This is a genomic window from Halomonas sp. LMYGS-3 (genome assembly GCF_059509875.1).
Genome location: NZ_JCAKFQ010000016.1, coordinates 1 through 56,407 on the forward strand (window position 1 = coordinate 1; position 56,407 = coordinate 56,407).

Genomic DNA, 56,407 nt, shown 5'->3' on the forward strand with positions numbered 1-56,407 from the left:
CTGGTACTCTCTCATTGGGAACATCCTATCTCTTGGCGGAGACTGGAGGTTCCCTTTGACCGCAGCACACGGTCAAACCTCGGGTAGTCCCCCGGCAAAGCCGGGGGATTACCTTATTTATTTAACCAATTGTATTTAAAGGAATATTTTTATTAAATACAAAATTTGTCATCTACTGTCTTTTAAATAGATGGATATTGTGTACATTCAATGACGGGTGTGATGTCCACTTACTGCATCACCGTTTACAACAACAACCCGAGAGCCCGACATGACCGACGCTGAACAGCCGACCGCCCGGACGAAGCCGTCACGCACCATCAACCAGGACCCGGATGCCATGCCCCCCCTGGGCAAGGCCATCCCCCTGGGACTGCAGCACATCATGGCGATGTTTGCCGGCAACGTGACGCCACCGATCATCATCGCCGGGGTCATCGGCGCCACCGCCGGTGAGCAGATCTTCCTGATCCAGGTGGCACTCTTCGTCGCCGGGGTCTCGACCCTGGTCCAGACCCTCGGCATGGGTCCCATCGGCGCCCGGCTGCCGATCGTGCAGGGCACCAGTTTCGGCTTCCTGCCGGTCGCCCTGCCGCTGGCCAAGGCCTTCGGCCTGCCCGCCGTGCTGGGCGCCTCCTTCGTTGCCGGGCTGCTGCAGATCCTGCTGGGCGCCTTCCTGAGGAAGATCCGCCACTGGTTCTCGCCGGTGGTCACCGGCATCGTGGTGCTGCTGATCGGCATCACCCTGATGCCGGTCGGCCTCAACTACGCCGCGGGCGGCGTGGGCTCGGAGAACTTCGCCTCGCCCACCAACCTGGGCCTGGCCTTCTTCGTGCTGGTGGTAACCATCGCCGTACACCAGCTCGGGCGCGGCTTCATCAAGGCCTCGTCGATCCTGTTCGGCCTGGCGTCCGGCTATCTGGTGGCCATCGCCCTGGGCATGGTCGACTTCACCAACCTCGCCAATGCCGCCTGGTTCTCCCTGCCTCAGCCGTTCGTCTACGGCATGGAGTTCTCGATGACCGCGATTATCGGCATGACCCTGATCATGTTCGTGGTCGGCCTGGAAACCATCGGCAACATCTCCGCCATCACCACCGGCGGCGCCGGGCGTCCGGCCAGGGACAAGGAACTCTCCGGCGGCGTGATGGCCGACGGCGTGGCAACCTCCTTCGCTGCGGTATTCAACACCCTGCCCAATACCGCCTACGCCCAGAACGTGGGGCTGATCACCCTGACCGGCGTGGTCAGCCGCCATGTGGTGACCATCGGCGGCCTGCTGCTGATCGCCATGGGCCTCTTCCCCAAGCTGGGGGGCCTGGTCGCCGCCATGCCGCACGCGGTGCTCGGCGGCGCCGGCATCGTGATGTTCGGCATGATCGCCTCGGCGGGACTGAAGATCATCAAGGAGTGCGAACTCGACCAGAGGGCGATGCTGATCATCGCCGTGTCACTGAGTCTGGGCATCGGCCTGCCGGCGGTGGAGGCCATCTCCGAGACCATGCCTGGTCAGGCCGGCCTGCTGCTCAAGTCGGGCCTGGTACCGGCCGCCGTGGCTGCCCTGCTGCTGGATGCCATCCTGCCCGGCAAGCCCGGTCGGGCCGGGCCCCAGGCGAAGGGGGTTGCCGGCGATGAGAACAAGGTCGGCTCCGAGGCCTGACCCTGGACCAACCGCGCCACTCGACCTTCCGGTGGCGCGAGCCTGCCGCGGACCGGGCCGCCCCGGCGACGGACTCCTACACTGGAGACAGAGCGAACCACACAGGAGCCCTGTCATGTTCCGTGATCGACTCGATGCCGCTCGGCAACTGGCCGAGCGTCTCGCCCATCTCAAGGACCGGAACCCGCTGGTGCTGGCAATCCCTCGAGGTGGTGTGCCCATGGGACGGGTGATCGCCGATGCTCTGGAAGGGGAACTGGACGTGGTGCTGGTACGCAAGATCGGCGCCCCCGGCAATCCGGAATACGCCATCGGCGCGGTCAGCGAGGACGGCAGCGTGCATCTGGAAGAGGCGGCCCGCCATTGCCGTGATGACGTCCTGGCCCGGGAGATCGAGCACCAGCGTGAGCTGATCGCCGAGCGCCGCCTGCGCTACACTCCGGTGCGTTCGCCCATCGACCCGAAGGGACGCACCGTGGTGGTGATCGACGACGGCAGTGCCACCGGCGCCACCATGGCCACCGCCCTGGTCGCCCTCCGGCAGCGCGATCCCGAACGGCTGATCGCGGCCATCGGGGTGGCCCCGCCCGACACCGTGGAGCGGCTCGAAGCCCTGGCCGATGAGGTCGTCTGCCTGGAAGCCCCGCGCTACTTCCAGGCCGTCGGGCAATTCTTTGCCAACTTCGGTCAGGTGGAAGACGACGAAGTCATCGCGCTGCTCGGTGGCGATGGCCCGTGACGGACACCCCGTCGTACACGACGACAACGGGCCACCTCCCTGAGGGAGGCGGCCCGCTGCATCCGGCCTTCTGGACGACTGAAGGCGTTACTTGGTCGCGGCCGTAGCCGACTTCACGCTGTCCTCGACCAGCTTCTGGCCCTTCTGCACGTACTCCTGGCTCAGGGCCACGACCTTCTCGGCGTCTCCCTTGACACGCTCGCCCAGCTCCTGGACGGCCTTCTGCTGGCCTTCCATGACCGTCTTGAAGCTCTCGGCATCCTTGACGTCCAGCCAGCTGCGGGTCTGGGCCAGGCCCAGGTCCGTGAGGGCACGGGCCGCATCGAACTGGGCGGAGAACAGCTTCTCGTAGTACTCCAGCGTCAGCGAACCATAGGCACGTGTCGGCTCGACGAACACGCTCTGGAACTGCTCGGTCGCTTTCTCGGTGGTTGCTTTGCTCATGGGACACCTCCGTCTGGGTGACAAGTCAAGGCGGGATGCCTTGTATTGCATTGCAACATAGCAGGGCTTCTATTGCGCTGCAACATCGAATCCTCCCCACTTTGACCGTTGTCAACTCGCGGCTCGGCGGGCACTTCATGGGCGGCTCGACGAAGAGGTGTTCACGGTACCCCCGGCCTCGCACAGCTCGCGAGATGCCGCCCCAAGGGCATCACCCGGCGGGCCGGGCGACTCCCGGGTGATACCGACTGCCGGCCTCAGCGCTGTCCGAACAGGTACCAACGGGCTTCGTCGTCCAGTTCCACGCCGTCGTTCGGGTTGATGTCCTCCACCAGCGCATAGGCGCTCTGCACCGCCGGACGAGCCGCGACGGCGCGCATCCAGCGCAGCACGTTGGGATACTCCTCGATGTCCTGACCCTGCTTTTCCCAGGACCTCACCCAAGGGTAGATGGCCATGTCGGCGATGGAGTAGTCGTCGCCGCCGACATGGTCGTGATCCTCCAGTCGTCGATCGAGGATGCCGTAGAGTCGTGACGTCTCCCGCCCGTAGCGCGAGACGGCATACTCGACCTTCTCGGGCGCGTAGTGACGGAAGTGGTGGTTCTGGCCGGCCATCGGGCCGAGGTTGGCCATCTGCCAGTAGAGCCACTGCAGCACTACATAGCGCTCGCGGCCGCTCGGAGGCAGGAAGCTGGCGGTCTTGTCGGCGAGGTATTCGAGAATCGCCCCGCTTTCGAACAGCGCCAGCGGCTGCCCCCCGTCGGCCGGCGTGCGGTCGACGATGGCCGGGATGCGATTGTTGGGCGCAATGGCCAGGAACTCGGGCGTGAACTGCTCGCCCCGGCCGATGTTGATCGGGCGAACCTCGTACTCGAGGCCCGCCTCCTCGAGGAAGATCGTGACCTTGTGGCCATTGGGCGTCGTCCAGTAATAGAGCTCGATCATCTCTCTCTCCTTGCGTGATCCAGCCAGGTTCTTTCGACCAGAGCCCTCTTCGACCTGTGCCCTCGGCAAGCGCTCCTTCAGCGGTAGGCACCCTCGATATCGGTGATGCGCATGGCACGGCGTCCCAGTCCGTCATACAGGTCCAGCATACGCTCGATCCAGGCGTAGACCGGGTCGGCGTTGGAGACCAGATCGGCGCTGGAGACACAGCGCGCCCACATGAAGCTGCCGAAGACCAGGTAGTCGGCAGCGGCCGGCGCCGCGCCGTCGAGGTAGTCGGACTCCTGAAGGTGGCCACGCAACGGTTCCAGGGCGGCATCGAGCTGGGCCAGGCCCTTGGCCGGCGAATGGAACTCCTCGAGGCTACGGCCGAAGCGCTTCTCGCGGGTCTCGCGGAAGTAGTCGCGATCGCCGGGGTGCACGGCGTTGAGCAGGTCCATGACGATGGTGCGCATCATCGCCGGGGCCAGGGCACGCTCGGCGTAGTGCTTGAAGAAGCGCGCCCGCGCCTCGGCGATGCCCTCCCCCAGCAGCGGGGGCTCCGGGTAGATGCGATCCAGGTAGCGCAGGATCTCATAGCTCTCGGTCACCACCTCCCCGTCATCGACGAGCACCGGCACCTTGTCGTGACCGGCGAAGGCCAGGGTCTCCTTCTCGGTGAAGCGCCATGGCTTCGTCTCCACGTCCAGTCCCTTGTGGGCCAGGGCGTACTTGACACGCCAACAGTAGGGCGAGAAACGCAACCCCTCGTCGATACCGCATAGATCGTAGAGCACCCGTGTCATACCGACTCCTCGCATCCGCTCAGGCTCCTGACCCGATAGTGCCAGGCTTTGCCGACCCTCGCCAATCGAGAGTCACCGCCTCGTCGCCGGGCAGCGACGACTTGTCAATTAGTCTAATCTCTTTTCCTCTCCCGGCGGCGCCCTTTCCATCACGGGATTGGCTAAGGCACGTATTTTCAAGGAATTTCAATGCCTCCAAGGGGCCGGACGTCCTCATCGATATTGGTAATACCAATTATCCATATATGGTCATCCCGGTGGCGTTGGGCGTATCTTGCGTCCGTCCGCCGTCCCGGCGGGCGACCGCCGGGCTTTGCGACTCGCTCAAGAGCACGACCGACAACAACCCGAGGAAAAACCGCCTCATGACTGATACCACCCTTGCATTACTCGCCTTCGTGCCACTAGTACTGGCCGGAGTGCTGCTGATCGGCCTGCGGATGGCGGCAAGGACCGCCATGCCGATGGTCTTCGTGGTCACGGCCCTCATCGGCCTCTTCGCCTGGGAGATGAGTTTCAACCGGGTACTCGCCTCGACCCTCCAGGGGCTGATCCTCACCGTCTCGATCCTGTGGATCATCTTCGGCGCCATCCTGCTGCTGAACACCCTGAAACACTCGGGCGGTATCACCGCCATCCGCAACGGCTTCTCGGGCATCAGTCCCGACCGTCGCGTGCAGGCGATCATCGTCGCCTGGCTGTTCGGTTGCTTCATCGAGGGCGCCTCCGGCTTCGGCACTCCCGCGGCCGTGGCCGCCCCCTTGATGGTGGCACTGGGCTTCCCGGCGCTGGCCGCCGTGGTGGTAGGCATGATGATCCAGTCGACCCCGGTCTCCTTCGGTGCGGTGGGCACGCCGATCGTGGTCGGTGTCTCGGGGGGCATCAACCGTGATGCCATCACCGAGCGCCTGGCCGCCGACGGCGCGACCTGGACCGAGTACTTCCGTCTGATCGCCGGCGAGGTGGCCATCGTCCACGGCATCGTCGGCATCCTGATGCCGCTGATCATGGTGGTGATCATGGTGCGCTTCTTCGGCGCCAACCGCTCGTGGAAGGAGGGCCTGTCCATCGCGCCCTTCGCCATCTTTGCCGGCGTCAGCTTCGTGGTGCCCTACATGCTGGCCGGCGTCCTGCTGGGGCCGGAGTTCCCGTCGATGATCGGCGCCATGGTCGGCCTGGCCATCGTCGTCCCGGCGGCCCGCAAGGGCTTCCTGATCCCCCGGGACACCTGGGACTTCCCCGAGAGCACGTCCTGGCCGGACGAGTGGATCGGCAAGCTGGTCATCAAGACCGAGGATGTGGTGGGCAAGACCCCGATCACCGCCTTCATGGGCTGGGTCCCCTACGTGCTGCTGGCCCTCTTCCTGGTGGCATCGCGCACCGTCGAGCCACTCAAGGTCGCCCTGACCTCGCTGAGCGTCGGCTGGAGCGACATCCTCGGCGAGGCCGGCGTGTCAGGCAGCATCCAGCCGCTCTACCTGCCCGGCGGCATCCTGCTGATGGTGGTGCTGGTCACCGCCGTGCTGCACCGCATGCGTGCCGGTGAACTCCGGGCCGCCTTCGGCGAGTCCACCCGTACCATCTTCGGCGCGGGCTTCGTGCTGATCTTCACCATCCCCATGGTGCGGATCCTGATCAACTCCGGCGTCAACGCCGCCGACCTGGTCTCCATGCCGGTCGCCATGGCGCAGTTCGTTGCCGACGGCGTGGGCGGGGTCTACCCCTTCTTCGCCCCGTCCGTGGGCGCACTCGGTGCCTTCATCGCCGGCTCCAACACCGTCTCCAACCTGATGCTGTCGGAGTTCCAGTTCAACGTGGCCGAGGCACTGGGGCTCTCCACCGCCTTCATGGTCGCCCTGCAGGCCGTGGGGGCCGCCGCGGGCAACATGATCGCCATCCACAACGTGGTCGCGGCGTCGGCCACCGTGGGCCTGCTCGGCCGCGAGGGCATCACCATCCGCAAGACCATCCTGCCGACCATCTACTACCTGGTGTTCACCGGCATCATCGCCCTGGTCGCCTTCTACGGGATCGGACTGACGGATGCGCTGATGCGGGCGGGTTGATATGCCACCGTGACCCGGCAACGACACCGCCCCCGGGCAACATTGGCCTGGGGGCGCTCTATTTCCCCCACCCTCGAGTGTCGGCGTCCACCTCGGAGCGTGACGCTCCGATGCCCGCGCCCAGCTTGCCGGCGATGCCCGCTGTCACTTGAGCACCCCCTTGCGACGTAGCTCCTCGCAGCGCGCCTCGTCGATGCCAAGCTCGGCCATGACTTCATCGGTGTGCTGGGCGTAGAGCGGCGCCGGCCGACGAATCTGCGGCGGGGTCTCGGAGAGCTTGCTGGCAAAGCCGATGGTCTTCATCTTGCCGATGGTCGGGTGGTCCATCTCCTGCACCATGCCACGCGCCTGATAATGGGGATCGTCCAGGGCCTGGGCGAAGTTGTTGATGGGGCCGGCCGGCACGCCCGCCTGGTCGCACTTGGCCAGCCAGGACTCGCGCCTATCCTGGACGAAGATCTCCTCGAGCACGGCTTCCAGCTCTTCCACGTTCTGCCCGCGCAGGTGATTGGTGACGAAACGCGGCTCTTCCAGCAGGTCCGGGCGATGGATCACCTCATGGCAGAGGCGCTCCCAGGTGCGCTGGTTGGCACAGCCCAGCATGATATAGCCGTCCTGTACCTTGATCGCCTGGTAGGGGGCCGACACCCGGTGACGCCAGCCGGTCGGCTCTGGAATGGTGCCTTCCGCGAAATAGGCCGCCGCCTCCCAGATGAACCAGGGCAGGCCGCACTCGGCGATGGCCACATCGACATGCTGCCCCTCGCCGGTGTTCATCTTGTGGATGTAGGCCGCCAGGATCGAATAGACAGCGGTGATGCCCGCGCCGATATCGTAGACGGCGATGCCGGTCTTCAGCGGACGCCGGCCGGGTTCGCCGGTCATCGACATCAGCCCCGTCATGCCCTGAGCCACCAGGTCGAAGCCCCCCTTGTGACTGTAGGGGCCGGTCTGCCCGTAGCCGGAGATGGAGCAGTAGATGATGCCAGGATTGATGGCCTTGATGCTCTCGTAATCCACCTTCAGCTTCTTGGCAACGCCGGTGCGGTAGTTCTCGACGATCACGTCGGCTTCCTTGGCGAGCCGATAGAATATCTCGCGCCCCTCCTCCTCCTTGAGGTTCAGCGAGATGCTCTTCTTGTTGCGGTTGATCTGGGCGAAGCAGGTCGACTCGTCATTGACGTAGGGCCCCATCTGTCGGCTGTCGTCCCCGCCATTCTTCTCCACCTTGATGACATCGGCTCCCATGTCGCCGAGCACCATGGTGCAGTAGGGGCCGGCCATGATCTGGGAAATGTCGAGAACCTTCATCTTCGTTAAGGGAAGCATGCTAGCCACCTCGTTGTAATAGGAAAACGTTACGACCGGCAAAGGCCGCGAACTGCCATGGAATGGCCACTACTCTCCTTGCCAGGCATGGGGTGTCTTGTTGATGAACGCACTGACGGCGCTCTTGAAGTCCCGGCTGGTGTAGCAGAGCGCGATCAGGTCCGCTTCACTGCCGGCGGCGGGTCGCCGAGCTGACAGCACACGCTGGACCTCCTCCTTGGAGGCCCGCAGCGTCAGGGGGGCGAAGCCGCTCAGCCGTTCGGCCACCTGGCGCACCTCGGCTTCGATCATTTCGGGCGCGATGACCTCGGTCACCAAACCGGCCAGCTTCGCCTCCTCGGCCTTGAACAGCTTGGCCAGCATCAGTACCTCCTTGGCCCTGGCGGCACCGACCAGGTCGACCAGACGCGACACATTGGTAATGGAGACGCAGTTGCCGAGGGTCTTGGCGATGGGCACACCGAAGCGTAGATCGGGTGTGCAGTAGCGGAAGTCGCAGGCCATGGCGATGGCCGCACCGCCGCCGACGCAGAACCCCTCGATCAGGGCGATGGTGGGCTTGCTAAGCGACTCCAGAGTGCCGATGACCCGGTCGATGCGATGCTCGTAATCCAGCGCGTGCTGGGCCGTGTCGAAGGTGGCGAACTGCTTGATATCGGTACCGGCCACGAAAGCTTCGCCGCCACTGCCGCGCAGCACCACCACATCGATATCGGGATCCTCGTCCAAGGCCTGACAGTGGCGCTCGAGCGCGTCGTACATCCCCCAGGTCATGGCGTTGCGGACCTGAGGACGGTTGAAGATCAGCCAGGCGATACGCCCGTCCTTGATGAACTCCAGCTCGGCCGTCGTTTTCGGCTCCATTTCCCCCTCCTGCTTCGTCAGCGGGGCAGGCGGCCGTAGCCCTCACCTGCCGTCGTTACGCACGGTGCACGCTTCCCGGACGCACCCCACACCTCGCTATCTGGCTCGCGGTACAGCTCGTACGGAGCGAAAGCACCAGGACCGCACAAACGTAATTATGAACTCATAATTCATTTCATCAAGTTAGACTTTTGTCTATCTCGACTCACCAAAATGGTGGTTATCACAGTAAATTCAATGGGTTGCGCTTGGCGATCAGGGTTGTCAACGACAAAATTATGAATTCAATTTTGTTGACGCCTCCCGCCGGGCTACCTACCGTGTTCCTTACCCGGGTGTGGTGACGCTGCCGGCTGTCGGACAGCCAACAGCCACCTGCCCCAACAAGAGGAGACAGGACATGACCACCTACGCACTCGAGGATCTTGCGCCGCGCCACGATGACAGCGTTTTCATCGCCCGCGAGGCCGCCGTCATCGGCGACGTCCGACTGGGCAAGGACGTCAGCATCTGGCCGGGGGCCGTACTGCGAGGCGACAACGAGCCGATCCACATCGGTGACAACAGCAACATTCAGGAGAATTGCGTGCTGCATACCGATCCCGACTTTCCCTTAAGCATCGGCAAGGACGTCACCGTCGGTCATCTGGTCATGCTGCATGGCTGCACCATCGGTGACGGCACCCTGGTGGGCATGCACTCGACCATCCTCAACGGCGCGCGCATCGGCGAGAATTGCCTGATCGGCGCCGGCTCGGTGGTCACCTCCAACAAGGAATTCCCCCCCAACTCGCTGATCGTGGGCTCGCCGGCCAGGGTGGTGCGCACCCTGAGCCCTGATGAGGTGGCCGGCCTGGCCGAGAGCAGTCAGAGCTATGTGGCGCGCAAGGAGCGCTACCTGGTCCATCTGAAGCCGCTGAGCGAGTGACTCAGGGCGTCCCGTCACACCCCCTCATCACCGGCTGGAGCGTGACACGGCAAGGCACCTGCCTCGCCGTGTCGCGCTTCATTCACTCATACCTGCGACTCCCGTCTCGCGAGGGCCTGCTCAGCCTTCGCGCCGGCCATCCACCAGCCGGGTGACATTCAGCGGGTTGCCGTCCTGGAGCGCCTCGGGCAACAGGCCCTGCGGCAGGTTCTGGTAGCACACCGGGCGCAGGAAGCGCTGGATGGCCGCGCTGCCCACCGAGGTGGTACGACTGTCCGAGGTGGCCGGGAAGGGCCCGCCGTGGACCATGGCGTGACACACCTCGACGCCGGTGGGCCAGCCGTTGGCCAGCACCCGGCCGGCCTTACGCTCGAGCACCGGCAGCAGGGCGCGGGCCGCCTCGAGGTCGCCGTCGTCGAGCTGCAGGGTGGCGGTGAGCTGACCCTCGAGCCGCTCGGCCACCGCGACCATCTCGTCGAGGTCGGCGCACTCGATCACCAGCGACGTCGCCCCGAACACCTCGGCCTGGAGCGCCTCGCTGCCCAGGAAGTCGGCGGCGCCGGCGACGAAGAGCCCGGTCTGGCACTGGTGGGGGCCCTCGCCGGCCTGGCCGCGGGCCACCTCACGGGCCTGGCCGCTGGCGGCGAAGGCGCCGACGCCCTGCTCGTAGGCGGCATGGATGCCCGGGGTGAGCATGGTCTGGGCGGCGCTGGCGGTGACCGCCCCGCCGGCGGCGGCGGCGAAGGCGTCGAGCGCTTCGTCCTGGAGGCCGATCACCAGGCCGGGATTGGTGCAGAACTGCCCGGCGCCCATGGTGAGCGAGGCGACGAAGCCCTCGGCGATCTCCCGGCCGCGGGCCTCGAGCGCCTCCGGCAGCAGAAATACCGGGTTGATGGAACTCATCTCGGCGTAGACCGGGATCGGCTGGGGCCGCGCCTGGGCGGTGGCCATCAAGGCCAGGCCGCCGGCACGGGAGCCGGTGAAGCCCACCGCCTGGATACGCGGGTTCGCCACCAAGGCTTGCCCCACCTCGCGGCCGGCGCCGAACAGCAGCGAGAAGACGCCCTCGGGCAGGCCGCACTGGGCCACCGCGGCCTGGACGGCGCGGCCCACCAGCTCGGAGGTGCCGGGATGGGCGGAGTGGGCCTTGACCACCACCGGGCAGCCGGCGGCCAGCGCGGAGGCGGTATCGCCGCCGGCCACGCTGAAGGCCAGCGGGAAGTTGCTGGCGCCGAACACGGCGACCGGGCCCAGGGCGATATGGCGCTGGCGCAGGTCGACCCGCGGCATGGGCTGCCGCTCGGGCAGCGCCGGGTCGATGCGCACGTCGAGCCACTCGCCGGCGCGCACCACCGCGGCGAACAGGCGCAGCTGGCCGCAGGTGCGGCCACGCTCGCCCTCGAGGCGTGCCCGGGGCAGGCCGGTCTCGGCCATGGCGCGTGTGATCAGGGGCTCGCCCAGGGCCTCGATCTCGCCGGCGATGGTTTCCAGAAAGGTGGCGCGCGCCTCCAACGAGGTCTCGCGGTAGCTGGCGAAGGCCGCCTCGGCGAGCGCGCAGGCCTGCTCGACCTCGGCCGCACCGCCGCCGCGGTAGACGGGGTCCAGGGTCTCGCCGCTGGCCGGGTCGACGGCGTGGATCTCGCCGCGGCGGCCGGTCACGGCCTGCTGGCCGATCAGAAGCTGTCCGGTGAGGGTCATGCTCTTCTCCTGCAAAAGGGGGTGGGTGTCGTCGTCTCAGGCCTGGCCGCGGCGGGCCAGGTGGGCATAGAGGGCGCGCAGGCCGAAGGTCCAGGGCGGCAGCCGGTCGCTGCGCTCCACGCCGTTGACCAGGGCGCCCAGGGCCGGGGTGGCGATGGTCACCCGGTCCCCCAAGTGATGGGTGAAGCCCTGCCCCGCCCCGTCGCGGTCCTGGATCGGCGAGAACATGGTGCCGAGAAACAGCATGAAGCCGTCCGGGTACTGGTGGTGGGCACCGAGGGTCTGGCCGACCAGTTCCAAGGGATCGCGGCTGATCTCGCGCATGTCGCTTGAGTCCTCCAGCACGAAGCCGTCGTCGGCACCCTCGATGCGCAGCGCGACCTTGGCCTGGCGCACCGTATCCAGGGTGAAATGGTCGTCGAACAGGCGCACGAAGGGGCCGATGGCACAGGAGGCGTTGTTGTCCTTGGCCTTGCCCAGCAGCAGGGCACTGCGCCCCTCGATGTCGCGCAGGTTGACGTCGTTGCCGAGACTCGCGCCCCGGGGGGTGCCGCACGAATCCACCGCCAACACGATCTCCGGTTCGGGGTTGTTCCACTGGGAGGCGGGATGCAGGCCGACGCGCTCGCCGAAGCCCACCGACGAGAGCGGCTGGGCCTTGGTGAACACTTCGGCATCGTGGCCGATGCCCACCTCCATGTACTGCGACCAGGCTCCCTTGGCCTGCAGCTCGGCCTTGAGCGCCATGGCCTCTGGCGAGCCGGGGCGGATCTGCGACAGGTCGCCGCCGATCAGCGCCTGGATCTCGCGGCGCAGCTCGCCGGCGCGCTGAGGGTCGCCGCCGGCCTGCTCCTCGATCACCCGCTCTAGCAGGCTCACCGCGAAGGTCACCCCGCAGGCCTTGATCGCCTGGAGGTCGCAGGGAGCGAGCAGGTAAGGCGCGCTCCTGGGCTCGTCCTGGGAGTTCTCGAGCAGGATCTCGACGGCCCCGAGGTCCTCACCGTCGAGGCCGGTGGCGAAGGCCGCGGGGTCCTCGCGGTCGAGCAGGTCGGCCAGGGTCGCGGCCTCGGCGGAGACGTCGAGGACCCGGCCCTGGCGCACCACCACGATGGCCGGACCGGCGAGAGGCGCATCACGCCACACCCGGCCGACCAGCAGGGCGCGGTCGAGGTCCTCGGGCAGGCAGTCGCGGGGATGGATGGCTTGCATGGTGGCTCCTGTCATGGGGTAGAAAGCGCGGACGGCTCAGGGTTCATGAGGAGGACGATGATCGTTCGGTCAGCGGCAGGATTCGTCCCGCTCCCATCAGCTCATCGGGATCGAGCACTGCCTTGATACCGGCCAGCAGCCGGCGCTCGGTGGCGGAGAGCCTGGCCAGGTAGGCGGCCTGCTTGCTGCGTCCGATGCCATCTCGGCGCTGATGCTGCCGTCGAAACCGTCCACGACGGTGAAGATCGCGCTCTCCAGCCGCTCGAACAGCGCCGGCAGCGCCTCCGCCGGCGTCTCGGTGGGCGGCAGCACGTTGATGTGCAGGTTGCCGTCACCGATATGGCCATAGGCGACCACCAGGGAGTCGGGGGAAAGCGTCGTCACGGCCGCGGTGGCTTGATCCACACACTCGGCGATCGCCGAGATCGGCACCGAGACGTCGGTGCGCAGATGCTCGCCGCGCAGCAACTGCCCCTCCACCATGCTCTCGCGGATCAACCACAACTGATCGGCCTGGGCGACGCTCGAGGCCAGCACGCCATCCAGCACCGTCTCGTCCTCCATGCCCGCTTCCAGCAGCCTCTCGAGCATGCCGGGCAGATCCACGGGCCCGCTGGCCGCCAGCTCGAGCAGGACATAGTAAGGATAGGCCTCGTCGAGCGGATCGGAGAGCTGTGGCGCGGCCTCGAAGGCCAACTCCAGGCACTGACGCGGAATCAGCTCGAAGGCGGAGAGCAGATCGCTGCCGACGCGCCGTGCCAGGGCATAGAGCTGGACCGCCGCCGCCACCGAAGGAATCGCCAGCAGGGCGGTCTGCGACTGCTGGGGGCGCGGCGTCAGCTTGAGCACGGCCCCGGTGACGATGCCCAGGGTGCCTTCGCTGCCGATGAACAGCTGCTGCAGGCTGTAGCCGCGGTTGTCCTTGTGCAGTCCTTTCATGCTGCTCCAGATCTCGCCGTCGGGCAGCACCACCTCGAGGCCCAGCACCAGCTCGCGCATCATGCCGAAGCGCAGCACGTTGACGCCCCCGGCGTTGGTGGCGATGTTGCCGCCGATCTGACAGCTGCCCTGGGCGCCCAGCGAGAGCGGGAAGAAGCAGTCCGCCTCCTCGGCGGCCCGCTTGACCTCTTCGAGGACGCAGCCCCCATCCACCGCCATGGTGAAGTCGAGCGGGTCGAGCCGACGGATGCGGGTCATGCGTTCGAGGCTGATGACGACCTCTGGCTCGCGATCGTCCGGCAGGGCCCCCTTCACCAGGCCGGTGTGCCCGCCCTGGGGTACCATGCGAATGCCCTGTTCGTGGCAGTAGCGCACCACCTCGGCCACCTCTTCGGTGGTCCCGGGGCGCACCACGGCCAGGGGCATGCCCAGACGCCCGCCGGCCCAATCGCGCACGTAGCGTTCCTGATCGGCGGCCTCGACCACCACTCCCTTGGTGCCCAGCACTCGGATGAAGAAGGCGACGGCTGCGTCGTTGCGGATAGTCATGTCGGCGTCTCTACTCTGGGTGACAGGGTGTCGCATCGGTCGACCGGGCCAGCGCCGAGGCGCTGGCCAGGATCATTCGGCCGCTGCCTTGCGTCTGCGCTGGCGTGCCGCCACGAACAGCTTCTTGCCGAGCGGATAGAGCACGAACAGCAGGATGAGCGTCAGCAGAGTGGCCGCGATCGGGCTTCTCAGGAAGATCATCGGGTCGCCGCGCGAGATGTCGAGCGCCTGGCGCAGGCTGGTCTCGAGGCGGGGCGTGAGCACGAAGGCCAGCAGCAGCGGCGCGATCGGGTAGCGCGCGGCGGTCATGAAGAACGCCACCACCCCGGCACCGAGCATGAACCAGACATCGAACATGCTGTTGTTGACGCTGTAGGAGCCGACCACGCAGACCACGGCGATCACCGGGATCATGATCGAGGCCGGGATCAGCAGTAGCTTGACCAGGAACGGAATGATCGCCAGGGCCGCCAGCACCGCCATGACGTTGCCCAGGTACATGGAGGAGATCAGCCCCCAGACGAAATCGGGGTTGGTCTGGAACAGCAGCGGGCCGGGCTGCAGACCCCACATCATCAGCCCGCCGAGCAACACCGCTGCCGTGCCCGAACCAGGAATACCCAGCGACAGCAGGGGCGCGAAGGAGCCGGCTGCGGCGGCGTTGTTGCCCGCCTCCGAGGCGGCCACCCCTTCGAGGCGCCCCTTGCCAAGCTCGCTACCGTTGCGGCCCACCTTCTTCTCCAGCACGTAGGAGAGGAAGGAACCGGTGGTGGCCCCGGCCCCCGGCAGGATGCCCACCAGGTTGCCGAGCACCCCGGAACGCAGCGAAGCGGGCAGGATGCTGCGCACCTCCTGGCGGTCGAGCAGACTCTCCTTCAGCCCCAGCCGGTTGGACAGCCCCTTCGCAGAGGGATCCACCCGGTTGACCATCATCACCAGCACCTGGCTGAAGCCGAACATGCCGATCACCAGCGGAATGAAGGAAATACCGTTGAGCAGGTGCATCGAGTCGAAGGTGAAGCGCGGCTGACCGAAGGCCGTGCCGATGCCGATGGTGGCCAGCATCACGCCGATGAAAGTCGAGATCAGTCCCTTGATCGGATTGTCGCCCAGCAGCCAGCCGATGGAGCAGAGCGCCAGCAAGATCAGCGCCGCCACCTCGGCCGGCCCGAACATCAGGCCGACGTGGGCCAGGATGGGTCCCATGAAGGTGAGCATGATGATGCCCACGGTACCGCCAATGAAGGAGGAGATATTGGCGGTGAACAGCGCCTTGCCGCCCCGCCCCTGCTGCGACAGCGGGTAGCCGTCCAGCGAGGTCACCACGGCCGGCGCATCGCCGGGAATATTGAGCAGGATGGCGCTGTAGGAGCCGCCATACATGCAGCCATAGTAGAGGGCCCCGAGCATGATGATGCCGGTGATGGGATCCATCTGGAAGGTGAGCGGGAGCAGCAAAGCAATACCGGTGACGGAACCGAGCCCGGGGATGGCGCCCACGATGATTCCCAGACTGGCCCCGACCAGCGCGGCCAGGATGTTGCTGAAGGTCAGCGAGGTGGCAAACCCCAGCATCAAGGATTGTAGGATATCCATAAGGGACTCTTCGCTCGATTATCGGAACAGCTCGATGAGGGCCCCCGGGGGGAACGCCACCATCAGCCACATGCCGAACAGCAGGTAGATCACGCCGCCCGTGCAGGCCCCGATCACCACCGACTTGAGCCACGGCTGACGCTCGATCAGCGCCATCCACAGCACGATGAACAGCGTCATCGCCAGCACCATGCCGAACAGCGGAATGCTAGCGACGGCCATGCCCATGGCCACGGCCGGCCAGAGATTGCGCACCCCCACTACATCGGCGGCCCATCTACGGCGCAGCAGCTCGTAGCCACCGAGCAGAGCGGCGCCCAGCCCCATCACCAGGGGGAAGAAGCCGGCGCCGGGACCGTTGTGTACCCATACCCCGTACTGGAGCCAGCCAAAGCCGGCCCAGACGAGCCCCATCACGATGATGCCTAGGGTGACCAGCAGTGAGACCCAGGGCCGGCCGCCGCCGGCCGGTGCTTGATTCACGCTTGACATGGCTTGCGCCTCTTGACGGTGGCGGCCGCCTCTGCCCTCTTCGCCGCCTGTTATGCAGTCGGGTCGGGGAGGAGCAAGGCGGCCGCAGGGGAACGACTGGGGGTGGCGCCAGCCGGCAACCACGCCCCGCGCGTCAGTCGATCATGCCGGCCTCTTGGAACATCGTCCGGTACCGTTCCTGCTCCCTGCGGTAGTACTCGGCGCTCTCCTCGGCCCCCATGAAAGTGGGAATCAGCCCATTGTTCTCGACATAGTCCTGGGTCCACTTGTTCGTCTCCGAGGCGGCGCGGAAGACGTTCTCCCAGTACTCGACGGCTTCACTGGGCATCTCGGGCGGCCCGGCATAGCCACGGAAGATCATCAGCGAGAGATCGTCGTAGCCCAGCTCACCGAAGGTCGGCACCTCGTCGAAGGGCGCATCGAGGCGCTCTTCCGAATAGGTGGCCAGGAAACTGATCATGCTCTGATCGACCCGCGATCCCAGCTTGAAGATGGCAGCATCGATGTGCCCACCCAGCAGAGCGGCGGTCACGTCGCCGGTACCGTCGAAGGGCACATACTGGAACTCGGCCCCCAGGTTGTCGTTGAGCATCGAGAAGGCGAGGTGGTCCTCGCCGCCGCGACCGGCACCGCCGATGGTGATGCCGCCCGGGTCCTGGCGAGCGCCTTCGATCAGGCTGTCAAGATCCGTGAACTCGCCGCCGGCCTTGACGCCCACGAACAGCGTATCCAGCGCCAGGGTGGCGAGCGGCGTGAGGTCGTCGAGCTGTACGGTGGCGTTGTTGACCACCATGCTCATCATCTGACCGCCGTTGAAGGTCATGATGGTGTGACCGTCGCCGCGCTTGCTGAAGGTGTAGCTGTTGCCTACCGCACCGGAGCCGCCGGGGCGGTTGTTGACCAGCATATTGCCGTTCACCAGCCCGGTCTCGCGCACCGCTTCGACCAGCATACGCGCGTTGATGTCGCTGCCGCCGCCGGCGCTGTACGGCACCACGAATTCGACATTGCGCTGAGGTTCCCAAGCGTTGGCACTGCCGCTGACCAGCGCCAGGCAAAGCGCACCAGACAGTGCGGTCTTGCCGACCCATGCAATCTTCATCATCTCTATCACCTTGTTTGTACTTGTCTTGCCAGAGCCGTTGTCACCACCCTGTGGTGACAGCCAACGTGCTCGGCCCATCCGGCGATTCGCCGTCGACGGGTTGGAAGGCAGCCTTCGATACCCGACACGGTATAATTATGAACTCATAATTCATTTTATCAACGTCGACTTTCGTCTAGGCCCTTTGCCAGGCGATGGCTGGATGGTGCCCGGAGAGCGGCACGAAGGGCCGGGGTCAGGCCGGGGCCGAACCCGGCAGGCGGGGCCGTTGCGACTGCACCTCTCGGCGCAGCTCGTCGACCAGTTCTGACGTGGCGGTGGACAGGGGTTCGTGCTTGCGGGTGATGATGCCGTAGTAGTCCAGCGGCTTGCCGATGGTCAGCGGCAGCAGCGCATACTGGCCGCTGGCCAGGGGGCGCTTGAGCACCGACCAGGGCAGCACCGCCAGCATCGGTGAGGTGAGCAGAAGTTGCAGGGTGGTCTGGGTCGAGGTGGTTTCGATGGTATCGTCGGGCGAAGCGATGCCGGCCTCGGCAAGCGCGGCCTCAAACACCTGACGCATGGGGCTGGCATGGGGATGCAGGATCCATGGCCAACGACTCAACGCCGACAGCGCGGCCTGCGGCTTGCCGACCAGCGGATGATCGCGGCGCACCACCACCCGCAACGGCTCCTCGAGCAGGGGCTCGAAGTCGAACAGGTTGTGCTGACTGACCGCCGTGAGCCGGCCGATCACCAGGTCGAGCTGCTTGTACTCGAGAGCCTGCAGCAGGCGATCGCTGCTCTGCTCGTCGATGCTGACCGACAGCCGCGGCCGCCGCCGCTTGAGCGCGGCGATCGCCGCCGGCAGGATCTCCGGGGCAGCCGCGGGGATGGCGCCGATCAGCAGACGACCGTAGCCCCCTTCGCGCCGGAGCTGGAGGTCCTCGACCATCCGCTCGGTATCGTTGAGCAGGATCTCGGCATGGCGGATCAGCTGCACGCCTAGCTCGGTCGGCACCATGGCGCGCGGCTGGCGCTCGAAGATCGCAAACCCGAAGCAGGCCTCCAGATCGCGCAGCATCTTGCTGGCGGCCGGCTGGCTGAGGTGCATCTGACGGGCGGCGGCATGCATGTTGCGGCGCCGATCGAGGTGGATCAGCAACAGCAGGTGCTTGAAGCGCATCCAGCCACACAGGCCGACCGATGACAGATTGTCCAAAGCTTCCGGCCCCCGATAACCAGTGTCGATCGCTCACCCTAGCCCCCACCAGTGGGGGGAGCAAGCGGTCCCGAACCGTGTTGTCCCACTACTCTTCAGGAGCCCTGGTCGCCCCCCAGAATACCGATCAGTTCAGGAAGCGTGGCTTGAGCATGACCCGCCGACTCGGCCTCGCCCAGCACCTTGTCGATGCCCGCCGCGGCCTCCCGCGCCGCGCCCAGATCGCCGGCCATGGCCAGGTAATAGCCCAGATCCTTGTGGGCATTGGCGATGCTGAAGCGGAAGCCGGAGGCGTCGCGCGCCTGGAGGTAGGGGCGCAGCCGCTCGAGCACGGTGCCCGCCCCACCGCCCTGGGCCAGGACATCGACGAACACCCCGGGCTCGATGCCGCCGCGCTCGGCACAGGCCGCCGCCTCGGCCAGCACAGTGGAGAAGCCCACCGAGACGAAGTTGTGCAGCAGCTTCAGCTGGTGACCGGCCCCGACCGGACCGGCATGGGTGATGTTCTCGGCGAAGCTTTGCAGCAGCGGCAGCTGCGCCTCGAACAGTTCGCGATCCCCGCCCACCAGCAGGTTGAGCCGCCCCTCGGCGGCCTCCTTGGGGGTGCGCGTCATGGGGGCATCCAGGAAGCGTCCGCCCGCCGCCTCCACCGCCTCGGCGATGCGCAGCGTCGAGCTGGGAATCGCCGTGGAGCAATCGATGATCACGCTGCCGGGCCGGAGCCCCTGCAGCACCCCCTCCTCGCGGAACAGCACCTCCTCCACCTGGGGCGAACCGGTCACACAGAGAATGATGACCTCGGCATGACGGGCCAGCTCCGCCCCCGTGGCGAATGACGTCGCCCCCTGGGCGAGGAGCCCATCGACCGGCTGATTGCCGGGGTGATCGAGGAAGGCCAGCGGCCAGCCAGCCCGCTGGATATTGGTGGCGATGCCGTGGCCCATCAGGCCGATCCCGACCATGCCCACTCGCGGTGTCGTCAACTGCGCGTCGCTCATGTCGTCTCCCGTGTCGTCGTGCGGCCAGGCATCACAGCCCACCCATGCAGAGGTATTTGATTTCGATGTAGTCCTCGATGCCGTACTTGGAGCCTTCACGACCGATGCCGGACTCCTTGACGCCGCCGAAGGGCGCCAGCTCGCTGGAGATGATGCCCTCGTTGATGCCCACGATGCCGCACTCCAGGGCCTCGGCCACCCGCCACACCCGGCCCATGTCACGGGTGTAGAAGTAGCTGGCCAGGCCATAGGGCGTATCGTTGGCCAGGCGGACCACCTCCTGCTCGTCGCTGAAGCGCAGCAGCGGCGCCACCGGGCCGAAGGTCTCCTCGTTCATCAACCGGGCGTCGGCGGAGACATCGGTGAGAATCGTCGGCTCGAAGAAGTTGCCGCCCAGCGCATGGCGCTGTCCGCCCAGATAGACGCTCGCCCCGCGCTCCCGGGCATCGGCGATGTGCTCCTCGACCTTGGCCACCGCGGCCGGGTCGATCAGCGGCCCCAGGGTCACCCCCGCCTCGATGCCGCTGCCGACCCGCTGCGCCGCCACCGCCTGGGCGAGACGCTCGGCGAAGGCATCATAGATTCGCTCGTGAACGAAGATGCGGTTGGCGCACACGCAGGTCTGGCCGGTGTTGCGGAACTTGGAGGCCATGACCCCGGCCACCGCCTGATCGAGATCGGCATCCTCGAAGATGATGAAGGGCGCGTTGCCCCCCAGCTCCATCGAGACCTTCTTGACCGTCTGGGCACAGGCGGTGAGCAGCACCTTGCCCACCTCGGTGGAGCCGGTGAAGGAGAGCTTGCGGACCCGCGGGTTGGCCGTCAGCTCATCCCCCACCACCCGGGCGCTGCCGGTGACCACGTTGAGTACCCCACGGGGCACGCCGGCACGCTCGGCCAGCGCCGCCAGCGCCAGCGCCGAGAAGGGGGTGCTGGAGGCCGGCTTGACCACCACCGTGCAACCGGCGGCCATGGCGGCGGCGGCCTTGCGGGTGATCATCGCATTGGGGAAGTTCCAGGGCGTGATGGCCGCCACCACCCCGACCGGTTCCTTGGTGACCACGATGCGGCGATCCGTGGCATGGGCGGGAATGACGTCGCCGTAGATCCGCTTGGCCTCCTCCGCGAACCATTCGATGAAGGCGGCACCATAGGCGATCTCGCCCCGAGCCTCGGTCAGCGGCTTGCCCTGCTCCAGGGTCAGGATGCGGGCCAGATCCTCCTGATGCGCCATGCACAGCTCGTACCAGCGCCGCAGGATGACGGCGCGCTCCTTGCAGGACTTGGCCTTCCAGGCGGGAAAGGCGCGATCGGCCGCCTCGACGGCCTCGCTCACCTGCGCCTGGGTCAGGCGGGGCACGCTGCCCAGGGGCGTATCGCTGGCCGGATCGACCACCTCGATGATCGCCTCGTCGCTGGCATCGACCCAGCGACCGTCGATATAGGCGTGCTGCCGGAACAGCGCCGGATCCTGCAGCGCCGGCGCTTGACGACCTGCCGTACCCTGTTCTGCCGCTTGTCGCGTCATGTGCTTTCCCCCGGAATTGTGATTGGCCCAGACAATATGAATTATGAATCCAAAATTACGTATTCTACTTTCGTCCCAACAGGCCTCCGGCAGAACGCAGCCGGCAAGGGGGAAGGCGCCGCGGGGAGCTGCGAGCCGCAGGGCGAATGTCGACCAATCGATAACCAATTCCGATCGATATTGAGAAAAAAACGATTGGAAGGTTATCAATTGGGCTGCCTAGGCTGATGGCCACTCGCCCTTCCACCCAAGCCCTTGCACGGGAATCCACCACCATGACCACCATCACCCGCCTCGAGGTTCAGGACATCCGCTTTCCGACCTCGCGCTCCCTGGACGGCTCGGATGCCATGAACGCGGCGCCGGACTACTCGGCCACCTATGTCACCCTGCACACCGATGCCGAGAGCGGCCTCGAAGGGCACGGCCTGACCTTCACCATCGGTCGCGGCAACGAGCTCTGCGTCAAGGCCGTGGAGTCGCTCGCCTACCTGATCGAAGGCGAGACGCTGGAGACCATCACCGCCGAGATGGGCACCTTCTGGCGGCGGCTCACCAGCGGCGACAGCCAACTGCGCTGGACCGGCCCGGAGAAGGGCGTCATCCACCTGGCCACGGCGGCCATCGTCAACGCCATCTGGGACCTGTGGGCCAAGTCGGAAGGCAAGCCGATCTGGAAACTCCTGGTCGACATGTCGCCCGAGCAACTGGTCCGCTGCCTCGACTTCCGCTTCGTCACCGACGCCCTGACCCCCGAGGAGGCGCTGGGGCTGCTCCGGCGCAACGCCGCCGGCCGCGCCGCTCGCGAGCAGGAGATGCGCGAGCACGGCTACCCCGCCTACACCACCTCGGCCGGCTGGCTCGGCTATGACGACGACAAGGTGCGCCGCCTGGCGCGGGAGGCGCTGGCCGAGGGCTGGACCCACTTCAAGCAGAAGGTGGGCGGCAACCTCGAGGAGGACCGCCGTCGCGCGCAGATTCTGCGCGAGGAGATCGGCTGGGAGCGCACCCTGATGATGGACGCCAACCAGATGTGGGACGTCGACGAGGCGATCGCCAACATGCGCCGGCTGGCCGAGTTCGACCCGCTGTGGATCGAGGAGCCGACCAGCCCCGACGACATCCTGGGCCATGCCGAGATTCGCCGCCGCCTGGGCAGCATCGGCGTCGCCACCGGCGAACACTGCCACAACCGGGTGATGTTCAAGCAGCTGCTGCAGGCCGGCGCCATCGACTACTGCCAGATCGACAGCGCGCGCCTCGGCGGCCTGAACGAGGTCATCGTGGTGCTGCTGCTGGCCGCCAAGCACGGCGTGCCGGTCTGTCCCCATGCCGGTGGCGTCGGCCTCTGCGAGTACGTGCAGCACATCTCGCTGTTCGACTACATCGCCGTCTCGGGCTCCCTGGAGGGGCGCATCCTCGAATACGTCGATCACCTCCACGAGCACTTCGAGCACCCCGTGGTGATCCGCAACGGGCGCTACCAGGTGCCGACCGCACCGGGCTACAGCATCACCCTCTACCCCGAGTCGCTGTCGCGCCACGTCTATCCGGATGGCGCTGCCTGGCAGGAAGCGTGAGCTCAATCACGAGGAGAGTGCAAGATGACCCAAGCAAGACCCTGTGTGGCCCTGACCCTGGGCGACCCGGCGGGCATCAGCCCGGAACTGGTCGCCAGGCTGCTGGCCGACCGCGAGGCGGTGGCCCAGGCCGACATCGTGGTGGTGGGCGATCCCTGGCTGTGGCAGGAGGGCCAGCGCGTCGCCGGCACGCGTCATGAGCTCCCCGAGATCGCGACCTGGGCAGAGGCTCGTGGGCAGGCCGGCCCCGTGCTGCTGCCACTGGACAGCATAAGGCGCGAGGAGGTCGAGTACGGCCGGGTCGACGCCGCTTGCGGTGCCTCGGTGCTGAAGGTCCTGGCCCACTGCCTGGACGCCGCTCGCGACGGCCGGATCGATGCCATCTGCTTCGCCCCGCTCAACAAGCTGGCGATGAAGCAGGGCGGGCTGCGCCACGAGGACGAGCTGCACTTCTTCGCCGAGTACCTGGAGGTTCAGGGCGACGTCTGCGAGTTCAACACCCTCGGTCCTCTCTGGACCTCGCGCATCTCCTCCCATGTGCCGCTCAGTGAAGCCGCTTCCTTCGTCACCCCGGAACGCATCCTGAGCGCCACGCGATTGATCCATGACGCCCTGGTGGCGGCCGGGGTGGCCACTCCCCGCATCGCGGTGGCGGCGATCAATCCCCACGCCGGCGAGGGGGGCACCTGCGGTCGCGAGGAGATCGACGTCATCGCCCCGGCCATCGCGGCCTGCGTGGCGGCGGGCTATCCGGCCCAGGGCCCCTTCCCCGCCGACACCCTCTTCCGCCGCGCCCGCGACGGCGAATTCGATGCCGTGGTCACCATGTACCACGACCAGGGACAGATCGCCCTCAAGCTGCTGGGCTTCGAGCGCGGTGTCACCGTGCAGGGCGGCCTGCCGATCCCCATCACCACCCCCGCCCACGGCACCGCCTTCGATATCGCCGGCCAGGGCAAGGCCAGCGCGGAGGCCATGCGTCACGCCTTTGCCATCGCCTGCCGGATGAGTCGGCATCATGCCCTCCAGCGAGGCGCCAACATCGCCAGCTGAGGCTGAGGGGTGTCATCCCGCAGGGATGCCAAGCCAGAACGCGGATGCCGGCCTATTCGGCCGGCATCCGCGTTTTTGCCTAGACAGGCACGCCCTCGGCTACTCCGCCATCTCCTCGAGCGCCGACATCTCCACCTTGTTGCGCAGATGTCGGCTGAGGATCTGTCCCAGGGCAGCGCCGTCACGGGCCCGCAGCGCCTCGACCATGGATTCGTGCTCACTGATCGCCTGGGACCAGTAGTCCTTGCTCAGCTCGGCGGTGAAACGCACCCGGCGCACGCGATGGTTGAGGTTCTTGTAGACGTCGATCAACACGTCGTTCTGGGAAGCCACCACGATGGCCTCGTGAATCTGCTGATTCACCAGCAGGTACTCCTGCATGTTGCCGCTCTTGTAGTGCGACAGCATCTGATAATGGAGCGCCTCGATGTTGGTCAGCTCCGCCTCGGTGATTCGCTCCCCGGCCAGTTTGCCGGCCAGGGCCTCGAGGTTCTGCATGACCTCGAAGGTGTTCTTGAGCGTTGCCCTGGTCAACTTGGCGACCCGTGCGCCGCGATTCGGCAACAGCTCGACGAAGCCCTCATAGGCCAGGACCTTGAGAGCCTCTCTGAGGGGAGTCCGGGACACTCCGAACTGCTCGCACAGCTGTTTTTCGGGAACACGACTACCGGGCGCCAGCGTACCCTGGGCGATCAGGTCGCGAATCCGCTCGGCAACCTCACCATGCAGGGTGTTCTGCCTGATTTTATCCATGAGGAATCATCCCGACCTAGTGCAAGAGGCGATTCGACAGACATCGACTGGCGATTGCGCCATGCAATGGAACCGCTAAATCCTAATTATGAATTCAAAAGATTGTGCGGTCAACCCGCCCCTCCGGGCCCCGCCCTCACTCCCAGCCTTCCAGGCGCATGGCCGAGCGCTCGAGGCGCTCGTTCTCGACCTCGATCTCCCGCAGCGCCTCGCCGATGCTGGAGAGGTGCTCGAGCGCCACGCGCCGGGCCAGTTCCGGCTTGCCCTGCACCACGGCCCTATGCAGCCGGGCATGCTGGCGGTTGATCATCTCCCGCGGCCCGGGGCGATGGTAGAGGTGCTTCACCGAGGCGAAGACCGAGCTCAGCAGCAGGTCCGTCAGGCTCTGCAGGGTGTGCACCAGCACCGGGTTGTGCGAGGCCTGGCAGATCGCCAGGTGAAAGCCGTGATCGAGCCGCGCCAGGTGCTCGACGTCGATGGCGTCGGCCCGTTCCACATAGTCCGCCATCTCCTGGTAGCGGCGGGTGATCAGCACCCGGTCCGCCGGGGTGCCCCGGCTCGCGGCGAGTCGGGCGGATTCCCCCTCGAGCAGTGCGCGCACCTCGAGCAGGTCATACAGCGTCCGAGGATGGCTCTTGAACAGGTGCATCAGCGGGCTCTGGTCCCGGGCCGGCAGCAGCGCCGCCACCGTCGAGCCATGGCCATGACGGGTCTCGATGACCCCCTTGCTGCGCAGGATCCTGAACCCCTCGCGCAGCGAGGAGCGCGACACCCCCAGCCTGTCGCAGAGCCGTCGCTCGGAGGGCAGCAATTGCCCCGGCCGAAAGACGCCATCGAGAATCAGCTGCTCGAGCCTGGCCGCGACGCTCTCGGGGGTGCGCGTGCCACCGCGCATGTCGTCGGTCGGGAAGGCCATCGCGTGCTCCCTGGATTGTCCGATCGCAGTGGTAAACCGGCGACGGGCCGTTTACTCTGCAGGAGGAAAGAAAGATTGGAAATACTTTCCATATAATAGATGAATTACTGGTCTGACCACCACACCATAGGCTGGACAGGCGCGCAACAAAACCACAGATTGTCGCCCACGGTCACAGAATTACCGAGACGCTCATTAGCGAGACGCACGAGGAGTCACCATGAACATCCTCTACGACGCCCGCCTTGACGGCGAGCTGCCGAGCAACGACAAGGCCGAGGTGCTGGCCGATCTCCAGCGGGCGGTTCCCGACCTGACCCTGCTGCATCGCGAGGAGGACCTGCGCCCCTTCGAGTGCGACGGCCTCTCCGCCTACCGGGTGCTACCCATGCTGGTGGCTCTCCCCGAGACCCTGGATCAGGTGGCGACCCTGCTCAAGCGCTGCCGGGCGCTGGGTGTGCCGGTCGTCACCCGTGGTGCCGGCACCGGCCTCTCCGGCGGTGCCCTGCCGCTGGAGCAGGGCGTGCTGCTGGTGATGTCGCGCTTCAACCGCATCCTCGAGCTGGACCCCGACGCCCGCACCGCCCGGGTCCAGCCCGGGGTGCGCAACCTGGCCATCTCCGAGGCGGCCGCCCCCCACGGCCTCTACTACGCCCCCGATCCCTCGTCGCAGATCGCCTGCTCCATCGGCGGCAACGTCGCCGAGAACGCCGGCGGCGTGCACTGCCTGAAGTACGGCCTCACCGTGCACAACGTGATTCGCGTCGAGGTGCTGACCATCGAGGGCGAGCACCTGACGCTGGGCGCCGAGGCGCCGGACGCCCCGGGGTTCGACCTGCTGGCGCTGTTCACCGGCTCCGAGGGCATGCTCGGCGTGGTCACCGAGATCACCGTCAAGCTGCTGCCCAAGCCCGAGACCGCCAAGGTGCTGATGGCCAGCTTCGACGATGTGGAGAAGGCCGGCCGCGCGGTCGGCGACATCATCGCCGCCGGCATCATCCCTGGCGGGCTCGAGATGATGGACAACCTGGCGATCCGCGCCGCCGAGGACTTCATCCGCGCCGGATATCCGGTGGAGGCCGAGGCGATCCTGCTCTGCGAGCTCGACGGCGTCGAGGCCGACGTCGACGACGACTGCGAGACGGTGCGCCGCGTGCTGGAGACGGCCGGCGCCACCGAGATTCGCCAGGCCCGCGACGAGGCCGAGCGCGCGAAATTCTGGGCCGGCCGCAAGAACGCCTTCCCCGCGGTGGGCCGCATGTCGCCGGACTACTACTGCATGGACGGCACCATCCCGCGCCGCGAGCTGCCCCGGGTGCTCAAGGGCATCGCCGATCTTTCCGCCGAGTACGGCCTGCGGGTGGCCAACGTCTTCCACGCCGGCGACGGCAACATGCACCCGCTGATCCTGTTCGATGCCAACCGCGAGGGCGAGCTCGAGCAGGCCGAGGAACTCGGCGGCAGGATCCTCGAGCTGTGCGTCGAGGTCGGCGGCACCATCACCGGCGAGCACGGCGTGGGCCGCGAGAAGATCAACCAGATGTGCGCCCAGTTCCGCCCCGACGAGATCACCACCTTCCACGCGGTGAAGGCCGCCTTCGACCCCGAACGGCTGCTCAACCCGGGCAAGAACATCCCCACGCTGGCCCGCTGTGCCGAGTTCGGCGCCATGCACGTGCACGCGGGTCGGCTGCCGCACCCCGACCTGCCGCGCTTCTGAGGGACGACCATGACCGAGAACACCGACAACGCGCCTGGCATCCACGACGCCCAGGATATTGCCGAGGCCCTCGCCGAGCTGGTGCGCGACGCCGACCGCGACGGGACGCCCCTGCGCATCGTCGGCGGCGACACCAAGGCCTTCTACGGTAGACGCGTGCAAGGCCGTATCCTCGACACGACCGGGCATCGAGGTATCACCTACTATGATCCGGTGGAGCTGATCGTCTCGGTGCGCGCCGGCACGCCCCTGACCGAGCTCGAGGCCACGCTGGCCGAGAACGGCCAGATGCTGGGCTGCGAGCCGCCCCACTTCGGCGATGGCGCCACCGTCGGCGGCATGGTCGCCACCGGGCTCTCCGGCCCGCGACGTCCCTGGGCCGGCAGCGTGCGCGACTTCGTGCTCGGCACCCGGGTGATCAACCACGAGGGCATCGAGCAGCGCTTCGGCGGCCAGGTGATGAAGAACGTGGCCGGCTACGACCTCTCGCGGCTGATGGTCGGCGCCCAAGGGACCCTGGGGCTGCTCACCGAGGTCACCATGAAGGTGCTGCCGCGGCCCGGCACCACTCGCAGCCTGCACCTGGACATGTCGCTGTCCCACGCCCTGGAGAGGCTCGCCGAGTGGGGCCGCCAGCCGTTGCCGATCACCGCCGCCGCCTGGCTCGACGGTGCCCTGCACCTGCGCCTGGAGGGCGGTCCGAGCTCGGTGGCCGCCACCGCCGACCGGCTGGGCGGCGACGAGCTCAAGGACGACTTCTGGACCGCGCTGCGCGAACAGCGGCTGGCGTTCTTCTCGACGGAGGACCCGCGTCCCCTGTGGCGTCTGGCGCTGCCCCACCACACGCCGGCGCTCGACCTGCCCGGCGTCAAGGAGAGCGACCTGCTCTACGACTGGGCCGGCACCCAGCGCTGGGTGAGAAGCGAGGTCCCGGCCGAGACGATCCGCCAGGCCTGCGCCCGCGTCGACGGCCATGCCACCTGCTATGGCCCCCACATCGGTACCGGGGGAACGGTCGAGCCCTTTACCCCGCTGCCGTCGGTGCTGCTCAAGTACCACCGCCGTCTCAAGGCCGAGCTCGACCCCAAGGGGATCTTCAACCCCGGCCGACTCTACGCGGAGTTCTGAGATATGCAGACGCATTTCACCGAGGAAGACCTCAAGAAGCCGCATATCCGCGAGGCCGACCGCGTGCTGCGCACCTGCGTGCACTGCGGCTTCTGCAACGCCACCTGCCCCACCTACCAGCTGCTCGGCGACGAGCGCGACGGGCCGCGCGGGCGCATCTACCTGATGAAGGAGCTGCTCGAGAGCCGCGACGACGACGACCACATCACCGAGGAGACCCGGCTGCACCTGGATCGCTGCCTGACCTGTCGCAACTGCGAGACCACCTGTCCCTCCGGCGTCGAGTACCACAAGCTGCTCGACATCGGCCGCGCCGAGATCGAGCGTCGGGTGCCGCGCAAGGCCAGTGAACGCGCGCTGCGTTACGGGCTGCGCAAGGTCCTGGTCGACCCGAAGCGCTTCCAGGCACTGCTCAAGCTCGGCCTGACCTTCAAGCCACTGGTGCCCGGCTCGCTCAGGGACAAGATGCCACCGGCCCCGGTGGCTGCCGGCCAGCGCCCGGATCATGAACGTCATGCGCGCCAGATGCTGATCCTCGAGGGCTGCGTGCAGCCGGGGCTCTCGCCCAATACCAACGCCGCCACCGCCCGGGTACTCGACCGCCTCGGCATCGGCCTGACCCCGGTGGCCAAAGCGGGCTGCTGTGGCGCCATCGACTTCCACTTGAATGCTCAGGAGGCGGGCCGCGCCCGCGCCCGCGCCAATATCGACGCCTGGTGGCCACACGTGGAGAACGGCTGTGAGGCCATCGTGCAAACCGCCAGCGGCTGCGGTGCTTTCGTCAAGGAGTACGGTGACATCCTCAAGGACGACCCGGCCTACGCCGAGAAGGCCGCCCGTGTCAGCGAGCTGGCCAAGGACCTGGTGGAGGTGCTGCGCGAGGAAGACCTCGAGGCTCTGCAGGTGCAGCAGAGCCGCAAGCTCGCCTTCCACTGCCCCTGCACCCTGCAGCACGCCCAGCAGTTGGGCGGTGCCGTGGAAGGCGTGCTGGCCAAGCTCGGCTTCACTCTCACCCCGGTGGCCGATGCTCATCTCTGCTGCGGCTCGGCGGGCACCTACTCGATCACCCAGCCGGAACTCGCGACCCAGCTGCGCGACAACAAGCTCGACAACCTCGAGGCCGGCAAGCCCGAGGTGATCGTCACGGCAAACATCGGGTGCCAGACGCATCTCGCCGGCGCCGGCAGAACGCCGGTCAGGCACTGGATAGAACTCGTCGATGAGGCATTAACCCCAGCCACGAGCAGCCCTTAGCGCGCATTTCCTGACATCGAGTGAGATGAGCGCCGGGGACAAGGCGGAGCGAGGGTCTTTTGCCATGGATGGCAAAAGCAGCGCCCATGGACGGGTTTACAGCGCCCTCGCGAAGACTTGGCGCCGGGAAAGCTCATCTCTCCGCTGGTCGTGAAAGAGGCTTTTAGCCCGTAGTCAACATCCACCAAGGAGCACCACAATGAAGACCAAGTCCGTACTCACCCTGGCCGACGTCAACGCCATCCTCGACGCCGCCCAGCAGGAAGCCGACGCCAACGGCTGGGCCGTGACCATCGCCGTGGCCGACGACGGTGGCTACCTGCTCGGCCTGCGTCGCCTCGATGGCGCCCCGGCCATGACCCCCGGCATCGCCACCGAGAAGGCCCGCAGCGCCGCCCTGGGCGCCCGCGAGACGCAACTGTTCGAGGAGATGATCAACGGCGGTCGTGACGCCTTCCTCTCCGTGCCGATGCAGGGCCTGCTTTCCGGCGGCGTGCCGGTGCTCGTCGACGGCCAGATGGCCGGCACCGTGGGCGTCTCCGGTGTCAAGCCGGACCAGGACGTGCAGGTCGCCAGGGCCGGCATCGCTGCCGTCGGTTGATGCCTGACGGGGAGCTCGCCCAATGACAGGCGCCCGCTGTCTCTCGGCAGCGGGCGCTTTTTCACATCGGCGCGGAGCGCGCGACCGGCCTATACTTCAACCGGCTGCTACCATAGGGAGGAGCGAAGATGATCAAGAGACTGTTTGCCGCGCTGGTACTCATGGCATTCGCGGCCCCGGCCTGGGCCCATATGTGTCCCTCACTGATGGGAGACATCGACGAGGCACTCGCCGACGACGCCATCGTCGCCCAACTCGAGGAGAGCGAGTTCGACCGGGTGAACGAACTGCGCCAGCAGGGCGAGGCGCTCCATGAGGCCGGCGACCACGACCAATCCGTGGAAGCGCTGAACGAGGCCAAGAGCATTCTCGGCGTATGACTCCATGGCGGGCGGGGCCGTTCACCCTCGTCCGCCATGCCTTATCCTTCACTCTCCTCCGCCGGGCGCTGCCGCACAGTCCAGCACCCACGCCCACAGCGCCCGCTTCGCCTCGCTCGAGGCATCAGGCTGGGCATCGATCACCCCGTACCCCCGCGACGAGCCGATCTGCAGATCCGGCAGCCCGACCAGCATGCCGCCGTCGAGCAGGTCGTCGATCAACCCCCGCCAGCCCATCCCGACGCCCTGGCCGGCGATCGCCGCCTGGACCAGCAGGGTGTAGTTGTTGAACGTCAGCTCCGACGACTCCAGGTAGTCGAAGCCCGACAGCTGCGCGAAATAACGCGGCCAGTCCAGCCAGCTCTGCCCCTGTTCGGCCAGCAGCGTCAGCAACGGCAGCTCCGCCAGCCGCTGCGGCGAGGCGATCGGCCCATGCTGCCTCAGGAAGCCCGGACTACAGACCGGCAGGACCTCTTCCCGAAACAATTGCGGCACCCCGCCCGCCAGGGTCCGCTCGTCGCAGAACAGGATGGCGATGTCCACTTCCTGGGTACGCCAGTCGAGAACGCCCTGGTTGGTCACGATGCGCACATCGATATGCGGATACTGCTCACGGAAGCGCGGCAGCCGCGGCATCAGCCAGTAAGCCGCGAACGAGAAATCGGTCAGGATATTCACGTGGGGATGGCGATGCCGATGCTGGAGCCGGTCGATCGTGCGATCGATGGTCGCGAAGCCTTCCTGCACGCCGACGAACAGCGCCTGCCCCGCCTCGGTCAACCTCACCCCGCGGTAGATACGCTCGAACAGCGGCAGGCCAAGCTGCTCTTCCAGGGCACGGATCTGCTGACTGACGGCCGACTGGGTCGAGCGCAGCTCACGAGCGGCAGCGGTAAAGCTCAGATGGCGGGCCGCCGCCTCGAACACCCGCAGGCTGTTGGGCGATGCCGCCCTGGCTATCCACGACATTAGAAAGACTAATGCCTCCTATAAAAATTTAGCGAGTTTACAGGTCATGAGATTAGCAGGGAGACTGTGGCGACAGCCAGTCAAGGCTTAGCTCGAGCATCCGCAGCCATCGCTCGCTTCGACAACTCGTTTTTTCAACTCGTCTCTACAACTCGTTTCTTCAACAACAGGAGGCCCCATGCCCCGCAAGCAGCCCAACATCCTGTTCCTGATGGCCGACCAGATGGCGGCGTCGGCCCTGCCCGTCTACGGCCACCCGCTGGTCAAGACGCCGCACCTGTCGCGCCTGGCCGAGGAAGGAGTGGTCTTCGATTCGGCCTACTGCAACAGCCCGTTGTGCGCGCCATCGCGCTTCACCCTGATGGCCGGCCAGCTGCCGTCACGCGTCGGCGGCTACGACAATGCCGGCGATTTTCCCGCCGACACCCCCACCTTCGCCCACTACCTGCGCGATGCCGGTTACACCACCGCACTGTCCGGCAAGATGCACTTCTGCGGCCCGGATCAGCTCCACGGCTTCGAGGAGCGCCTGACCACCGACATCTACCCGGCCGACTATGGCTGGTTCGTCGACTGGGAGAACTTCGACGAGCGCCCGAGCTACTACCACAACATGTCCTCGGTGATTCAGGCCGGCCCCTGCGTGCGCTCCAACCAGCTCGATTTCGACGACGAGGTCACCTTCCGCGCCCAGCGCTTCATCTATGACTATGCGCGCAGCGACCGGGATCGCCCTTTCTGCCTGACGGTGTCGCTGACTCACCCGCACGATCCCTACACTATTCCCCAGGCGTACTGGGATCGCTACGATCACGACGAGATCGACATGCCGCGGGTGCCCTACTCGCGTGAGCTGATGGACCCGCACTCCAGGCGCCTGCGTCATGTCTATCAGCTCGACGAGGACACCATCAACGACGCGCAGATCCGCAACGCGCGCCATGCCTATTACGGGGCGCTCAGCTATGTCGACGACCAGATCGGTGAGGTGCTGAAGGCCTTGAAAGAGACCGGTCTCGATGAAGACACCATCATCGTCTTCTCCGGCGACCACGGCGACATGCTCGGCGAGCGCGGCCTCTGGTACAAGATGAGCTGGTTCGAGGACTCCGCACGGGTGCCGATGATCGTCCATGCGCCGGGCCGCTTTACTCCGGGCCGGGTCAGCGAGTCGGTGTCGACCATGGACCTGCTGCCGACCTTTGCCGAGCTCGCCCATGACGGTACCGCGCCGGAATATGCCGTGCCTGTCGACGGGCGCAGCCTGTTGCCGCACCTGACCGGCAGCGGCGGCCACGACGAGGTGATCGGCGAATACCTCGGCGAGGGCGCCATCGCGCCGCTGCTGATGATCCGCCGTGGGCGCTACAAGTTCGTCCACACCGCGCCGGATCCGGACCAGCTGTTCGACCTCGAGGCTGATCCCCTGGAGCTCCACAACCTGGCCGAGGATCCCGCGCACCTCGACCTGTGCAAGCAGTTCCGCAACGAGATCGCCAGCCGCTGGGACTATGAGCGGCTGCACGCCGAGGTGATCGCCAGCCAGCGGCGCCGCAAGCTGGTCTCGCGGGCGCTCATGAAAGGTAAGGTCACGCCCTGGGATCACCAGCCGGTGTTCGATGCCAGCACCCAGTACATGCGCAACACCATCGACCTCGACGATCTCGAGCGGCGTGCGCGCTTCCCGGCCGTGATCGACACCACGCCTTGACCACCCGCGCCCGCCGCCGGCGGGCGCCTCCACCATAACAAGACGAGATACCCCATGAACGACCCTCGCAGCGACGGCCCCCAGGCACGGGGCCTGCCCCCCACCCTCTTCCACGGCTCGGTGGCCGGCGTTCTGGTCTATGCCTTCGCTTTCACCGACCACGTCACGACCTTCTTCAACGCCAGGCTGGACTGGATCCATGAATCCAGGGTTGTAGACTTACCAGACGAAATTCTCACGATTCTATATATTAGAATGAGGAGAAGTATCCCATGAGCCCCCCGAGCAACCCAGCCTCCCCCCGCGTGACCAGCGACATGCAGACGGACTACGTCGTAGGCCAGGACAATATCGAAGGGCGACTGGGCCCCATCGGCTTCGATATCCACAATCGGGTCTTTATCGTATCGGCGCTTGCTTCGGTCGTCTTCATCGTCCTCACCCTGCTGTTTCCGGAGCGGGCCGGGGGCCTTTTCCAGTCCATCGTCGGTTTCTCTACCGGGACGCTGGACTGGTATTTCATGATTGTGGTGGATTTCTTCATCCTGTTCTGTGTGGCGCTCGTCGTCCTGCCCTACGGGTCGGTCAGGCTGGGAGGGCCCGATGCCCGACCGGAGCACAGTTACCTGTCCTGGTTTGCGATGCTGTTCACCGCCGGCATCGGTATCGGACTGCTGTTCTTCAGTGTGCTGGAGCCGGTCTATCATGCCAACGTCTCCTTGCCCCTGGGCATTCCTTCGCCTTTCGGGGCCGATGGTGAGCTCAATCCCGAGGCCATTCCCGAAGCAACCGCTCTGGGCCTTGCCGGCACCTTTCTCCATTGGGGCATCCATGGCTGGGCCGTCTATGTGGTCATGGCGTTGGCGCTGGCTATCTTTACCTATAATAAGGGCCTGCCCTTCTCCATTCGTTCGGCGTTCTTCCCGATCCTCGGCGAGCGTGTCTGGGGCTGGTGGGGGCATGTGATCGACATCCTGGCGGTGTTTTCCACCCTGTTTGGCCTGGCCACGGCGCTCGGACTCGGGGCCCAGCAGGCCAATGCGGGGATGAATTTCGTCTTTGGCATCGACATCAGCACCACCTTTCAGGTCATCGTGATCCTGCTGGTGACGGCGGTGGCCCTGGTATCGGTCTGGCGCGGGCTCGAGGGCGGCGTGAAGAAGCTCTCCGAGCTCAACATGATCCTGGCCGTGTTCTTCTTCTTCTTCGTGCTGTTCGCCGGCCCGACCCTGGTGGGCCTGAGCGGGTTCTGGACGGGGCTTTCGACCTATGTGACGGAGTTCATCCCGTTGTCGGCCCCCTTCGGTCGTGACGATGATGCCTATCGTCAAGCCTGGTCGGTCTTCTACTGGGCCTGGTGGGTCAGTTGGGCACCGTTCGTCGGCATGTTCATCGCCCGGGTGTCGCGGGGGCGCACGGTTCGCGAGTTCGTGATCTGTGTGCTGGTGATTCCCAGCCTGTTCATCTTCATCTGGATGGGCGTCTTCGGTGGCATCGCGCTCGATCAGCTCTATGCCGACCCCGCGGGCAGCCTGGTCAAGGACTACGTGATCGACAATTACAGCCCGGAGCTATCGCTGTTCGGCATGCTCAATGAGCTGCCGCTGACGGGCCTGATGTCGACCCTTGGCATCACTCTGGCGCTGATCTTCTTCGTCACCTCGTCGGATTCCGGCTCGCTGGTGATCGATACCATCACCGCCGGCGGCAAGATCGATGCGCCCAGGCCCCAGCGGATGTTCTGGGCAACGGTGGAGGGATTGATTGCCATCGTGTTGCTTCTCGGCGGCGGCCTGTCGGCGCTTCAGGCCGGGGTGACGGCGACGGCGATTCCGTTCTCCATCGTGATGCTGCTGATGTGCTACTCCATCATCAGGGCGCTCAACGGCGAGCTGCGCCAGTTGCGTCGCAAACCCGCCTGAAGAACGCTGAATGCGTCATTGCAACGGCTCGCTCCCGGGGGCCCGGCGAGACGGGACCCGGGGGGGGAGTGGTCCGAACCGTTCGGATGGCCCAGACTGTCAGGATCGGTAGGCGACGCGGCGGGAGCCGATGGAGACGACATCATGGCGGGAGGCTGGTCGAAGGACGGCGCCGTCCAGGAGCAGATCGACAGCACCGTCGAGGACGCGCTCGAGCGGGCGCGTAGCGCGTTGCCACGGGGAGAGAGCCGGCGTCACTGCGAGGAGTGCGGCGACGAGATTCCCCAGGCCCGCCGCGAGGCCGTTCCGGGTGTGCGGCTGTGCATCGCCTGCCAGAGCGAGCGCGACAAGCGCCGCACCGCCTTCAGCGGCTACAATCGCCGCGGCAGCAAGGATAGCCAGCTGCGCTGACCCAGCAGCCGGACTCATTAGCGTCCTCATCAGTTGCCGCGTATCATCGGCCTATCGATGCAAGTCTCGAGAGCCCCGACCGCATCGGGGCTCTTGCACGTTCGAGGTCACCATGCCGCTGCTCTACTTCCTGCCCCCGCTCGGCGCCGTGCTGATCTGGTCGGGCAACATGACCATCAACCAGCTCACCGTGGGCAGCATCGCCCCCAGCAGCATCGCCTTTCTGCGCTGGGTGCTGGCACTCGCCGTGCTCACCCCCTTCCTGGCCCCCGCCACCTGGAAGCACCGGGCCACGATCCGTCGCGAGTGGCCCAAACTGGCGATACTGGGGCTGCTCGGCATGGCCATGTGGCAGGGTTTGGCCTACGTCGCCGCCGAGACCACCTCGGCCACCAACATGGGCATCCTCGCCGCCATGGTGCCGCTGCTCACCGTGCTGCTCAGCGCCCTGATCCTGCGCGAGCCGCCCAGTCTCGGCGGCACCCTGGGCGGCCTGCTGGCGCTGATCGGTGTCGCCGTGCTGCTGGGCCGCGGCAACCCGCTCTCGCTGCTCGACCTCGAAGTGGCCGCCGGCGATGCGCTGATGCTGGTCGCCGCCACCTGCTACGCCCTCTACGGCGTGATGCTCAAGCGCTGGCCGCTGGGCCTGCCGCCCTGGGTGGTGCTCTACACCCAGGTCTGCTTCGCCGTGCTCTTCCTGCTGCCCCCTTACCTCATGGGCCCGATGACGCCCGTCGACGGCCATAACGTCTGGCTGATCCTGTATGCCGGTATACCGGCCTCGATCGTCACCACCTTCCTGTGGATGCGCGCCATCCGCCAGATCGGCGCCAGCCAGGCGAGTATCTTCATCAACCTGATGCCGCTGTTCAGCGCCCTGATCGCCATGGCCGCCTTGGGCGAGCGCATCGCCGCCTTCCACTTCGTCGGCGGCATGCTGGTGCTGGCCGGGGTGATAATGGCGCAGACGCTGACCCGGCCGCTACGGCGGGCAAGCAAGGACTGCATCGCCGACTAGCGTATCCCCGCCCGCAGGAAGGACTGCACGAACTGGCGCTGGAAGAGCAGGAAGGCGACCAGCAGCGGGGCGATGCTGAGCAACGTGGCGGCGCTGACGGTGGCCCAGTTGACCCCGGTTTCCGGCGCCGAGAAGATCCCCAGCCCCACGGTGAGCGGGCGGCTCTCCACCGAGTTGGTGACCACCAGCGGCCACAGGAAGTTGTTCCAGTGATGGCTGATCGAGACCAGGCCGTAGGCGAGATAGGTGGGCTTGGCGAGCGGCACGTAGACCTTGAGCAGGATCGCCATCCAGCCGCAGCCCTCGACCCGGGCGGCGTCTTCGAGTTCGCGGGGAATGGTCTTGAAGGTCTGGCGCAGCAGGAAGATGCCGAAGGCGCTGGCCACGTAGGGCAGCCCGATGCCGGTGATGGTGTCGACCAGCCCCAGGGCGCTGGCGATGCGGTAGTTCTCGACGATCAGCACCTCGGGGAAGACGAACAGCTGGATCAGCACCAGCATGAACAGGATGTCCTTGCCGGGGATCGGGAAGCGCGCGAAGGCGAAGCCAGCCAGGGTGCACACCACGAACTGGGCGGCGACGATACCGGTGACCAGCAGGAAGGTGTTGACGTAGTAGCGGGCGAAGGGGGCCTGGGCCCAGGCATTGGTGAAGTTGTCGAGCGTCAGCGGGGCGAACAGGTCGAAGCGCACCATGAAGGCAGGCGGGTGGAAGGCCGCCCAGAAGGCATAGAGCAGCGGGAAGATCCAGATGATCGCCAGCAGCCAGGCGGCGGTGGTTTCCAGACGGGGCAAACGCACCAGTCGGCGTGGCAGGGTCGTGGCGGCGGTAGGCGTGGTCATGGCCCGCTCCTCGAGATCATCACTGGTAGTGCGTGCGGGGATCGAGCACGCGGAACTTGATCGTCGCCACCACGGCGAGCACCAGCAGGATCACCACGGTGATGGTGGCGGCATAGGTGCGGTCGAAGAAGGAGAAGGCGTTCTCGTAGACGTAGTAGAGCAGCAGGTTGGTAGCGTTGTTGGGCCCGCCCTTGGTGAGGATGAAGAGGTGATCCACCACCCGCACCGCGTTGATCAGCGCATTGATCAGCACGAACAGGGTGGTCGGCATCAGCAGCGGGAAGGTCACCCGCCAGAAGAAGCTCCAGCGGCTGGTGCCCTCCAGGTCGGCGGCCTCCTCGAGCTCCGGCGGGATGCTCTGCAGCGCCGCCAGGTAGAAGATCATGAAGAAGCCGGCCTCCTTCCAGACGGTCATCACGATCACCGAGGTGAGCGCCACGCTCGGGTCGCCCAGCCAGTTCGGTCCGCTGATGCCGATCGCGCCCAGCAGCTTGTTGAACAGGCCGATCTGCGGCGCGTAGAAGAACATCCAGATATTGGCCGCGGCGATCATCGGCAGGATGGTCGGCGTGAAATAGGCCATCCGCACCAGGCCACGCCCCGGCAGGCGGGCGTTGACGAACAGTGCCATGCCCAGCGCCAGGGCGATGGAGGTGGGAATGGTGCCGAGCGCATAGATCAGGTTGTTGCGGGCGACCTTCCAGAAGGTGCGATCCTCGATCAGCAGCGCATAGTTCTCGAGCCCGACGAACTCCGTCGGCGCGCCGCGGAAGCCGGGCAGGAAGAGGCTGTTGATCAGGGTGGCGACGGTCGGCAGGTAGGCGAAGGTGCCGAGCAGCACCGCCGCCGGCAGCAGCAACAGGGCACCGTAGACCTGCATGCGCCGATCGGCATTGTGAATCACCATGGCATGTCCTGTCTGGGGCTGCCCGGGGGCAAGGGCTATGAGGAGGCGCTGTGAATCCTTCCCTGGACGCTACATTTGCCATCCAGGGCGGGACCTCCTCATCGACCTGCCCCGGCGCCCCTGATTGCGTTGGCTCCAATATTCAGCCTGACAGTACTTCAACGCGCGTAGCGCCGCAGGGCGGCCTCGGCTTCCGCCTGAGCCTGGGCCAGCGCCTCCGCGGGCGACATCTGCCCGGTCAGCGCCGCCTGCACGGCGTTGTCGAGCGACCGCCGCACGCGGCCGCCCTGGTAGGTGGCCAGCTCCGCCGTGGCGTGCTCGAGCTGGTCGCGGGCCACCGCCGCCGGCGGGAAGGTCTCGACGTAGTCGCGCAGCGCCTCGGTCTCGTAGGCCGCCGGGCTCACACCCATGTAGCCGGTCTCGATGGACCAGGCCGCGGCGCGCTCCGGCGCCGTCATCCAGCGGATGAAGGTCATGGCGGCACGGCGCTCGTCCTCGCTGGTGTCCTTGAAGAGGTAGAAGTTGCCACCGCCGGTAGGGCTGCCGCGCTGGGTGTTCATGGGCAGCATGGCGACGCCGAAGTCGAAGTCGGCCTCGTTGCGCACCGCGGTGAGGTTGCCGGTGCTGTGCCACATCATGGCGGTGGCCTGCTCGATGAAGTTCTGGCGCAGGGTGCCCCACTCGATGGTGCCGCCAGGCATCGCCGCGTGCTCGTCGGCCAGCGAAACCCAGTACTCCAGCGCCTCGATGGCCGCCGGGTCGTCAAAGTAGACCTCGGTGCCGTCCTCGCTCATCAGCCGGTGGCCATTCTGGAAGGCGAAGGCCTGGAACATCCAGTAGGGGTAGCCGGTGGAGGGCACCATCACGCCCCACTGCTCGCCCCCCGAGGCTTCGCGCACGGCAGCGGCCATCTCGGCCATCTCCTCCCAGGTCTCGGGCGGAGTGTCGGGGTCGAGCCCGGCGTCCGCGAAGGCATCCTTGTTCCAGTAGAAGACGATGGTCGAGCGCTGGAAGGGGATGCCATAGGTCTGGCCGTCGAGCCGGCCGTTCTCCATCAGCCCGGGGTAGAAACCGTCGAGCCATTCGCGCTCCTCGTCGCTCTCGATCAGGTCGTCGAAGGCGACGATCACGTCCTGTTCGATCAGCTCGTAGAGGTCGATGGAGAACATCACCGAGAGCTGCGGGGCGTCGCCGGCCTCGACCGCCGACATGGCGCGCACCCGGGTGTCGTCGTAGTTGCCGGCGTAGATGGCATCCACCGAGATGTCCGGGTGCTCGGCCTCGAAGTCGGCGACCAGGCCGTCGATCACCTCGGTGAGGGCACCGCCCACCGCTACCGGGTAGTACATGGTCAGCTCGGTCTGCGCCTGGGCAGACAATGAGCCGGCGGCCAGCAGGCCGGCCACGGCCAGGCCGCTGCTCTTGAGCTTGCCCTTGCTGAATGGGTTTTGCGCGTTCATTGGTTCACTCCTGGCGTGTCGTTCCCTGCTTGGGTGGACGAGGGTCGGGCCTCGTGTCTCTGCACTGGGGGCTGCTGCGCCAGCCGGCCCGGGGCGGCGGCAAGGTCGTACCCCCGAAGCGGCAGGCGTTGTCCATCTCCCGCGCTGAAGAAGTGCGCCGCCGAGGGCGGCCACTGCAGGCGGCAGGGCGAGTGCGCGCCGACCTCGGGCACCCCGTCGACCCGGGCGCGCAGCTGCTGGCTGCCGACCTTGAGCCGCACGATGCTGTCGGCGCCCAGGTACTCCGCGTCGATTACCTCGGCGGGCACGCCGGGAGCGTCCACCGGCAGCAGCCGGATATCCTCGGGGCGCACGCCCAGCAGGTGCCCCTTGGCGTCGTGCGAGGCGATGGAGCAGTGCGGCTCGCCGTCGATGACGGCGCCATCGGCCGCGGCGGCAAGCGACACCAGGTTCATCGCCGGGCTGCCGATGAAGCTGGCCGCGAACGCCGAGGCCGGATGGTTGTATAGCTCACCGGGCGTGCCATCCTGCACGAGGTGTCCGTCCTGCATCAGGATCACCCGGTCGCCCATGCTCATCGCCTCGACCTGGTCGTGGGTGACGTAGATCACCGTCATGCCGAGACGCTGCTGCAGCGCCTTGATCTCGCGGCGCATCTCGCCGCGCAGCCGGGCATCGAGGTTGGAGAGCGGTTCGTCCATCAGGCAGATGGGGTGCTCGGAGATGATCGCCCGGGCCAGGGCCACCCGCTGGCGCTGGCCGCCGGAGAGCTGGGCCGGCTTGCGTTCGAGGTAGGCCTCGAGGTCGACGAGCTGCGCCACCCGGGCCAGCCGCTCCTGGCGCTCGGCCTTGGGGACCTTGCGGCTGCGCAGGCCGAAGACGATGTTGTCGGCGACGCTGAGGTGGGGAAAGAGCGCATAGGACTGGAACACCATGCTGATGCCGCGATCCCCCGGTGGCAGATGGGTCACGTCGCGCTCACCGATATGGATGCGCCCGCCGCTCGCCTGTTCGAGGCCGGCGATCATCCGCAGGGTGGTCGACTTGCCGCAGCCGGAGGGGCCGAGCAGGATCACGAACTCACCGGGTGCCACGGCGAAGGAGATACGGTCGACGGCCGCCTGGCCGCCCCAGGTCTTGCTCACCGCCTCGAGCCGGATTCGCTGATGACCGTGCTTGTCGTCGCGCTTGTGATGGTTCTGGTCGTCGTGCATGGCGTGCTCGTTACCAGGAAGCCTGGCGCAGTGCGACATGTCGTTCACCCCGCCCTCCCATGAACAGCGTAGCCGGTGATTCGCGTGTCTGCGGGCATCTTCCACGGGACGGATGACACCCCGATGACGGTGGCATGGCAGCCGAGGCATGACAGCCGGGCGCCGCTGCGTGCATGCTAGAATCCTTCCTTCACCCTGATCAGGAACCGACGCGTCATGTCCCTCGACGATCTGCACCTGAACCTGCGCAACCTGACCCCGGACGACTACCCGCAGCTCCAGGCGTTGATGGACCGGGTCTACGACGACATCGGCGGCGCCTGGCCGAGACCCACCATCGACAAGCTGATCAAGGAGTTTCCCGACGGGCAGATCGTCATCGAGGACGACGAGACCATCGTCGGCGTGGCCCTGACGGCACTGGTCGACTACGACACCTTCTCCAACCCCCACCGCTACGATGACCTGATCGGCAAGCGCGAGACCATCCTCAACGATCCGGACGGCGATGCCATGTACGGGCTCGACGTGCTGATCCATCCGGACTATCGCGGCTACCGCCTGGGCCGGCGTCTCTACGAGGCGCGCAAGGAGCTGTGCCGTTCGATGAACCTGCGGGCGATACTCGCCGGCGGGCGGATCCCCAATTACCACGAGCACGCCCACGAGCTCTCGCCGGCCGAATACCTCGACAGGGTCGCGCGCAAGGAGATCCACGACCCCATCCTCTCCTTCCAGTTGGCCAACGACTTTCAGGTCAAGCGCCTGCTGAGGAAGTACCTGCCGGAGGACGAGAAGTCCCAGGGCTATGCCACCCTGCTGGAATGGAACAACATCCTCTTCGAGCCCGCCGAGCGGGTGCTCGAGAATCGCCCTACCCAGGTGCGGGTCGGTGCCGTGCAGTGGCAGATGCGCGAATTCGACTCGGTGGAGGCGGTACTGCAGCAGGTGGAATACTTCGTCGACGCGCTCTCCGACTACCAGAGTGACTTCGCCGTGTTCCCGGAACTGTTCAACGCCCCGTTGATGGGCCTGCAGGACCGCGCCGCCCAGCAGGACCAGCAGGCAGCGATCCGTTTCCTGGCCGGCTTCACCGAGCACTTCGTCACCGAGCTGTCGCGCATGGCGGTGGCCTACAACATCAACATCGTCGCCGGCTCGATGATCGAGCTGCGCGACGACGACCGCCTCTACAACGTCAGTTACCTGTGCCACCGTGACGGCACCATCGAGCACCAGGACAAGCTGCACATCACCCCCCAGGAGCGGCGCGACTGGGTGATCGACGGCGGTGACGAACTTCGCGTGTTCGACACCGACGCCGGCCGCGTGGGCATCCAGATCTGCTACGACGTGGAGTTTCCCGAGCTCTCGCGGCTGCTCGCCGACCAGGACATGGACATCCTCTTCGTGCCCTTCTGGACCGACACCAAGAACGGCTACCTGCGGGTGCGCCACTGCGCCCAAGCGCGGGCCATCGAGAACGAGTGCTACGTGGTGCTGTGCGGCAGCGTGGGCAACGTGCCCTCGATCGAGAACCTCGACATCCAGTACGCCCAGTCATCGGTCTTCTCGCCGTCGGACTTCGCCTTCCCCCACGACGCCGTGCTCTCCGAGACCACCCCCAACACCGAGATGGTGATGTTCTCGGACCTGGACCTGACCCGGCTCACCGTGGTGCGCGCCGAAGGCTCGGTGACCAATCTCAAGGATCGCCGCAAGGACCTCTTCGACCTGCGCTGGCGCGACTGGTCGTGGAAGTCCGGGGCGAACCTGGAGGAGGGCTGACGCCATGCTGCGCCACCTGCGCCGCTGGCGGGCGAAGAGCTTCGAGGCACGCCACCCCTTCCCCGGGGAGGCCTGGCACGAGGCCCGTTCGCGCCTGCCGCTGCTGGCGGCACTGCCCGACGACGAGGCCGGGCGCCTCGGCCGGCGGGCCTGGCGCTTCCTGCATGCCAAGCGGCTCAGCCTGCACCCGGAGCTCGCCGAGACCACCCCCTTCGACCTGCCGGCCCAGCTGGCGCTGGCCGCCCAGGCCTGCCTGCTGACCCTGGGCTGGAGCGAGTGGGAGCACGACGAGGCCTTCACCGGGGTCCACGAGATCCTGGTGCTGCCCGAGGCCTTCCGGCGCCAGGTCGAGGAGATGGACGAGTTCGGCGTGATGCACGCCTACGAGGACGAGCGCGCCGGCGAGACCTCCTCCCAGGGCCCGGTGGTGGTGGCCTTCCCGGACCTGATGGAGAGCGGCGACTTCAGCGGCTTCAACGTGGTGATCCACGAGCTGGCCCACAAGCTCGACCTGGGCAACTCGCTCGACGTCGACGGCTTCCCACCACTGCCCCGCGAGATCGATCCGCGGGACTGGCACCGGGTGTTCACGGGCGTGTGGAACGACCTCCAGGCACGACTCGAACGCGGCGAGGAAACGCCCATCGACGACTATGCCGCCAGCCACCCCGGCGAGTGCTTCGCGGTCTGCTGCGAGCACTTCTTCACCGCCCCCGACGTGCTGCACCGGGCCTACCCGGCGCTCTACGATCTCCTTACCCGCTACTTCCGCCAGGATCCGCTGACGCGGCTGCCGAACCGGAGCGAGCCGACGCCATGAGCCGGCGCCTGGCCATCCCTCTGCTGCTGGTCATGGGACTGATAGCCCTCGGACTGCTGTGGCAGTGGCTGGCCATGCAGGAGCTGCTGACGCTGGGGAACCTGATGAGACTGGTGAAGGGGGCGGTGGCCTGGCGCGATGCCCCCTGGGCGGTGCTGGTGATCATGGGCGTCTATGCCGGGGCATCGCTGGTGATGTTCCCGCTGAGCCTGCTGGTGGCCCTGACCGGCCTGCTGTTCGGCCCCTGGTGGGGCTTCGCCCATGCCCTGGCCGGCACCCTCGCGGCCTCGATGCTGACCTGGTGGGTGGGACGCCGGCTGGGGCGTGACGCCCTGCTGCGCCATGGCGGGAAGCGCCTGCGCGGCCTGTCCCGCTACCTGGCCGGCCGCGGCATCCGCACCATGACCCTGGTGAACCTGTTGCCGCTGGCCCCCTTCACCCTGACCAACCTGATGGCCGGCGCCTTTCGCCTGCGCTTTCGCGACTACATGATCGGATCGGTGCTGGGCATCGCCCCGGGGGTCGCGGGCGTCACGCTGCTCGGCAGCCAGCTCGGGCAGCTGGCCACAGCCGAGAGCCGTGGCGAACTGCTGTGGGCGGCAGGGGGCCTGCTCGTCGGCATCCTGCTGCTGGTCGGGCTCAAGCGTTGGGCCGACCGTCGGCGGCGTCGCGTCCCTCACTGACTCGATCCTATTTCGGTGGCACCTCGGGCTCGTCGTGGTGACGGCTCGGCCACCAGGAGGGGCGCTCCTGCTCCCACTCCTCCTGCACCAGATAACGTAACAGGCGCCCCCGGTAGCGAAGCATCTGCCACTCGGCACCGATGCGCCCCCGCACCCGCTCCCAGCCGCCATCATCGGCATGGGTGAAGGGTCCCCCTCGGGCAATCGCCCGCCGGTAGACCGCCAGGCAACGTTCAGCGCAGTGGCGCTCATCGTAGGCCTCTGCCGTGGCCAGGGCCGCCCGAGCCATCGGCTCGCGCCGCGCCGTCGGGGCCAGCTCGAGGATGGCGTCGGCCATGGCTTGCTCATCGTCCCCGATCAACAGGCGTCCGTTGTGGCGATCGCGCACCACCTCCCGCACCCCCGGGGCGGAGACCGCCACCACCGGCAGCCCTGCGGCCATCGCCTCCGCAATCACCATTCCCTGGGTCTCGCTGTGCGAGGCGAAGGCGAAGACATCCATGGCATGATAGGCATCGATCAAGGTCTGCCCTTCCAGCCTGCCGGTGAAATGAAAGCGTGCGGCCACGCCCCGTGCCGCGGCGATCTCCGCCATGGTGCGGCGGGCCTCGCCCTCGCCGGCCACCAGGAAATGCGCCTCGGGCAACGTGACCAGGGCCCTGGCGGCCGCCTCGGCCAGCAGGGACAAATTCTTCTCCCTGGCCAGGCGCCCCAGGTGGCCGACGACATAGGCCTCGGCTGGAATCCCCAGCCGCTCCCGCCAGCCACGACCGTCGCCCAGGGCGAAACGTAGCGTGTCAACGCCACTGGGCACCACGCTGATCTCCGGATTGGCGTCACGCTCGAGCAGCAGGTCGCGGATGCTCTCGCTGGGGGCGATCACTGCATCGCACAGGCGGGTGTACTCGGTGGCCAGGGCGATGGCGAAGCGCCGCATGCGCGGCGAGTCACCGGGCACATAGTGGGTGTAATGCTCGTAGAGGGTGTGGTGGGTAAACACCAGCGGCAGGCCATAGGTTTCCGCCGACCGGGCCGCGGTATCGCCCAGCAGGAAGGGATGATGGGAGTGCACGATGTCCGGCGCGAAGGTCTCGATGGCGTCGATGAGCTGTCCCGGGATGGGGACCGGCAACGAGAAGTCGCTGCCGTTGAAATGCTGCACCGCCGCTACTCGCACCACATCCGTTTCGTGCTCGGGCTGCCCCGCGAGCCTCGGTGCCACGACCAGCACCTGGTGTCCGGCGGCCTGCAGTCGGCGCTTCAGTCGCTGCACCGACTCGCTGACCCCGCCGACGATGGGCAGATAGGTATTGGTGAACATCAGCACATTCACGGCAACTCCCCACTCCCGGTAAACCGGTCAGGCTGCAGAGGTGGCACCCGCTTGACCATCTCCTGTTCAAGATAGGCGACAAAGGCCCGGATGCGCGCCGGCACATGGCGCCGCTGCTGGTAGACCGCATGGAAGTCGGCCCGTATCCCCCGCCACTCCGGCAGCAGTTCGACCAGGGTGCCGCTGGCCAGGTGCGTGTACACGTCCCACCAGGAGCGCAGGGCGATGCCGTGGCCGCTCAACGCCAGGCCCACTATCACCTCGCCGTCGTTGCTGGCGAGCGGGCCGGTAACCTTCACCGCCTGCTCCTCCGCGGGGCGGCCACGCCGCTGGAAACGCCATACGGCGAAGTCGCTGTCGTTCTCGCGCAGCAGCAGGCAGGCATGGGCCGCCAGGTCCGTCGGGGCGCGCAGCGGTGGCATGCTCGCCGCATAGGCCGGCGCGGCGCAGAGGATCCTCCGGCTGGCAAGGATGCGCCGTGCCATCAACCGCGAGTCGGGCGGCTCTCCCACCCGGATGCCGATGTCGAACCCCTGGTCACCCAGGCTCAGCGGAAAGTTGGAGAGCTCCAGCACCCCCTCGATGCCGGGATGGTCGCGGCAGAACGCGGAGAGCAGCGGCGCCACGTGTCGGCGGCCGAAGCCGAAGGTGGAGTTGATCCGCAACGGGCCGGAGAGCTCGGCCTGCTGCTCGCCCAGGGTCTCCTCGAGCTCGCGGAGCTCCTCGAGAATCGCCGCCCCACGCGCCAGGTAGAGCTCCCCCTCGGCGGTCAGGGTCAGGCGCCGGGTGGTACGGCTGGCCAACGCCACCCCGAGCCGCCCCTCGAGCTGCTTGAGGCGCTTGCTCACCGCCGACAACGACAGCCCCAGCTCTCGCGCCGTGGCGGTGAGGCTGCCGCCATGAGCCAGGTGCTGGAAGAAGGTCAGGTCATCGAACTGGGCCATGGCACCCTCCACTTATGCTCAACAATGGATTGCACTATAGCCCGATTATCTCTCCCGGATCACGGACTAGACTGGGGCTACCCGATCATGTTCACACCCAGGAGACGTTTCATGTCCCATCGTATCGCGGTGATTCCCGGCGACGGCATCGGCACCGAGGTGATGCCCGAAGGCCTGCGGGCGCTCGAAGCCGCCGCCCGGCGCTTCGACATCGACCTGACCCTCGAGCACTTCGACTTCGCCTGCTGCGACTACTACCTCGAGCACGGCCAGATGCTCCCCGACGACTGGTTCGACCAGCTCAAGGACTTCGACGCCATCTTCTACGGCGCCGTGGGCTGGCCGGAAAAGGTGCCGGACCACATCTCGCTGTGGGGCTCGCTGCTGCAGTTCCGCCGTCAGTTCGACCAGTACATCAATCTGCGCCCCTGCAAGCTGCTGCCGGGCATCAAGAGCCCCCTGGCCGATCGCAAGCCCGGTGACATCGACTTCTATGTGGTGCGCGAGAACACCGAGGGCGAGTACTCCAGCGTCGGTGGCAAGATGTTCGAGGGCACCGAGCGCGAGGTGGTGATCCAGGAGACGGTGATGACTCGGGTCGGCGTCGACCGGGTGCTGAAATACGCCTTCGACCTGGCGGCCTCCCGCCCTCGAAAAAAGCTCACCTCGGCGACCAAGTCCAACGGCATCGCCATCACCATGCCGTGGTGGGACGAGCGGGTGAACGCGATGAGTACGAACTATCCCGACGTCGGCGTCGATGCGTTCCATATCGACATCCTGACCGCCAACTTCGTCATGCACCCCGACTGGTTCGACGTGGTGGTGGCCAGCAACCTGTTCGGCGACATCCTCTCCGACCTGGGCCCGGCCTGCACCGGCACCATCGGCGTGGCGCCCTCGGCCAACATCAACCCGGAAGGCAAGTTCCCGAGCCTGTTCGAGCCGGTGCACGGCAGCGCCCCGGACATCGCCGGCAAGGGGATCGCCAACCCCATCGGCCAGATCTGGTCCGGCGCCATGATGCTCGAGCACCTGGGCCACAAGGAGGCCGGCAAGGCCATCGTCGATGCCTTCGAAGCGGTACTGGCCGAGGCCGACCCCGCGGTGCTGACCGCGGACGTCGGCGGCACCGGCACCACCGAGACCCTGGGCCGGGCCATCGCCGAGCGCATCGCCGGCTGATTGCCGCCCGCTCACCGACAGCGCCCCGCCCGGTTCCCCGGGCGGGGCGCTACGCCTTCAGACAGGCAGACGATCCCCCCAGACGGGCAGCGATCCGCGCCACGCCATTCCCCATCACGCAATGGTCACAACGTGATCCGCCGAGTTTCAATATCGCACCCGCGCTTTCACCAGACCGACCCCAAGGCTTGTGAAGCCGTCATGGAGTCAGTGAAGGTGTCGCCAGACCGAACAAGACCACAACGGGCACTCCATGCACGATATTCGACCATTCCAGTGTGACCAGCGCGCCGGCCCGACAGAGCGGGGCGACCATGCTGAGTGAGTGGATCGAATACAGCCTGGCGGGTGACCGGGCCGCCGAACGAGGCCGGATACCCGGTGGGCAGTATCGGCTGCTCGGCCCCGGCCTGCTCGAACTCGTGCCCGACGCCACCGGCGAGGCGGCCCACGCCACTGTGCTCTCGGCAGGCATCCACGGCAACGAAACCGCCCCCATCGAGCTGCTGGGCGAATGCCTGGCGCGACTCGAGGCCGGCCTGATCCACGTCGGTGCGCCGGTGCTGGTGATCCTCGGCAACCTCGAGGCGATCCGCCGTGCCGAGCGCTACGTGACCACCAACCTCAACCGGCTGTTCCGTCGCGATATCGATGAGGTCGGCATGGAGCCGGAACGGGCTCGCGAGCTGATGGCGGCGGTGGACGCCTTCCATGCTCGCCACGTCGGCCCGTCGCGCCGTTGCGCCCTTCTTCACTATGACCTGCATACGGCGATCCGCGACAGCCGCTACCCGCGCTTCGTGGTCAGTCCCTTCGCCGCGACCGGCGTGGCCCCCGAGCAATGGGCCTGGCTGGCCGCCGCCGGCATCCAGGCGGTGCTCCACCAGCACCGCCACAGCTGGACCTTCTCCCACTACTCGAAGCACTATCATGGGGCCCAGGCCTTCACCCTCGAGCTCGGGCGCGCCCTGCCCTTCGGCCACAACGACCTGGTGGCCCTGGCCCCCATGGGACGGCTGCTCGAGTCGCTGATCGCCGGACGCGCGCCGGCCACCGGCGACCCCGGACGGATGGCCTTCTTCCGCGTGGAGCACGAACTGATGCGCGAAGCCGAGGCGTTCCGGCTCTGCTTTCCCGACGACACCCCCAACTTCACCGAGTTCGCCCCCGGCACCCTGCTGGCCGAGGATGCCCGGGCCGGCGACACCCGGGTCGGCGAGACGCCCCTGCGGGTGGTCTTTCCCAATGCCGCCGTCGAGCTGGGGGCCCGGGCGGCACTGCTGGTCAGCCCCGCACCGACACCGGAAACCTGATCGCTTCACACAGGATCCTGCGGCACACCCACCCATCTACAGATGAAATTATCGAAAAACTACAACAACCAGGAGGTAATATCATGACAAAGACTTTCCCCACCCCATACCAAAGTCGAACACCCCGCTCTCGACGCTTCGCTGCCGAAAGGCCAACGGGCTGTTAGAATCGCCCCCTTTTCGCGCCACTCCCCATACCGGCGCGTCGCCCATGGCGACCTTACCTGACCCGGAGCCCGTTCCATGGCCGATACCCCGATCCCGCTGGAAGTGCGTAACATCAAGAAGCGCTTCGGCGACACCGAAGTCCTCAAGGGTCTGTCGCTCAAGGCCCACAAGGGCGACGTCATCACCCTGATCGGAGCCTCCGGCTCCGGCAAGAGCACCTTCCTGCGCTGCATGAACCTGCTCGAGCAACCCGACGAGGGCGACCTGCTCGTCCACGGCGAGGAGATCCGTTTCAAGCAGACACGGCATGGGCGCGAGCCCGCCGACTGGAAGCAGGTGGTACGCATGCGTGCCAGGCTCTCCATGGTGTTCCAGAGCTTCAACCTCTGGGCCCATATGACCCTGCTCGAGAACGTCATCGAGGCCCCCGTCCATGTCCTCGGCAAGCCGAAGAAGGAAGCCATCGAACAGGCCCGGGCGCTGCTCGATCGCGTCGGCCTGTCGGCACGTGCCGACGCCTACCCCGCCCAGATGTCCGGTGGCCAGCAGCAGCGCGGCGCCATCGCCCGGGCGCTGGCCATGAACCCCGAGGTGATGCTGTTCGACGAGCCCACCTCGGCACTCGACCCGGAACTGGTCGGCGACGTGCTCAAGGTGATGCGCGACCTCGCCGCCGAGGGCCGCACCATGGTGGTGGTGACCCACGAGATGGGCTTCGCCCGAGACGTCTCCAGCCAGGTGATCTACCTGCACCAGGGGGTGGTGGAGGAAGCCGGTCCCCCCACCGAGGTGCTCGGCAATCCCCGGTCGCCACGCCTCAAGCAGTTCCTGGCCCCCAAATACTGATGCCCGCGTACTGACGCTCACGCACGGAAGGGAACCGAGATGCTCGATCTTCACGGCTATGGCCCACGGCTGCTCGAGGGCGCCGGGGTCACCATCCAGCTGGCGATACTCTCGCTGGCACTCGCCATCGTGCTGGGGTTGCTGACCGCCAGCGCCAAGATGTCGCGCAGCTGGCTGCTGCACAAGGTCGCCACCCTCTACACCACGCTGATCCGGGGCGTGCCGGACCTGGTGTTGATGATGCTGCTGTTCTTCGGTGGCCAGATGGCGCTCAACGCCGTCACTGATGCCTTCTACGACCGCTTCGGCGTGGACTGGTACGTCAACCTCAATGCCTTCGCCGCCGGAGTGCTGACCATCGGCTTCATCTTCGGCGCCTACATGGGCGAGACCTTCCGCGGCGCCTTCATGGCCGTGGATCACGGCCAGATCGAGGCCGGCAAGGCCTACGGCATGAGCCCGTGGCTGGTATTCCGTCGCATCCGCTTCCCGCTGATGATGCGCCACGCCCTGCCGGGGCTCTCCAACAACTGGATGGTGCTGCTCAAGACCACGGCACTGGTCTCGGTGATCGGCCTCTCCGACATGGTGCGCATCGCCGCCGAGGCCTCCCGCGCCACCCACGAGCCCTTCACCTTCCTGATCCCGGTGGCCCTGATCTACCTGCTGATCGCGTCGGTATCGGAGTGGGCCTTCGCGCGGCTGCAGAAGCGCTACAACGTCGGCTTCGGGGAGCACTGACATGGACAACTTCACGACCTGGTTCACCGAGCTGCTCGCCGGCAACGTCATCTTCACGCCCCAGACCCTGGGCTACTACTGGACGGGGCTGGTCACCACCAGCCAGCTGGTGTTTCTCTCCCTGGTGATCGGCCTGGTGCTGGCGATCCCGCTGGCCATCGGGCGCAGTTCACGCCACCGCTGGATCAGCCTGCCGATCTACGCCTACACCTACGTGTTCCGCGGCACGCCGTTGCTGATCCAGCTCTACATCATCTACTACGGGGTGGTGTTCTTCGATGGCATCCAGGACACCTTTCTGTGGCCGATCCTGCGCGAGGCCTTCTACCCGGCGCTGATCGCCTTCACCCTCAATACCGCGGCCTATACCACCGAGATCTTCCGCGGCGCCATCAAGGCCACCCCCCGCGGCGAGATCGAGGCGGCACGGGCCTACGGCATGTCCCAGTCCTTGATGATGCGGCGCATCATCCTGCCCAGCGCCTTCCGCCGCGCGTTGCCGGCCTACGGCAACGAGGTGATCTTCATGCTCCACGCCAGCGCCATCGCCAGCGTGGTGACGCTGATGGACCTCACCGGGGCGGCGCGCTTCGTCTACGCCCGCTTCTACGCCCCCTTCGAGGCCTTCATCTTCGTGGCGGTGATCTACCTCTGCCTGACCTTCGCCATCCTCTACTTCTTCCGCTACCTGGAGAAGAAGCTGCTGGCGCACTTGAAACCCGCCTGACGAAAAGGCGTCAAACGAGCGTTGGAAGACACCCCGGAGCAACGCATTTCCCGTCCCGCGGGACTGCGCTACAGTCAACGGCGATGTCCATAAGACAACGCCTTTTCAGTGACTTGTAAACAACAAGGAAACGATCCATGAAGAAACTGCTGACCATCACGATCCTGGGCACGGCACTGGCCGCCGGAACCGCCCAGGCCCGTGAATACGACCATGTGCGCTTCGGCGTCGACGTGCCCTACGAGCCCATGGAGTACCGCACCGCGGACGGCGAACTCACCGGCTTCGACATCGAGCTGGGCAATGCCCTGTGCGCCGAGATCGGCGTCACCTGTGAATGGATCGAGCAGGAGTGGGACGGCATCATCCCCGGCCTGCTGGCCCGCAACTACGACGCCATCATGTCGTCGATGACCATCAACGACGAGCGTCGCCAGACGCTGCTGTTCTCCGATCCCTACATCACCATTCCCGGCGCCTGGTTCGCTCCGGCCGGCAGCGAGCTCACGGAGATCAACGAGGAGGCCCTGTCCGGCAAGAGCATCGGCGTGCAGCGCGGTACCACCTACGACAACTACGCTACCGACACCTTCGGCAGCATCGCGACGGTCAACCGCTACTCCACCGCCGACGACATGGTGCTGGACCTGGAGGCACAGCGTCTCGACCTCGTCTTCCTGGAGTTCGTGGTCGGCAAGACCACCCTGCTCGACGACGACGGCAGCTACAAGGTGGTCGGCGGGATGGTCACCGAGCCCGAGGAGTACTTCGGCGAAGGCTTCGGCATCGCCTTCCGCCAGCGCGACGAGGCGCTGGCCGAGCGTTTCAACGAGGCCCTGGCCACTCTGAAGGAAGACGGCACCTACGACGAGATCTACGAGAAGTACTTCGGCGAGGAGTGAGGCACAGGCGAGCCGCCACACGATGGTGACTCACCCGCCTGCCCCCGGCCGTCGGCCGGGGGCATCGTGTCAGGCACTCAGCCGCCGCGATGGGGCCCCGGCACATGGCTGCTGTCGAGCAGTTCGGGCGACTCCTCGGCGGGCAACGGCTGGGACAGTTCCTGCAGGATCCCGCAGTGGCCGGAGTCCGCCTCGCCGCTGCAGCGCGAACGCAGGTTGACCAGTGCCTCGCGCAACGCCTGGAGCTGGGCCAGGCGCGCCTCCACGTGCGCCAGGTGGTCATCGATCAGGCCGTTGACGGCATCGCAGGGCTGGCGAGGGTGATCGTGGTAGTCCAGCAGGGTGCGGATCTCGTCCAGCGTCATGTCCAGCGCGCGACAGTGGCGGATGAAGCGTAGCCGCTGGGTGTGCGCCTCGGCGTAGAGCCGGTAGTTGGCGTCGCTGCGTGCCGGCTCGGGCAGCAGCCCCTCGCGCTCGTAGTAGCGAATGGTCTCCACGGCGCACCCCGTGCGGGTGGCCAGCTCACCGATCTTCATGCCTCACGCCTCCGGTCGCCCTACCTTACAGTCACTACCTACCTTATAGTCACTATAGGGTATGTGCTCCGCAACAGTGAACCACCAGACGTTACGCGAGGTCGGCTCGACCATCGTGATTGGCCTGATGGGCGTAAACGCCTAATCTGGGCAAACCCAACCAGTCGCTCCAGGGACGACGATGATTCGCACCTTCCAGCTCAAGCGCCGGACCATCCAGGAAGTCACCGAGGACACCCGGCCACTGTCCGAGCGCCTGGCCCAGGCGACCTGGATCGATGCCCACGAACCCGACGAGGACGAGCGCGAGCGGCTCAATGCCTTCCTGGCCGATGAACTGCCGGCCACCGACGACGTCGAGGAGATCGAGTCATCGGCGCGCTACTTCGTCGACGCCGACGGCATTCACGTGCACTCGCTGTTCCTGTCGCAGAGCGAGGGACGCCACGGCAACACCACCGTCGCCTTCATCCTGCAGCCCGAACGGTTGATCACCTTCCGGGACACCGAACTCGCCGACTTCCGCCTGCTCCGCTTGCGGGCCCGCAGTGGCCAGGTGGAAGCCGACTCGGCACAGAGCTTGATGCTGACGATCTTCGAGCAGAAGGTGGAAAACCTCGCCGATACCCTGGAAGACGTTCACCGCAAGCTCGAGGACGTCAGCCACCTGGTGCTGGAGGAGGATGACGCCGACCTCGAGGATGCCATCGACCAACTGGCCAAGCTCGAGGACAGCAATGGCAAGATCCGTCTGTGCCTCATGGACACCCAGCGCTCGATGTCCTTCCTGATCCGCCACCTGCACGGCCATGCCGAACTCCAGGAAACGGCCCGCGAGGTCAAGCGCGACGTCGATACGCTGATGACCCACACCGCCTTCCTGTTCGACAAGATCAACTTCCTGATGGATTCCACCCAGGGCTTCATCAACATCCAGCAGAACCAGATCATCAAGACCTTCTCGATCGCCGCCGTGGTCTTCCTGCCGCCCACGATGATCGCCAGCATCTACGGCATGAACTTCAACATCATGCCCGAGCTGTCCTGGCCCGTCGGCTATCCCTTCGCCCTCGGCCTGATGGCCATTGCCGGCATCTCGCCGTACCTGTACTTCAAGCACAAGAACTGGCTATAGCACAGCATTGCCGCTTGACCCTGTAGCCGCTACAGGGTGTGTCATCAGCATAGACGATGACACGGAGCCCTATCCATGGCCGAACGATCCTGCTGCTCGAGCTGCACCACCACCGACACCACCCTCGCCCCGGAGCGGCCGAGCGCGCCGCCACGGGACGCCCACTCGCTGCGCCTGCGCATCGAGGCGATGGACTGCCCCACCGAAGAGGCCCTGCTGCGCCGCGCACTGGAGGGCATGCCGGGCATCGAACGGCTGGACTTCGACCTGATCGGACGGGTGCTGACCGTCCACCACCGCGACGTCGACGAGGACGCGATCCGTCGGCGCATCGCCTCCACCGGCATGACGCCGGAGGCCCTCGACCCGACCCGCCGCCCGCAAGTCGCCAGCGGCGAGGAGAACTGGTGGAAGCTCGGGGCCGCCGCTCTGGTGGCGCTGGCCGCCGAGGTGGGCGAATGGCTGGCGCTGGCCTCCCCCTGGCTACCCGCCCTGCTGGCGCTGGTGGCCATCGCCATGGTGGGCCTGCCGACCTGGAAGAAGGGCTTCATCGCCCTGCGTCATCGCACCCTCAACATCAACGCGCTGATGAGCGTGGCGGTGACCGGCGCCCTGCTGATCGGTCACTGGGCCGAGGCGGCCATGGTGATCGTGCTGTTCACCCTGGCCGAGCGCATCGAGGCACGTTCCCTGGGCCGCGCCCGCAACGCCATCCGCGAACTGCTCTCGCTGGCCCCGGAGCAGGCCACGGTGGAACAGGCCGATGGCCGTTACGCCCTGCAGCCCGCCGCCGCGGTCCCCACCGGGAGTCGGGTCCGGGTACGCCCCGGCGAGCGCATCGCGCTGGATGGCGAGATCGAGCTCGGCCACCCGGCGCTGGACGAGTCCCCCATCACCGGCGAGAGCCTGCCGGTGGACAAGGCCCCGGGCGACACCGTCTTCGCCGGCACCGTCAACCGCGACGGCGAGTTCACCTACCGCACCACGCGGGTCGCCGCCGACACCACCCTGGCGCGAATCATCCACGCCGTGGAACAGGCCCAGGCCAGCCGCGCCCCCACCCAGCGCTTCATCGACCGCTTCGCCGCCGTCTACACCCCGGCGGTGTTCGCCGTCGCCGTGCTCACCGCCCTGCTGGCGCCCTGGCTGCTCGGTGTCACCTGGCTGGAAGGGGTCTACCGCGCCCTGGTACTGCTGGTGATCGCCTGCCCCTGCGCCCTGGTGATCTCCACCCCGGTGACCATCGTCAGCGGCCTCTCGGCGGCGGCACGGGCCGGGATCCTGATCAAGGGGGGGACCTTCCTCGAGCAGGGCCGTCGCCTGCGCACCCTGGCCTTCGACAAGACCGGCACCCTGACCCGCGGCGAGCCGAGCCAGAGCCACTGGCAGCCGCTGGACGAGACCGTCGACGAGGAGGAACGCCGTCGGCTGCGGGCACTGGCCGCCGGGCTCGCCGAGCGCTCGGGCCACCCCGTCTCCCGGGCCCTGGCCCGTGCCGCACGGGACGAGGGCATCGCGCCACTGGCCATCGAGGCCGTCAACGAGCGGCCCGGCTGCGGCGTCACCGCCACGCTCGACGGACGTCCCGTCTGGCTCGGCAACCGCCGCCTGCTTTCAGGCTTCACCCAACCGGGCGAGGCCCTGGAAGCGCGCCTTGGCGCCCACGAGAGCCGTGGCGAGACGCTGGTGATCCTCGGTGAGGGAGATCAACCGCTGGCCCTGTTCGCGGTGAGCGACCCGCTCAAGCCCGAGAGCCGCGAGGCCATCGCCGACCTGCACGCCCAGGGCGTGAAGACGCTGATGCTCAGCGGCGACAACCCGGCCAGCGTCGCCGCCATCGCCGCCGACGCCGGCATCGACGAGGCCCACGGTGCCCTGCTGCCCGAGGAGAAACTGGCGATGATCGAGGCGCGTGCCGGAGCCGGCACGATCGGCATGGTCGGCGACGGCATCAACGACGCCCCGGCCCTGGCCCGGGCCGACATCGGCTTCGCCATGGGCGCTGCCGGCAGTGACGCCGCCATCGAGACCGCCGACGTGGCGCTGATGGACGACGACCCGCGTCGGCTGGCCACCTTCCTGCGCCTCTCCCGGGCCACCCGGGCGGTGCTGGTCCAGAACATCGTCCTGGCGCTGGGCATCAAGGCCGTGTTCATGGCGCTCGCCCTCAGCGGTCACGCCACCCTGTGGATGGCGGTGTTCGCCGACATGGGCGCCAGCCTGATCGTGGTGGCCAACGGCCTGCGACTGCTCAGCGCAGCACGTGCCTGACCATCAGCGGGCCGGCTACCTCGAAGACCACGGTGGAGGCCACCACCGCCGCCAGCAGGAGCGCACCCTGCTCGGGAAACCGCTCCACCGCCAGCAGCG

General features: G+C 66.7%; 52 protein-coding genes (1 of these 52 cut by a window edge). 27 read left to right on the plus strand and 25 right to left on the minus strand.

Annotation, left to right across the window (positions count from 1 at the left end; all coding sequences use genetic code 11):
• The first annotated feature begins 271 nt into the window (after positions 1 to 271).
• Positions 272 to 1,660, plus strand: a complete 1,389-nt coding sequence (locus tag AC5W54_RS14665) for a uracil-xanthine permease family protein (RefSeq protein ID WP_495962827.1) — start codon at positions 272 to 274, stop codon at positions 1,658 to 1,660.
• A gap of 115 nt (positions 1,661 to 1,775) precedes the next feature.
• Positions 1,776 to 2,399 (plus strand): phosphoribosyltransferase, encoded by a 624-nt coding sequence (locus AC5W54_RS14670; RefSeq protein ID WP_495962828.1) that lies wholly within the window; start codon positions 1,776 to 1,778, stop codon positions 2,397 to 2,399.
• An 87-nt stretch (positions 2,400 to 2,486) separates the two neighbouring features.
• Here the strand turns inward: AC5W54_RS14670 and AC5W54_RS14675 are convergent, their stop codons facing one another.
• From AC5W54_RS14675 to AC5W54_RS14685, 3 genes are all read right to left on the minus strand, one after another.
• Positions 2,487 to 2,843 carry a phasin family protein gene (locus AC5W54_RS14675; protein ID WP_495962829.1) on the minus strand — a complete coding sequence of 119 codons (357 nt, stop codon included), beginning with the start codon at positions 2,841 to 2,843 and terminating at the stop codon, positions 2,487 to 2,489.
• 257 nt (positions 2,844 to 3,100) lie between these two features.
• Positions 3,101 to 3,790, minus strand: coding sequence for a glutathione S-transferase N-terminal domain-containing protein (locus AC5W54_RS14680; RefSeq protein WP_495962830.1), 690 nt, complete (start codon positions 3,788 to 3,790; stop codon positions 3,101 to 3,103).
• A 77-nt stretch (positions 3,791 to 3,867) separates the two neighbouring features.
• On the minus strand, positions 3,868 to 4,575 hold the full coding sequence (locus AC5W54_RS14685; RefSeq protein ID WP_495962831.1) for a glutathione S-transferase N-terminal domain-containing protein: 708 nt from the start codon (positions 4,573 to 4,575) through the stop codon (positions 3,868 to 3,870).
• Between the two features lie 365 nt (positions 4,576 to 4,940).
• On the opposite strand from AC5W54_RS14685, the gene AC5W54_RS14690 reads away from it, so the two are divergent.
• Entirely contained in the window at positions 4,941 to 6,641 is a 1,701-nt protein-coding gene (locus AC5W54_RS14690) for an L-lactate permease (protein WP_495962832.1), read from the plus strand.
• Between the two features lie 144 nt (positions 6,642 to 6,785).
• Here AC5W54_RS14690 and AC5W54_RS14695 read toward each other — a convergent pair whose 3' ends face one another.
• Both AC5W54_RS14695 and AC5W54_RS14700 read right to left on the minus strand, forming a co-directional pair.
• Positions 6,786 to 7,970 (minus strand): CaiB/BaiF CoA transferase family protein, encoded by a 1,185-nt coding sequence (locus tag AC5W54_RS14695; RefSeq protein WP_495962833.1) that lies wholly within the window; start codon positions 7,968 to 7,970, stop codon positions 6,786 to 6,788.
• Positions 7,971 to 8,039: 69 nt separating this feature from the next.
• Positions 8,040 to 8,834, minus strand: a complete 795-nt coding sequence (locus AC5W54_RS14700) for an enoyl-CoA hydratase/isomerase family protein (RefSeq protein ID WP_495962834.1) — start codon at positions 8,832 to 8,834, stop codon at positions 8,040 to 8,042.
• Between the two features lie 400 nt (positions 8,835 to 9,234).
• On the opposite strand from AC5W54_RS14700, the gene AC5W54_RS14705 reads away from it, so the two are divergent.
• A complete protein-coding gene (locus AC5W54_RS14705; RefSeq protein WP_495962835.1) occupies positions 9,235 to 9,762 on the plus strand; it encodes a gamma carbonic anhydrase family protein in 528 nt (175 codons plus the stop codon).
• Between the two features lie 120 nt (positions 9,763 to 9,882).
• Here the strand turns inward: AC5W54_RS14705 and AC5W54_RS14710 are convergent, their stop codons facing one another.
• The 9 genes from AC5W54_RS14710 to AC5W54_RS14750 all read right to left on the minus strand — a co-directional run bounded on the left by AC5W54_RS14710 (position 9,883) and on the right by AC5W54_RS14750 (position 21,077).
• Complete coding sequence (locus tag AC5W54_RS14710) at positions 9,883 to 11,460, minus strand: aldehyde dehydrogenase (NADP(+)) (protein ID WP_495962836.1); 1,578 nt, start codon at positions 11,458 to 11,460, stop codon at positions 9,883 to 9,885.
• Positions 11,461 to 11,496: 36 nt separating this feature from the next.
• Positions 11,497 to 12,669 carry a fumarylacetoacetate hydrolase family protein gene (locus AC5W54_RS14715; protein WP_495962837.1) on the minus strand — a complete coding sequence of 391 codons (1,173 nt, stop codon included), beginning with the start codon at positions 12,667 to 12,669 and terminating at the stop codon, positions 11,497 to 11,499.
• A 96-nt stretch (positions 12,670 to 12,765) separates the two neighbouring features.
• Entirely contained in the window at positions 12,766 to 14,157 is a 1,392-nt protein-coding gene (locus AC5W54_RS14720) for an FAD-binding oxidoreductase (RefSeq protein WP_495962838.1), read from the minus strand.
• Positions 14,158 to 14,229: 72 nt separating this feature from the next.
• Positions 14,230 to 15,753, minus strand: coding sequence for a tripartite tricarboxylate transporter permease (locus AC5W54_RS14725; RefSeq protein ID WP_495962839.1), 1,524 nt, complete (start codon positions 15,751 to 15,753; stop codon positions 14,230 to 14,232).
• Between the two features lie 18 nt (positions 15,754 to 15,771).
• Entirely contained in the window at positions 15,772 to 16,245 is a 474-nt protein-coding gene (locus tag AC5W54_RS14730) for a tripartite tricarboxylate transporter TctB family protein (RefSeq protein WP_495962840.1), read from the minus strand.
• A 133-nt stretch (positions 16,246 to 16,378) separates the two neighbouring features.
• Positions 16,379 to 17,350: a Bug family tripartite tricarboxylate transporter substrate binding protein gene (locus tag AC5W54_RS14735; protein ID WP_495962841.1), complete on the minus strand. Its 972-nt coding sequence runs from the start codon at positions 17,348 to 17,350 to the stop codon at positions 16,379 to 16,381.
• 235 nt (positions 17,351 to 17,585) lie between these two features.
• Positions 17,586 to 18,551, minus strand: coding sequence for a LysR substrate-binding domain-containing protein (locus AC5W54_RS14740; RefSeq protein ID WP_495962842.1), 966 nt, complete (start codon positions 18,549 to 18,551; stop codon positions 17,586 to 17,588).
• A gap of 95 nt (positions 18,552 to 18,646) precedes the next feature.
• Positions 18,647 to 19,549, minus strand: coding sequence for an NAD(P)-dependent oxidoreductase (locus AC5W54_RS14745; RefSeq protein ID WP_495962843.1), 903 nt, complete (start codon positions 19,547 to 19,549; stop codon positions 18,647 to 18,649).
• Between the two features lie 31 nt (positions 19,550 to 19,580).
• The gene (locus AC5W54_RS14750; protein ID WP_495962844.1) at positions 19,581 to 21,077 is read right to left on the minus strand and encodes an NAD-dependent succinate-semialdehyde dehydrogenase; all 1,497 of its coding nucleotides are present in this window, start codon (positions 21,075 to 21,077) and stop codon (positions 19,581 to 19,583) included.
• Positions 21,078 to 21,352: 275 nt separating this feature from the next.
• Between AC5W54_RS14750 and AC5W54_RS14755 the strand changes: the two genes are divergently transcribed.
• A complete protein-coding gene (locus AC5W54_RS14755) occupies positions 21,353 to 22,657 on the plus strand; it encodes an L-fuconate dehydratase (RefSeq protein WP_495962845.1) in 1,305 nt (434 codons plus the stop codon).
• A gap of 24 nt (positions 22,658 to 22,681) precedes the next feature.
• On the plus strand, positions 22,682 to 23,710 hold the full coding sequence (locus AC5W54_RS14760; protein WP_495962846.1) for a 4-hydroxythreonine-4-phosphate dehydrogenase PdxA: 1,029 nt from the start codon (positions 22,682 to 22,684) through the stop codon (positions 23,708 to 23,710).
• Positions 23,711 to 23,809: 99 nt separating this feature from the next.
• Here the strand turns inward: AC5W54_RS14760 and AC5W54_RS14765 are convergent, their stop codons facing one another.
• Together AC5W54_RS14765 and glcC are read right to left on the minus strand one after the other, a co-directional pair.
• A complete protein-coding gene (locus AC5W54_RS14765; RefSeq protein ID WP_495962847.1) occupies positions 23,810 to 24,463 on the minus strand; it encodes a GntR family transcriptional regulator in 654 nt (217 codons plus the stop codon).
• Between the two features lie 136 nt (positions 24,464 to 24,599).
• The gene (glcC, locus tag AC5W54_RS14770; protein WP_495962848.1) at positions 24,600 to 25,379 is read right to left on the minus strand and encodes a transcriptional regulator GlcC; all 780 of its coding nucleotides are present in this window, start codon (positions 25,377 to 25,379) and stop codon (positions 24,600 to 24,602) included.
• Positions 25,380 to 25,599: 220 nt separating this feature from the next.
• Between glcC and glcD the strand changes: the two genes are divergently transcribed.
• From glcD to AC5W54_RS14795, 5 genes are all read left to right on the plus strand, one after another.
• Positions 25,600 to 27,099 carry a glycolate oxidase subunit GlcD gene (glcD, locus tag AC5W54_RS14775; protein WP_495962849.1) on the plus strand — a complete coding sequence of 500 codons (1,500 nt, stop codon included), beginning with the start codon at positions 25,600 to 25,602 and terminating at the stop codon, positions 27,097 to 27,099.
• Between the two features lie 9 nt (positions 27,100 to 27,108).
• Positions 27,109 to 28,227, plus strand: a complete 1,119-nt coding sequence (gene glcE, locus AC5W54_RS14780; RefSeq protein ID WP_495962850.1) for a glycolate oxidase subunit GlcE — start codon at positions 27,109 to 27,111, stop codon at positions 28,225 to 28,227.
• 3 nt (positions 28,228 to 28,230) lie between these two features.
• Positions 28,231 to 29,481: a glycolate oxidase subunit GlcF gene (gene glcF / locus AC5W54_RS14785; RefSeq protein ID WP_495962851.1), complete on the plus strand. Its 1,251-nt coding sequence runs from the start codon at positions 28,231 to 28,233 to the stop codon at positions 29,479 to 29,481.
• Between the two features lie 199 nt (positions 29,482 to 29,680).
• Positions 29,681 to 30,082 (plus strand): GlcG/HbpS family heme-binding protein, encoded by a 402-nt coding sequence (locus AC5W54_RS14790; protein ID WP_495962852.1) that lies wholly within the window; start codon positions 29,681 to 29,683, stop codon positions 30,080 to 30,082.
• 128 nt (positions 30,083 to 30,210) lie between these two features.
• Positions 30,211 to 30,462 carry a PA2433 domain-containing protein gene (locus AC5W54_RS14795; protein WP_495962853.1) on the plus strand — a complete coding sequence of 84 codons (252 nt, stop codon included), beginning with the start codon at positions 30,211 to 30,213 and terminating at the stop codon, positions 30,460 to 30,462.
• 48 nt (positions 30,463 to 30,510) lie between these two features.
• Here the strand turns inward: AC5W54_RS14795 and AC5W54_RS14800 are convergent, their stop codons facing one another.
• Positions 30,511 to 31,431, minus strand: a complete 921-nt coding sequence (locus AC5W54_RS14800; protein WP_495962854.1) for a choline sulfate utilization transcriptional regulator — start codon at positions 31,429 to 31,431, stop codon at positions 30,511 to 30,513.
• A gap of 178 nt (positions 31,432 to 31,609) precedes the next feature.
• Between AC5W54_RS14800 and betC the strand changes: the two genes are divergently transcribed.
• The 5 genes from betC (at position 31,610) to AC5W54_RS14825 (ending at position 36,493) form a co-directional block, all read left to right on the plus strand.
• The gene (gene betC, locus AC5W54_RS14805) at positions 31,610 to 33,142 is read left to right on the plus strand and encodes a choline-sulfatase (RefSeq protein ID WP_495962855.1); all 1,533 of its coding nucleotides are present in this window, start codon (positions 31,610 to 31,612) and stop codon (positions 33,140 to 33,142) included.
• Positions 33,143 to 33,196: 54 nt separating this feature from the next.
• A complete protein-coding gene (locus tag AC5W54_RS14810) occupies positions 33,197 to 33,418 on the plus strand; it encodes a hypothetical protein (RefSeq protein WP_495962856.1) in 222 nt (73 codons plus the stop codon).
• On the plus strand, positions 33,415 to 35,064 hold the full coding sequence (locus AC5W54_RS14815; protein ID WP_495962857.1) for a BCCT family transporter: 1,650 nt from the start codon (positions 33,415 to 33,417) through the stop codon (positions 35,062 to 35,064). Before AC5W54_RS14810 ends, AC5W54_RS14815 begins: the two co-directional genes overlap by 4 nt.
• Positions 35,065 to 35,208: 144 nt before the next feature.
• Positions 35,209 to 35,475 carry a DksA/TraR family C4-type zinc finger protein gene (locus tag AC5W54_RS14820; RefSeq protein ID WP_495962858.1) on the plus strand — a complete coding sequence of 89 codons (267 nt, stop codon included), beginning with the start codon at positions 35,209 to 35,211 and terminating at the stop codon, positions 35,473 to 35,475.
• A 112-nt stretch (positions 35,476 to 35,587) separates the two neighbouring features.
• Positions 35,588 to 36,493, plus strand: a complete 906-nt coding sequence (locus tag AC5W54_RS14825; RefSeq protein WP_495962859.1) for a DMT family transporter — start codon at positions 35,588 to 35,590, stop codon at positions 36,491 to 36,493.
• On the opposite strand, the gene AC5W54_RS14830 is transcribed toward AC5W54_RS14825, so the two are convergent.
• From AC5W54_RS14830 to AC5W54_RS14845, 4 genes are all read right to left on the minus strand, one after another.
• On the minus strand, positions 36,490 to 37,335 hold the full coding sequence (locus tag AC5W54_RS14830) for a carbohydrate ABC transporter permease (protein ID WP_495962860.1): 846 nt from the start codon (positions 37,333 to 37,335) through the stop codon (positions 36,490 to 36,492). The two genes, AC5W54_RS14825 and AC5W54_RS14830, sit on opposite strands and share 4 nt — an antisense overlap.
• Positions 37,336 to 37,354: 19 nt before the next feature.
• Complete coding sequence (locus AC5W54_RS14835; RefSeq protein WP_495962861.1) at positions 37,355 to 38,242, minus strand: carbohydrate ABC transporter permease; 888 nt, start codon at positions 38,240 to 38,242, stop codon at positions 37,355 to 37,357.
• 158 nt (positions 38,243 to 38,400) lie between these two features.
• Positions 38,401 to 39,702 carry an ABC transporter substrate-binding protein gene (locus AC5W54_RS14840; protein WP_495962862.1) on the minus strand — a complete coding sequence of 434 codons (1,302 nt, stop codon included), beginning with the start codon at positions 39,700 to 39,702 and terminating at the stop codon, positions 38,401 to 38,403.
• Entirely contained in the window at positions 39,699 to 40,916 is a 1,218-nt protein-coding gene (locus AC5W54_RS14845) for an ABC transporter ATP-binding protein (RefSeq protein WP_495962912.1), read from the minus strand. The genes AC5W54_RS14840 and AC5W54_RS14845 overlap by 4 nt, the downstream gene beginning before the upstream one ends.
• Positions 40,917 to 41,132: 216 nt before the next feature.
• On the opposite strand from AC5W54_RS14845, the gene AC5W54_RS14850 reads away from it, so the two are divergent.
• The 3 genes from AC5W54_RS14850 to AC5W54_RS14860 are packed head-to-tail and all read left to right on the plus strand — an operon-like array spanning position 41,133 to position 44,207.
• Positions 41,133 to 42,704 (plus strand): GNAT family N-acetyltransferase, encoded by a 1,572-nt coding sequence (locus tag AC5W54_RS14850; protein ID WP_495962863.1) that lies wholly within the window; start codon positions 41,133 to 41,135, stop codon positions 42,702 to 42,704.
• Between the two features lie 4 nt (positions 42,705 to 42,708).
• Positions 42,709 to 43,524 (plus strand): M90 family metallopeptidase, encoded by an 816-nt coding sequence (locus AC5W54_RS14855; RefSeq protein WP_495962864.1) that lies wholly within the window; start codon positions 42,709 to 42,711, stop codon positions 43,522 to 43,524.
• Complete coding sequence (locus AC5W54_RS14860) at positions 43,521 to 44,207, plus strand: TVP38/TMEM64 family protein (RefSeq protein ID WP_495962865.1); 687 nt, start codon at positions 43,521 to 43,523, stop codon at positions 44,205 to 44,207. Before AC5W54_RS14855 ends, AC5W54_RS14860 begins: the two co-directional genes overlap by 4 nt.
• A gap of 7 nt (positions 44,208 to 44,214) precedes the next feature.
• Here the strand turns inward: AC5W54_RS14860 and AC5W54_RS14865 are convergent, their stop codons facing one another.
• A complete protein-coding gene (locus tag AC5W54_RS14865; protein WP_495962866.1) occupies positions 44,215 to 45,540 on the minus strand; it encodes a glycosyltransferase in 1,326 nt (441 codons plus the stop codon).
• Complete coding sequence (locus tag AC5W54_RS14870) at positions 45,537 to 46,484, minus strand: LysR family transcriptional regulator (RefSeq protein ID WP_495962867.1); 948 nt, start codon at positions 46,482 to 46,484, stop codon at positions 45,537 to 45,539. The genes AC5W54_RS14865 and AC5W54_RS14870 overlap by 4 nt, the downstream gene beginning before the upstream one ends.
• A gap of 111 nt (positions 46,485 to 46,595) precedes the next feature.
• Here AC5W54_RS14870 and AC5W54_RS14875 point away from each other — a divergent pair, with 111 nt between their 5' ends.
• The 6 genes from AC5W54_RS14875 (at position 46,596) to AC5W54_RS14900 (ending at position 52,366) form a co-directional block, all read left to right on the plus strand.
• A complete protein-coding gene (locus AC5W54_RS14875) occupies positions 46,596 to 47,669 on the plus strand; it encodes a tartrate dehydrogenase (RefSeq protein ID WP_495962868.1) in 1,074 nt (357 codons plus the stop codon).
• A gap of 314 nt (positions 47,670 to 47,983) precedes the next feature.
• Positions 47,984 to 48,982 (plus strand): succinylglutamate desuccinylase, encoded by a 999-nt coding sequence (locus AC5W54_RS14880; protein WP_495962869.1) that lies wholly within the window; start codon positions 47,984 to 47,986, stop codon positions 48,980 to 48,982.
• Between the two features lie 243 nt (positions 48,983 to 49,225).
• Positions 49,226 to 49,996 (plus strand): ABC transporter ATP-binding protein, encoded by a 771-nt coding sequence (locus tag AC5W54_RS14885; RefSeq protein ID WP_495962870.1) that lies wholly within the window; start codon positions 49,226 to 49,228, stop codon positions 49,994 to 49,996.
• A 39-nt stretch (positions 49,997 to 50,035) separates the two neighbouring features.
• Positions 50,036 to 50,737 carry an ABC transporter permease gene (locus tag AC5W54_RS14890; RefSeq protein WP_495962871.1) on the plus strand — a complete coding sequence of 234 codons (702 nt, stop codon included), beginning with the start codon at positions 50,036 to 50,038 and terminating at the stop codon, positions 50,735 to 50,737.
• A 1-nt stretch (position 50,738) separates the two neighbouring features.
• Entirely contained in the window at positions 50,739 to 51,464 is a 726-nt protein-coding gene (locus AC5W54_RS14895; protein WP_495962872.1) for an ABC transporter permease, read from the plus strand.
• 137 nt (positions 51,465 to 51,601) lie between these two features.
• A complete protein-coding gene (locus AC5W54_RS14900) occupies positions 51,602 to 52,366 on the plus strand; it encodes a transporter substrate-binding domain-containing protein (protein ID WP_495962873.1) in 765 nt (254 codons plus the stop codon).
• A gap of 77 nt (positions 52,367 to 52,443) precedes the next feature.
• Here the strand turns inward: AC5W54_RS14900 and cadR are convergent, their stop codons facing one another.
• Complete coding sequence (cadR, locus tag AC5W54_RS14905) at positions 52,444 to 52,902, minus strand: Cd(II)/Pb(II)-responsive transcriptional regulator (protein WP_495962874.1); 459 nt, start codon at positions 52,900 to 52,902, stop codon at positions 52,444 to 52,446.
• A 181-nt stretch (positions 52,903 to 53,083) separates the two neighbouring features.
• Here cadR and corA point away from each other — a divergent pair, with 181 nt between their 5' ends.
• Both corA and AC5W54_RS14915 read left to right on the plus strand, forming a co-directional pair.
• Positions 53,084 to 54,037, plus strand: a complete 954-nt coding sequence (corA, locus tag AC5W54_RS14910; protein WP_495962875.1) for a magnesium/cobalt transporter CorA — start codon at positions 53,084 to 53,086, stop codon at positions 54,035 to 54,037.
• A gap of 75 nt (positions 54,038 to 54,112) precedes the next feature.
• The gene (locus AC5W54_RS14915) at positions 54,113 to 56,308 is read left to right on the plus strand and encodes a heavy metal translocating P-type ATPase (RefSeq protein WP_495962876.1); all 2,196 of its coding nucleotides are present in this window, start codon (positions 54,113 to 54,115) and stop codon (positions 56,306 to 56,308) included.
• Here the strand turns inward: AC5W54_RS14915 and AC5W54_RS14920 are convergent.
• On the minus strand, positions 56,289 to 56,407 hold the 3' end of the coding sequence (locus AC5W54_RS14920) for a cation:proton antiporter (RefSeq protein ID WP_495962877.1). The gene runs 1,084 nt beyond the window's last position; the window shows 119 of its 1,203 coding nt (coding positions 1,085-1,203); the start codon falls outside the window, past its right edge — the gene reads right to left on this strand; the stop codon is at positions 56,289 to 56,291. The genes AC5W54_RS14915 and AC5W54_RS14920 overlap by 20 nt on opposite strands.

Coding starts and splice junctions, on each gene's coding strand:
- AC5W54_RS14665 (WP_495962827.1), top strand. CDS start 272: ATGACCGACGCTGAACAGCCGACCGCCCGGACGAAGCCGTCACGCACC.
- AC5W54_RS14670 (WP_495962828.1), top strand. CDS start 1,776: ATGTTCCGTGATCGACTCGATGCCGCTCGGCAACTGGCCGAGCGTCTC.
- AC5W54_RS14675 (WP_495962829.1), bottom strand. CDS start 2,843: ATGAGCAAAGCAACCACCGAGAAAGCGACCGAGCAGTTCCAGAGCGTG.
- AC5W54_RS14680 (WP_495962830.1), bottom strand. CDS start 3,790: ATGATCGAGCTCTATTACTGGACGACGCCCAATGGCCACAAGGTCACG.
- AC5W54_RS14685 (WP_495962831.1), bottom strand. CDS start 4,575: ATGACACGGGTGCTCTACGATCTATGCGGTATCGACGAGGGGTTGCGT.
- AC5W54_RS14690 (WP_495962832.1), top strand. CDS start 4,941: ATGACTGATACCACCCTTGCATTACTCGCCTTCGTGCCACTAGTACTG.
- AC5W54_RS14695 (WP_495962833.1), bottom strand. CDS start 7,970: ATGCTTCCCTTAACGAAGATGAAGGTTCTCGACATTTCCCAGATCATG.
- AC5W54_RS14700 (WP_495962834.1), bottom strand. CDS start 8,834: ATGGAGCCGAAAACGACGGCCGAGCTGGAGTTCATCAAGGACGGGCGT.
- AC5W54_RS14705 (WP_495962835.1), top strand. CDS start 9,235: ATGACCACCTACGCACTCGAGGATCTTGCGCCGCGCCACGATGACAGC.
- AC5W54_RS14710 (WP_495962836.1), bottom strand. CDS start 11,460: ATGACCCTCACCGGACAGCTTCTGATCGGCCAGCAGGCCGTGACCGGC.
- AC5W54_RS14715 (WP_495962837.1), bottom strand. CDS start 12,669: ATGCAAGCCATCCATCCCCGCGACTGCCTGCCCGAGGACCTCGACCGC.
- AC5W54_RS14720 (WP_495962838.1), bottom strand. CDS start 14,157: ATGACTATCCGCAACGACGCAGCCGTCGCCTTCTTCATCCGAGTGCTG.
- AC5W54_RS14725 (WP_495962839.1), bottom strand. CDS start 15,753: ATGGATATCCTACAATCCTTGATGCTGGGGTTTGCCACCTCGCTGACC.
- AC5W54_RS14730 (WP_495962840.1), bottom strand. CDS start 16,245: ATGTCAAGCGTGAATCAAGCACCGGCCGGCGGCGGCCGGCCCTGGGTC.
- AC5W54_RS14735 (WP_495962841.1), bottom strand. CDS start 17,350: ATGATGAAGATTGCATGGGTCGGCAAGACCGCACTGTCTGGTGCGCTT.
- AC5W54_RS14745 (WP_495962843.1), bottom strand. CDS start 19,549: ATGAGCGACGCGCAGTTGACGACACCGCGAGTGGGCATGGTCGGGATC.
- AC5W54_RS14750 (WP_495962844.1), bottom strand. CDS start 21,077: ATGACGCGACAAGCGGCAGAACAGGGTACGGCAGGTCGTCAAGCGCCG.
- AC5W54_RS14755 (WP_495962845.1), top strand. CDS start 21,353: ATGACCACCATCACCCGCCTCGAGGTTCAGGACATCCGCTTTCCGACC.
- AC5W54_RS14760 (WP_495962846.1), top strand. CDS start 22,682: ATGACCCAAGCAAGACCCTGTGTGGCCCTGACCCTGGGCGACCCGGCG.
- AC5W54_RS14765 (WP_495962847.1), bottom strand. CDS start 24,463: ATGGATAAAATCAGGCAGAACACCCTGCATGGTGAGGTTGCCGAGCGG.
- glcC (WP_495962848.1), bottom strand. CDS start 25,379: ATGGCCTTCCCGACCGACGACATGCGCGGTGGCACGCGCACCCCCGAG.
- glcD (WP_495962849.1), top strand. CDS start 25,600: ATGAACATCCTCTACGACGCCCGCCTTGACGGCGAGCTGCCGAGCAAC.
- glcE (WP_495962850.1), top strand. CDS start 27,109: ATGACCGAGAACACCGACAACGCGCCTGGCATCCACGACGCCCAGGAT.
- glcF (WP_495962851.1), top strand. CDS start 28,231: ATGCAGACGCATTTCACCGAGGAAGACCTCAAGAAGCCGCATATCCGC.
- AC5W54_RS14790 (WP_495962852.1), top strand. CDS start 29,681: ATGAAGACCAAGTCCGTACTCACCCTGGCCGACGTCAACGCCATCCTC.
- AC5W54_RS14795 (WP_495962853.1), top strand. CDS start 30,211: ATGATCAAGAGACTGTTTGCCGCGCTGGTACTCATGGCATTCGCGGCC.
- AC5W54_RS14800 (WP_495962854.1), bottom strand. CDS start 31,431: ATGTCGTGGATAGCCAGGGCGGCATCGCCCAACAGCCTGCGGGTGTTC.
- betC (WP_495962855.1), top strand. CDS start 31,610: ATGCCCCGCAAGCAGCCCAACATCCTGTTCCTGATGGCCGACCAGATG.
- AC5W54_RS14810 (WP_495962856.1), top strand. CDS start 33,197: ATGAACGACCCTCGCAGCGACGGCCCCCAGGCACGGGGCCTGCCCCCC.
- AC5W54_RS14815 (WP_495962857.1), top strand. CDS start 33,415: ATGAGCCCCCCGAGCAACCCAGCCTCCCCCCGCGTGACCAGCGACATG.
- AC5W54_RS14820 (WP_495962858.1), top strand. CDS start 35,209: ATGGCGGGAGGCTGGTCGAAGGACGGCGCCGTCCAGGAGCAGATCGAC.
- AC5W54_RS14825 (WP_495962859.1), top strand. CDS start 35,588: ATGCCGCTGCTCTACTTCCTGCCCCCGCTCGGCGCCGTGCTGATCTGG.
- AC5W54_RS14830 (WP_495962860.1), bottom strand. CDS start 37,335: ATGACCACGCCTACCGCCGCCACGACCCTGCCACGCCGACTGGTGCGT.
- AC5W54_RS14835 (WP_495962861.1), bottom strand. CDS start 38,242: ATGGTGATTCACAATGCCGATCGGCGCATGCAGGTCTACGGTGCCCTG.
- AC5W54_RS14840 (WP_495962862.1), bottom strand. CDS start 39,702: ATGAACGCGCAAAACCCATTCAGCAAGGGCAAGCTCAAGAGCAGCGGC.
- AC5W54_RS14845 (WP_495962912.1), bottom strand. CDS start 40,916: ATGCACGACGACCAGAACCATCACAAGCGCGACGACAAGCACGGTCAT.
- AC5W54_RS14850 (WP_495962863.1), top strand. CDS start 41,133: ATGTCCCTCGACGATCTGCACCTGAACCTGCGCAACCTGACCCCGGAC.
- AC5W54_RS14855 (WP_495962864.1), top strand. CDS start 42,709: ATGCTGCGCCACCTGCGCCGCTGGCGGGCGAAGAGCTTCGAGGCACGC.
- AC5W54_RS14860 (WP_495962865.1), top strand. CDS start 43,521: ATGAGCCGGCGCCTGGCCATCCCTCTGCTGCTGGTCATGGGACTGATA.
- AC5W54_RS14870 (WP_495962867.1), bottom strand. CDS start 46,484: ATGGCCCAGTTCGATGACCTGACCTTCTTCCAGCACCTGGCTCATGGC.
- AC5W54_RS14875 (WP_495962868.1), top strand. CDS start 46,596: ATGTCCCATCGTATCGCGGTGATTCCCGGCGACGGCATCGGCACCGAG.
- AC5W54_RS14880 (WP_495962869.1), top strand. CDS start 47,984: ATGCTGAGTGAGTGGATCGAATACAGCCTGGCGGGTGACCGGGCCGCC.
- AC5W54_RS14885 (WP_495962870.1), top strand. CDS start 49,226: ATGGCCGATACCCCGATCCCGCTGGAAGTGCGTAACATCAAGAAGCGC.
- AC5W54_RS14890 (WP_495962871.1), top strand. CDS start 50,036: ATGCTCGATCTTCACGGCTATGGCCCACGGCTGCTCGAGGGCGCCGGG.
- AC5W54_RS14895 (WP_495962872.1), top strand. CDS start 50,739: ATGGACAACTTCACGACCTGGTTCACCGAGCTGCTCGCCGGCAACGTC.
- AC5W54_RS14900 (WP_495962873.1), top strand. CDS start 51,602: ATGAAGAAACTGCTGACCATCACGATCCTGGGCACGGCACTGGCCGCC.
- cadR (WP_495962874.1), bottom strand. CDS start 52,902: ATGAAGATCGGTGAGCTGGCCACCCGCACGGGGTGCGCCGTGGAGACC.
- corA (WP_495962875.1), top strand. CDS start 53,084: ATGATTCGCACCTTCCAGCTCAAGCGCCGGACCATCCAGGAAGTCACC.
- AC5W54_RS14915 (WP_495962876.1), top strand. CDS start 54,113: ATGGCCGAACGATCCTGCTGCTCGAGCTGCACCACCACCGACACCACC.